General features: G+C 72.3%; 43 protein-coding genes and 3 pseudogenes. 27 read left to right on the forward strand and 19 right to left on the reverse strand.

What is annotated here, in order from left to right:
* Positions 1-201 precede the first annotated feature (201 nt).
* The 7 genes and pseudogenes from JS756_RS32050 (at position 202) to JS756_RS32075 (ending at position 5,562) form a co-directional block, all read left to right on the forward strand.
* The gene (locus JS756_RS32050) at positions 202-507 is read left to right on the forward strand and encodes a hypothetical protein (protein WP_205386779.1); all 306 of its coding nucleotides are present in this window, start codon (positions 202-204) and stop codon (positions 505-507) included.
* 106 nt (positions 508-613) lie between these two features.
* The gene (locus JS756_RS32055; RefSeq protein WP_205386780.1) at positions 614-1,957 is read left to right on the forward strand and encodes an endonuclease domain-containing protein; all 1,344 of its coding nucleotides are present in this window, start codon (positions 614-616) and stop codon (positions 1,955-1,957) included.
* Positions 1,958-2,126: 169 nt separating this feature from the next.
* Positions 2,127-2,876 carry an SMI1/KNR4 family protein gene (locus JS756_RS37270; RefSeq protein WP_240204678.1) on the forward strand — a complete coding sequence of 250 codons (750 nt, stop codon included), beginning with the start codon at positions 2,127-2,129 and terminating at the stop codon, positions 2,874-2,876.
* A gap of 353 nt (positions 2,877-3,229) precedes the next feature.
* Positions 3,230-3,628 (forward strand): hypothetical protein, encoded by a 399-nt coding sequence (locus JS756_RS32065; protein ID WP_205386781.1) that lies wholly within the window; start codon positions 3,230-3,232, stop codon positions 3,626-3,628.
* On the forward strand, positions 3,625-4,776 hold the full coding sequence (locus JS756_RS32070; protein ID WP_307791284.1) for an ADP-ribosylglycohydrolase family protein: 1,152 nt from the start codon (positions 3,625-3,627) through the stop codon (positions 4,774-4,776). Before JS756_RS32065 ends, JS756_RS32070 begins: the two co-directional genes overlap by 4 nt.
* 186 nt (positions 4,777-4,962) lie before the next feature.
* Positions 4,963-5,375: pseudogene (locus JS756_RS37275) on the forward strand (DUF5753 domain-containing protein); the annotation flags it as partial.
* A 7-nt stretch (positions 5,376-5,382) separates the two neighbouring features.
* Positions 5,383-5,562, forward strand: a complete 180-nt coding sequence (locus JS756_RS32075; protein WP_438817361.1) for a DUF397 domain-containing protein — start codon at positions 5,383-5,385, stop codon at positions 5,560-5,562.
* 99 nt (positions 5,563-5,661) lie between these two features.
* On the opposite strand, the gene JS756_RS32080 is transcribed toward JS756_RS32075, so the two are convergent.
* Complete coding sequence (locus tag JS756_RS32080; RefSeq protein ID WP_205386783.1) at positions 5,662-6,444, reverse strand: CDP-alcohol phosphatidyltransferase family protein; 783 nt, start codon at positions 6,442-6,444, stop codon at positions 5,662-5,664.
* Positions 6,445-6,550: 106 nt separating this feature from the next.
* On the opposite strand from JS756_RS32080, the gene JS756_RS32085 reads away from it, so the two are divergent.
* The 5 genes and pseudogenes from JS756_RS32085 to JS756_RS37280 all read left to right on the forward strand — a co-directional run.
* On the forward strand, positions 6,551-7,543 hold the full coding sequence (locus JS756_RS32085; RefSeq protein WP_205386784.1) for a zinc-dependent alcohol dehydrogenase: 993 nt from the start codon (positions 6,551-6,553) through the stop codon (positions 7,541-7,543).
* 113 nt (positions 7,544-7,656) lie between these two features.
* Positions 7,657-8,055 (forward strand): 6-pyruvoyl trahydropterin synthase family protein, encoded by a 399-nt coding sequence (locus JS756_RS32090; protein WP_205386785.1) that lies wholly within the window; start codon positions 7,657-7,659, stop codon positions 8,053-8,055.
* A 35-nt stretch (positions 8,056-8,090) separates the two neighbouring features.
* A complete protein-coding gene (locus tag JS756_RS32095; RefSeq protein WP_307791291.1) occupies positions 8,091-9,281 on the forward strand; it encodes a glycosyltransferase family 4 protein in 1,191 nt (396 codons plus the stop codon).
* Entirely contained in the window at positions 9,278-10,285 is a 1,008-nt protein-coding gene (locus JS756_RS32100; RefSeq protein ID WP_205386786.1) for a trans-aconitate methyltransferase, read from the forward strand. Before JS756_RS32095 ends, JS756_RS32100 begins: the two co-directional genes overlap by 4 nt.
* A gap of 44 nt (positions 10,286-10,329) precedes the next feature.
* Positions 10,330-11,190 (forward strand): annotated as a pseudogene (locus tag JS756_RS37280) (lysylphosphatidylglycerol synthase transmembrane domain-containing protein); the annotation flags it as partial.
* Between the two features lie 119 nt (positions 11,191-11,309).
* Here JS756_RS37280 and JS756_RS32105 read toward each other — a convergent pair.
* The gene (locus JS756_RS32105; protein WP_205386787.1) at positions 11,310-12,089 is read right to left on the reverse strand and encodes a creatininase family protein; all 780 of its coding nucleotides are present in this window, start codon (positions 12,087-12,089) and stop codon (positions 11,310-11,312) included.
* Positions 12,090-12,200: 111 nt separating this feature from the next.
* Here JS756_RS32105 and ribA point away from each other — a divergent pair, with 111 nt between their 5' ends.
* Positions 12,201-12,875, forward strand: coding sequence for a GTP cyclohydrolase II (gene ribA / locus JS756_RS32110; protein ID WP_205386788.1), 675 nt, complete (start codon positions 12,201-12,203; stop codon positions 12,873-12,875).
* Here the strand turns inward: ribA and JS756_RS32115 are convergent.
* The 7 genes from JS756_RS32115 to tal all read right to left on the reverse strand — a co-directional run bounded on the left by JS756_RS32115 (position 12,865) and on the right by tal (position 22,141).
* Positions 12,865-14,121: a serine hydrolase domain-containing protein gene (locus tag JS756_RS32115; protein ID WP_205386789.1), complete on the reverse strand. Its 1,257-nt coding sequence runs from the start codon at positions 14,119-14,121 to the stop codon at positions 12,865-12,867. The genes ribA and JS756_RS32115 overlap by 11 nt on opposite strands.
* Positions 14,122-14,335: 214 nt before the next feature.
* The gene (locus JS756_RS32120) at positions 14,336-15,799 is read right to left on the reverse strand and encodes a membrane-associated oxidoreductase (protein ID WP_205386790.1); all 1,464 of its coding nucleotides are present in this window, start codon (positions 15,797-15,799) and stop codon (positions 14,336-14,338) included.
* A gap of 110 nt (positions 15,800-15,909) precedes the next feature.
* Positions 15,910-16,788 (reverse strand): phosphogluconate dehydrogenase (NAD(+)-dependent, decarboxylating), encoded by an 879-nt coding sequence (gnd, locus tag JS756_RS32125; protein ID WP_205386791.1) that lies wholly within the window; start codon positions 16,786-16,788, stop codon positions 15,910-15,912.
* Between the two features lie 2 nt (positions 16,789-16,790).
* Entirely contained in the window at positions 16,791-18,473 is a 1,683-nt protein-coding gene (gene pgi, locus JS756_RS32130) for a glucose-6-phosphate isomerase (RefSeq protein WP_205386792.1), read from the reverse strand.
* 1 nt (position 18,474) lies between these two features.
* Positions 18,475-19,401: a glucose-6-phosphate dehydrogenase assembly protein OpcA gene (gene opcA / locus JS756_RS32135; protein WP_205386793.1), complete on the reverse strand. Its 927-nt coding sequence runs from the start codon at positions 19,399-19,401 to the stop codon at positions 18,475-18,477.
* Positions 19,398-20,960 carry a glucose-6-phosphate dehydrogenase gene (gene zwf, locus JS756_RS32140; RefSeq protein WP_205386794.1) on the reverse strand — a complete coding sequence of 521 codons (1,563 nt, stop codon included), beginning with the start codon at positions 20,958-20,960 and terminating at the stop codon, positions 19,398-19,400. Before zwf ends, opcA begins: the two co-directional genes overlap by 4 nt.
* Entirely contained in the window at positions 20,957-22,141 is a 1,185-nt protein-coding gene (gene tal / locus JS756_RS32145) for a transaldolase (RefSeq protein WP_205386795.1), read from the reverse strand. The genes zwf and tal overlap by 4 nt, the downstream gene beginning before the upstream one ends.
* An 843-nt stretch (positions 22,142-22,984) precedes the next feature.
* On the opposite strand from tal, the gene JS756_RS32150 reads away from it, so the two are divergent.
* Complete coding sequence (locus JS756_RS32150; protein WP_205386796.1) at positions 22,985-23,899, forward strand: helix-turn-helix domain-containing protein; 915 nt, start codon at positions 22,985-22,987, stop codon at positions 23,897-23,899.
* Between the two features lie 88 nt (positions 23,900-23,987).
* On the opposite strand, the gene JS756_RS32155 is transcribed toward JS756_RS32150, so the two are convergent.
* Positions 23,988-25,193 (reverse strand): serine hydrolase domain-containing protein, encoded by a 1,206-nt coding sequence (locus JS756_RS32155; RefSeq protein WP_205386797.1) that lies wholly within the window; start codon positions 25,191-25,193, stop codon positions 23,988-23,990.
* A gap of 144 nt (positions 25,194-25,337) precedes the next feature.
* Positions 25,338-26,726 carry a glycoside hydrolase family 16 protein gene (locus JS756_RS32160; RefSeq protein WP_205386798.1) on the reverse strand — a complete coding sequence of 463 codons (1,389 nt, stop codon included), beginning with the start codon at positions 26,724-26,726 and terminating at the stop codon, positions 25,338-25,340.
* 553 nt (positions 26,727-27,279) lie between these two features.
* On the opposite strand from JS756_RS32160, the gene JS756_RS32165 reads away from it, so the two are divergent.
* The 4 genes from JS756_RS32165 to JS756_RS32180 all read left to right on the forward strand — a co-directional run bounded on the left by JS756_RS32165 (position 27,280) and on the right by JS756_RS32180 (position 33,788).
* On the forward strand, positions 27,280-28,593 hold the full coding sequence (locus JS756_RS32165; protein WP_205386799.1) for a lipase family protein: 1,314 nt from the start codon (positions 27,280-27,282) through the stop codon (positions 28,591-28,593).
* A gap of 319 nt (positions 28,594-28,912) precedes the next feature.
* Positions 28,913-31,072 (forward strand): S53 family peptidase, encoded by a 2,160-nt coding sequence (locus tag JS756_RS37695; RefSeq protein WP_205386800.1) that lies wholly within the window; start codon positions 28,913-28,915, stop codon positions 31,070-31,072.
* Between the two features lie 195 nt (positions 31,073-31,267).
* On the forward strand, positions 31,268-32,212 hold the full coding sequence (locus JS756_RS32175) for a hypothetical protein (RefSeq protein WP_205386801.1): 945 nt from the start codon (positions 31,268-31,270) through the stop codon (positions 32,210-32,212).
* A gap of 238 nt (positions 32,213-32,450) precedes the next feature.
* Positions 32,451-33,788: a 6-phospho-beta-glucosidase gene (locus JS756_RS32180; RefSeq protein WP_205386802.1), complete on the forward strand. Its 1,338-nt coding sequence runs from the start codon at positions 32,451-32,453 to the stop codon at positions 33,786-33,788.
* 281 nt (positions 33,789-34,069) lie between these two features.
* On the opposite strand, the gene JS756_RS32185 is transcribed toward JS756_RS32180, so the two are convergent.
* Together JS756_RS32185 and JS756_RS32190 are read right to left on the reverse strand one after the other, a co-directional pair.
* Positions 34,070-35,758 carry a carbohydrate binding domain-containing protein gene (locus JS756_RS32185; RefSeq protein ID WP_205386803.1) on the reverse strand — a complete coding sequence of 563 codons (1,689 nt, stop codon included), beginning with the start codon at positions 35,756-35,758 and terminating at the stop codon, positions 34,070-34,072.
* Positions 35,759-35,890: 132 nt separating this feature from the next.
* Positions 35,891-37,024: an ATP-grasp domain-containing protein gene (locus JS756_RS32190; protein ID WP_205386804.1), complete on the reverse strand. Its 1,134-nt coding sequence runs from the start codon at positions 37,022-37,024 to the stop codon at positions 35,891-35,893.
* 284 nt (positions 37,025-37,308) lie between these two features.
* Here JS756_RS32190 and JS756_RS32195 point away from each other — a divergent pair, with 284 nt between their 5' ends.
* A complete protein-coding gene (locus JS756_RS32195; RefSeq protein ID WP_205386805.1) occupies positions 37,309-38,169 on the forward strand; it encodes a metallophosphoesterase family protein in 861 nt (286 codons plus the stop codon).
* Complete coding sequence (locus JS756_RS32200; RefSeq protein WP_205386806.1) at positions 38,166-38,867, forward strand: 4'-phosphopantetheinyl transferase family protein; 702 nt, start codon at positions 38,166-38,168, stop codon at positions 38,865-38,867. The genes JS756_RS32195 and JS756_RS32200 overlap by 4 nt, the downstream gene beginning before the upstream one ends.
* A 7-nt stretch (positions 38,868-38,874) precedes the next feature.
* Here the strand turns inward: JS756_RS32200 and JS756_RS32205 are convergent, their stop codons facing one another.
* From JS756_RS32205 to JS756_RS32215, 3 genes are all read right to left on the reverse strand, one after another.
* On the reverse strand, positions 38,875-39,111 hold the full coding sequence (locus JS756_RS32205) for a hypothetical protein (RefSeq protein WP_205386807.1): 237 nt from the start codon (positions 39,109-39,111) through the stop codon (positions 38,875-38,877).
* Between the two features lie 176 nt (positions 39,112-39,287).
* A complete protein-coding gene (locus JS756_RS32210) occupies positions 39,288-39,809 on the reverse strand; it encodes a toxin-antitoxin system, toxin component (RefSeq protein ID WP_205386820.1) in 522 nt (173 codons plus the stop codon).
* Between the two features lie 33 nt (positions 39,810-39,842).
* On the reverse strand, positions 39,843-40,499 hold the full coding sequence (locus JS756_RS32215) for a helix-turn-helix domain-containing protein (RefSeq protein WP_205386808.1): 657 nt from the start codon (positions 40,497-40,499) through the stop codon (positions 39,843-39,845).
* 242 nt (positions 40,500-40,741) lie between these two features.
* On the opposite strand from JS756_RS32215, the gene JS756_RS32220 reads away from it, so the two are divergent.
* The 4 genes from JS756_RS32220 (at position 40,742) to JS756_RS32235 (ending at position 47,022) form a co-directional block, all read left to right on the forward strand.
* The gene (locus tag JS756_RS32220) at positions 40,742-41,410 is read left to right on the forward strand and encodes an MmyB family transcriptional regulator (RefSeq protein ID WP_205386809.1); all 669 of its coding nucleotides are present in this window, start codon (positions 40,742-40,744) and stop codon (positions 41,408-41,410) included.
* 620 nt (positions 41,411-42,030) lie between these two features.
* Positions 42,031-43,623, forward strand: coding sequence for a glycoside hydrolase family 13 protein (locus tag JS756_RS32225; protein ID WP_205386810.1), 1,593 nt, complete (start codon positions 42,031-42,033; stop codon positions 43,621-43,623).
* Between the two features lie 420 nt (positions 43,624-44,043).
* Positions 44,044-46,095, forward strand: coding sequence for a phosphocholine-specific phospholipase C (locus tag JS756_RS32230; protein ID WP_205386811.1), 2,052 nt, complete (start codon positions 44,044-44,046; stop codon positions 46,093-46,095).
* A 75-nt stretch (positions 46,096-46,170) separates the two neighbouring features.
* The gene (locus JS756_RS32235; protein WP_205386812.1) at positions 46,171-47,022 is read left to right on the forward strand and encodes an LURP-one-related family protein; all 852 of its coding nucleotides are present in this window, start codon (positions 46,171-46,173) and stop codon (positions 47,020-47,022) included.
* A 26-nt stretch (positions 47,023-47,048) separates the two neighbouring features.
* Here the strand turns inward: JS756_RS32235 and JS756_RS32240 are convergent, their stop codons facing one another.
* Together JS756_RS32240 and JS756_RS32245 are read right to left on the reverse strand one after the other, a co-directional pair.
* Positions 47,049-48,044, reverse strand: coding sequence for a DMT family protein (locus JS756_RS32240; protein ID WP_205386813.1), 996 nt, complete (start codon positions 48,042-48,044; stop codon positions 47,049-47,051).
* On the reverse strand, positions 48,041-48,871 hold the full coding sequence (locus JS756_RS32245) for a phosphatase PAP2 family protein (protein WP_205386814.1): 831 nt from the start codon (positions 48,869-48,871) through the stop codon (positions 48,041-48,043). Before JS756_RS32245 ends, JS756_RS32240 begins: the two co-directional genes overlap by 4 nt.
* 214 nt (positions 48,872-49,085) lie before the next feature.
* Here JS756_RS32245 and JS756_RS32250 point away from each other — a divergent pair, with 214 nt between their 5' ends.
* Complete coding sequence (locus tag JS756_RS32250) at positions 49,086-49,700, forward strand: TetR/AcrR family transcriptional regulator (protein ID WP_205386815.1); 615 nt, start codon at positions 49,086-49,088, stop codon at positions 49,698-49,700.
* A gap of 323 nt (positions 49,701-50,023) precedes the next feature.
* A pseudogene (locus JS756_RS32255) lies at positions 50,024-51,416 on the forward strand (IS1380 family transposase).
* 288 nt (positions 51,417-51,704) lie between these two features.
* Here JS756_RS32255 and JS756_RS32260 read toward each other — a convergent pair.
* Complete coding sequence (locus tag JS756_RS32260; protein WP_205386816.1) at positions 51,705-52,661, reverse strand: ETX/MTX2 family pore-forming toxin; 957 nt, start codon at positions 52,659-52,661, stop codon at positions 51,705-51,707.
* Between the two features lie 710 nt (positions 52,662-53,371).
* Here JS756_RS32260 and JS756_RS32265 point away from each other — a divergent pair.
* Positions 53,372-53,917, forward strand: coding sequence for an ATP-binding protein (locus JS756_RS32265; protein WP_240204680.1), 546 nt, complete (start codon positions 53,372-53,374; stop codon positions 53,915-53,917).
* The last annotated feature ends 282 nt before the right edge of the window (positions 53,918-54,199 follow it).

Raw genomic sequence — 54,199 nt, forward strand, 5'->3', positions numbered from 1 at the left:
GGGCTTGGCCCTGCTCCGCAAGCGCGTCCTGCTGGCCGGGTGACCGTGCGGCGGGGGCGGGCCCGTGACCGTCCGTCAACGCTGCACGGAAAGTGATCCAGAACCAGATTTCAGCCGCCGCCGACACTCACCGCCCTGGAGAAGACCGCCGCCAAAGAGGAAGACCGGAGCGATCCGGCGTTTGTCCCGCCGCCACGGCCAGTGCTGGACGCGGAGCCGCGCCGGGACGTCGTCCAGGTGATCGGCTCGGTCACCGAGACTTTGAGCCGAGCCGCCGAGACTCTCCATTCCGGGCCTCCGGTGACCGGACTCGTTCCTGCCCTGGAGCGGGTGGTGACCGAATGCTGTGCGGATCTCGGCTTCCGGTTCTTCTTGCGCGCCCTCAAGACGTACCTGGTGCCGGTGCCGGCTGACAGAGAGACGTACGGAACGCTTGTCGCGCTCGGCGAACGGTTCGGCTACCCGCGTCGGGGGGTACGCGAAGGCCTCAACGACAGAGCTGACTGACCCGCCCGGGCCGCGGGGGCGTGCAGAAGCCGCCCCTGACGCGTAGATGGACGGCAGGTCAGCGCTGGGACGCCGGTGCCGCGTCGGAGGCCGATAACCTGTCGGTATGTCGGAGCGTGTCATGCCCGGTCGCACGGACGGCCTGATCACCCTGGATGCCGCAGACGCTCTGTGGGTCGATCTGACGGCCGACAGTGCTGTGCCGACGGCGCCTGGAGCAGTTACCCGCTTTCCGGCCCATGCCCAGGCGGGGTACGTCCTGCTCGGAAGCCATGTGGTGGCGACGGTGAGGGCGAGCGGCGGTCAGTGGACTGTTGCTGAGGCTGAGGTGCGCCGGGCGGCCACGCAACTGAACGCGGTGGGAACGGATCGGCAGGACCTGGTCCGCATCGGTCCGTTTCGAGGGGTGCCGAGGCAGGAGTGCACCAAGGAAACGCCACTGCGTTGGCGCCGGCGCATCACCCGGGCACTGCACGAGCCGGCCGGTCCCGAGTCGGCAGCACGACGTGAGGACGGCCGGCCGTACCACCTGGCGGGGATCGACTGGCGACGGATACTCGTGGAGCAGACCCGCGACGGGGCGCAGCGGACATGGTGGCTGCCGCGCGCCGTGGTCAGGATGCTCGACGCGGCCGAGCACGCCGAGAAGCAGTGGGTGCACGCCGCGCGGACCCGCCGGGCAGGCGCAGCCGTCACCGAGCCGCCCTCCCACGCCCGGCAGGTTCGAGAAGCCGACCCTCGACAGCCGACGAGCCGCGAGGACCCCACCGCCTCACTGCGCCCGTACGGCAGAGAGCTGGAAGGCCAGTTGTACTCGGTGCTCAGCCGGAAGCCCGGCACCTCCCGCAGAGTTGCCGGCTGGGCGTGCGCCGTCTGCCGCACCGCGCCCGCCACCGTCCTCGACCACTGCCACGAACACGGCTACGTCCGCGCCCCACTCTGCCAGTCCTGCAACACACAGGAACGCCCCGACCACCTGTACGGCAACGACATCCGCGTGGCGAACCGCTACACGCACCTCTTCGACACCGACGCCGGCGACTGGCTCCGCCACTGGCACCGCTGCCCCGGCTGCCGCGCACGCACCACCCTGCCCCTACCACACCTCGCCGCATGGACCGCCCACACGGCCTGCCGATCGTTGCGCCCGACCCACCGCGCCCCCCGCGGGCGCAAGCCCTGCGGTGTCCTGCGCGTGTCCTGGACGGGCAGTCAGAACGCGCCCCGTTCCTGCCTGCTCACCGTCGCTGTCGACTTCTGCCCCTCCGGCGAGCACCGAGTCCTGGCGCAGGTCGCCTATCGCGAAGCCACCGAGCGGTTTCGCATCTGGCTGGCCGAGACGGCCCCTGCCGTGGCCGCCGCGGCGGGTCCTGACCGCCTGGACGGCCTCCCCGCCCAGCCCCGGCCAGTCATCGCGGACACCAGCGGCGAGGACCTGGCACTGTTCTGAGCGGACACCGGGAGAACCGACACCTCGGCCCCACCCCGCAGCCACTGATCCCGACACGGTCACTCCGCACGGCCCAGGTCGCACCCTGCTGCGTTCCTGCCTGCCGAGATGGTGCAGGGTGGGCGTCATGCCTGCCGATCACCAAGAGTTCGATGTAGTCGTCACAGCCGTGGCTTCGGTAGGAGTCACCGTCCGCGCGGACGGGCATGGCGGATTCATCGACCGGCTCAAGCACCCCTCGTGGTGGTCGGACACCCCCCGCGCCGAGGTCGGCGACCGGCTGCGTGCGGTCGTGGTCGACGCGGCCAGGACCCCGCCACGGTTCAGCGCCCTGCCCTGTGACATACGGATCGCCCGGAGTCTTCGGCACACCGAACCGCTCGTGCGCCTCTGCCCGCCGCCCGGCGGCGGGCGAGTCGTGAACTGGTCCGCTGTGGAAGGCACCTTGGGCATCGTCCTTCCCGCCGACTACAAGCGACTCGTAGAGGTCTACGGCGGTGGGGTCTTCGCGGGAATTCTCCGGCTCCTGGAACCGGATTGCCCGGATGCGATGTACGACCTGGTCGCCCAGACCGCCGAACGCGAGGAGATCCTCGCAGAACTTTGGGAAGCGGGCGAGGACAAGCCGTCGGAACTCCAGGACGGCAGAGCCAGGCTGGTGCCCTGGGGCTATGACGAAGGCACGGGACTCTTCCTGTACTGGCTGGTCCGGCCCGAAGCGGAACCGGAGGAGTGGACCGTCGTGCTCAACGAGGGGCGCGGTCCGCTCTGGGAGGCCCATCCGATGTCGTGCAGCCAGTTCCTGCTCGAAGTGGTGGCCGGTACGACGTCATCGTTCTACTTCACCGACCTCGACGACGTCGTGGACCCTGAGGACAGGAATCGCTTCGAACCCAACTCGCAGATTTTCAACCGGTAGACGCGCGAGGTGAGGCCGGGCCGACCACCACCCAACCGTCTCGGGGGTGACGGGACATGTTCCCGCGGCCTGCCGCAGCCGAACGTGGACCTGATCGCCGCCGGGCGGCCGCAGACGGAGAGGAACGAGTGCCGGTCGGGGAGAGACGGTGAGCGTCCGGAGCCGTCTCCGGCCTCACACCCACCCCTCCGTGCATGCGATCATCGTGCAGGAGGCGGACGCGCGTGGCGACGTGAACGGCCGGCGACGGGGCGCCGGGGGACCGAGCTCCCCAGGGCAGGAGACTGCCGCCCGTGCCGTGCGTGTCCGGCTCACTCGTGGGCCGAGTGCTGTGACCGAGGGGCGAAAACGCAGTGGCGGACTGGATCTACATCCTCAACCCGAACAAGGACACCCTGGACGGGGAACCGTCCGGCAAGGAGACGATACGCCGGCTGGCCGAGGAGGAACCGGAGCTCGAGTTCTGGCTCAGCCGCCGCTACCGCATGAGCCCGGGCGACCGCCTGTGGTTCTTCTTCAGCCACCCGGAGGCGGCGGTCGCCGCGGTGGCCCGGATCGACGAGGAGCCCTGGGAGGAGACCGAGGACCCCGACGTCTCGCACGTCGTCGCCGCGACCCTGCTGACCGAGGCCACGAAGAGGCTGTACCGCACGCCCGTGGGCCGGGAGGAACTGATGCTGGGTCAAGTGCGTTCGGTGCAGAAGGTGAAGCCGGAGGCCCTGCCCGTGCTGCTGGCGCGCGCAGGCCTGTGAGTCCGGCGCACGAACAGGGGCTCGCCTCCCCGTCGCACGGGAAGGACCACCACAGGCGGCTCCTGCGCAGGCAGTCCCGGGTCCGCGGGATGATGCTCGGGCTGGCGCTCGGCGACACCCTGGGCGGAGCCCGCGGCAGGCTGCCCGACGCCGGCCCGCTGCGGGCCGGCGTCAGCACCCAGCTGGCCTGCTTCACCGCGGAAGGCGTCATCCGCGCGCAGGTGCGTGGCAACCACAAGGGGATCTGCTACGCACCCGGCGTGGTCCTGCACGCCTACTGCCGGTGGGCGTACCTCCAGGGCATCGAGACGGACAGGATGCGCCGCCGCTGGAACAAGGGTGGCGCCCCGTCGTGGCCGGACGGCTGGCTCGCCCGCGTGCCCGCGCTGGCCGAGCGGCGCGGCAGTGCACCGGCGACCGTGACGGCCCTGTCCCGGGTCGAGGAGGGCGAGGAGCGGATGGCAGGTGCGAGCCGCGGCTGCCACGCCCTGACCCGCGGTCTTCCGATCGCGGTCACCGGGCCGCAGGGCATCGCCCTGTCGGGCGCCGTCGCCGCCCTCACCCACGGGGACGGTGCCGCGCAGTCCGCCGCCGCCCACGCGGCCCTCCTGGCACACCACTGCCTGACGGCGACCGGGGACGCGGGGCCGCCGGGCCCGTCCCTACACTCCGGCACCTCCGTCCGGGAGGCACTCCACGCCGGTGTCACCGCCCTGCCCTCCGCGGGCCTGCCCCTGACCGGCGACGAGCACGGTCGTATCGCGGCGGCGCTCCGGAACGCTCTCGACGACCCCGCCGACGTGCGGCGGCTGGCACGGCTCGCCCCCGACGCCACCGCACCCGCGGCACTGCTCGGTGGCGTCTACGCAGCGGCCTCGTGCCCGGACCGCGCCGGCATCCGTGCCGCGCTGGAGTTCGCGGCCCAGGCCCCCGACGGCGCCTCCGTCGCCTGCGTCGCCGGTGCCCTGCTCGGCGCCGTCCACGGCGTCGAGGCCCTGCCCGTCGACCTCGCCGGCCGACACGAACTCGCCTGGGTCGTGGACACCTTGGCCCGCGACCTGGTCCTGGAACTCGACGACTCACCCAGCGGGAGCGAGTACGTCCGTGCATGGGATCCGCACTGGTGGGACCGCTATCCGGGCTGGTGACATCCCCGGCCGCACGCAGGCGGCCGCCCCCTGACGGCTGTCGCGAACGGCAGGCGCCCTCCCGGGCGCCGACGGCCGCGACGCAGCGGTACTCAAGTCCCTGGAACGACTGCTCCGGTCGGGGCTCCGGGCGGCGCGTCGGCCCGGCGGGCCCCGCGCGGGCCGTGCGGCGTCTACAAGCCCGGTGCGCGCTTGGCCCGCCAGGAGATCTTCGCGCGCAGACCCCTGCCGACGCTCAGCCTCGTGAGCGAGGAGTCCGTCCTGCGGCGGCCCGTCGGAGACGGGCACGTGCTTCAGGGACAGTTGGAGCAGATCCTGCTGCTCGGACAGCGGAGGAACGTGGCGTTTCAGGTGTTGCCGACGGAGGGAACCGAACACTGCGGCCTCGGTGGCCCGTTCACCTTGATCGAAACCGTGAAGGGCGCAGGACGGCCTACGTTGAAGTCCAGCAGAGCAGTCGCCTCTGCACCGACCGTGCCGAGGTGCGGGACGCCGAGGAGCAGTACGGCATTCTCAGGGCGCAAGCCTTGACCCCCCTGAAGTCGCTGGCCTTCGTCGAGGATCTCCTGATGGAGAGAGATGACTCACCAGCCGGATGAGCCGACGGTGCCTGAGCCGGTCTGGTGCAAGAGCAGCTACAGCAGTGGCGAGGGCGGCGAGTGTGTCGAGGTGGCCGCGGCTCACGAGACGGTCCTGGTCCGGGACTCGAAGTGGGGGGCAGGCGACCGGCTGGTCCTCGGGGTCTCGGCATGGGCCGGGTTCGTCCGGATGGTCGCCGGGCGCTGAAGGGGCACGTGGTCCACCACGTACGCGTTGGACCTCTTGCCGTGGGCGTCCCTGGAGGACTCCCCGCAGGTGGTGCGATGGCTGCGGTCCGTCATCTCGTCACCGCGCCACCAGCTCCCGCGCGTCCTCGGCCCGCAGCGGTGTCTCCTCCGCGTCGGCGGTCGGGAGTCCCCGCTGGCGGTCCCACAGCCACAGCACGTCCCGGCCGAAGGACCACACCAGCGAGCCCAGCGCCAGCAGGACCACGCCGCTGTTGACCGCCGCCGGCAGCAGTTCCGACCCCGCGACCAGCAGGCAGATGCCCTGCAGCGCGGCGACGGTCTTGCGGGCCGTGCTGGGCGGGAGCGGGGCGTTGAGCCACGGCCACACCCGGGCCGCGGCGACGAAGACGTAGCGCATCGCGCCGATCAGCAGGACCCAGGGGCCCAGTTGCATGGCGAGGTACACGCTGAGCACCAGGATCAGGAACGCGTCGACCTCCATGTCGAAGCGGGCACCCAGCGCGCTGGAGGTGCCGGTGCGGCGGGCCACCTTGCCGTCGACGCCGTCCAGCAGCAGCGCCACCGCCGTCAGGGCGACCAGCAGCGCCACCGGCGGGGTGCTCTCGAAGGAGTCGGCCACCAGTGCCGTCACCCCGCCGACCAGCGTGGCGCGGCCCAGGGTGACACGGTTGGCGGGGCCGAAGGAGGCCAGGCCGGAGCGGTGCAGGGCGCGGGAGAGGACCGCCCAGCTGGCGAGGGCGAAGGCCAGGCCGGCCAGCCAGCCCGCCGGGCCCATGCCGATCGCCGTGCCGAGCAGGGCCAGGAGCAGGAGCTGCACCCCCGCTCCCACGGCGGTCTCCTGCTGGACCGGCCTCGCGTCGTAAAGGTTGTTCAGGGCCACCGCACACCCTCCGGCCGAGTGACAGAGTCGATCAACGCCGCGTACTGTGCGCGGCCTGGTACTTCTGCTTACGCGAACTGATTCCCGATCGTTCAGGAGGAATCCGATGAACCGGTCCGCCCGCGCCTTCTGGCTCCGTTCACCGGGGCACGGCGAGATCCGCGACGTCGTGCTTGCGGAGCCGGCCGAGGGGGAGGCGGTGGTCCGATCCCTGTGGTCCGGGGTGAGCCGCGGCACGGAGACGCTGGTCTTCCGCGGTGGCGTCCCGGCGAGCCAGCACGCGGTGATGCGGGCACCCTTCCAGGAGGGCGACTTCCCCGCACCGGTGAAGTACGGCTACCTCAACGTCGGTGTGGTGGAGGAGGGCCCCGACGACCTGGCCGGGCGCACCGTCTTCTGCCTGTACCCGCACCAGACGCGGTACGTGGTGCCCGTGAGCGCCCTGACCGTCGTGCCGGAGGCGGTGCCCGCCGAGCGGGCGGTCCTCGCGGGGACCGTGGAGACCGCAGTGAACGCGCTGTGGGACGCCCCGCCGCTGGTGGGGGACCGGATCGCGGTCGTCGGCGGCGGCATGATCGGCTGCTCCGTCGCCGCGCTCGCCGCCCGCTTCCCGGGCGTCGACGTCCAGCTCGTGGACGCCGACCCCGCCCGTGCCGCGACCGCCGACGCCCTCGGTGTCGGCTTCGCCGCACCCGAGGAGGCGCGCGGCGACTGCGACCTCGTCGTGCACGCCAGCGCCACCGAGGCCGGTCTCGCCCGCTCCTTGGAGCTGCTTCGCGCCGAGGGCACCGTCCTGGAACTGAGCTGGTACGGCGACCGGCGGGTGAGCCTGCCGCTCGGCGAGGCCTTCCACTCCCGGCGGCTGACCCTCCGCAGCAGCCAGGTCGGCACCGTCTCCCCGGCCCGCGCCGGCACCCGCACCTATGCCGACCGGCTCGCCCTCGCCCTCGGTCTGCTCGCCGACCCTGTCTTCGACGCCCTCGTCACCGGGGAGTCCGGGTTCGGGGAACTGCCCGCCGTCCTGCCGAAACTGGCCTCGGGTGCGATCCCGGCACTGTGCCACCGCATCCGCTACGAAGAGGCAGGCCGAAGCGCCTGACCTGAGAAAAGAGTGGGACGGCGCTGAACGCGGGGAAGGCAGGAGCCGTACTACACGACGTCCCCGGCCACCGCCGGCCGGGGCCCGACGCACCGCACCTGGAGGGTCGTCCGTTGTTCAGTGTCACCGTCCGCGATCACATCATGGTCGCCCACAGCTTCCGCGGCGAGGTCTTCGGCCCCGCGCAGCGACTGCACGGAGCGACGTTCCTGGTGGACGCCACCTTCCGGCGCGAGCAGCTGGACGACGACAACATCGTCGTCGACATCGGACTGGCCACCCGTGAACTCGGAGCTGTCGTCAGCGAGTTGAACTACCGGAACCTCGACAACGAGCCCGACTTCGCCGGGGTCAACACCTCCACCGAGTTCCTGGCCCGCGTCATCGCGGACCGGCTCGCCGAACGCATCCACAAGGGGGCGCTGGGCGAGGGCGCCCGGGGCATCGCCGGGATCGCCGTCACGCTCCACGAATCGCACATCGCGTGGGCGAGTTACGAGCGTGCCCTGTGACCCACACGACCGTCACGCCCACGACCCACGCCACCGTGACCGACGCGGCCGGGGACCAGCGGGTCCGGACCCGGCTCGGCCACATCCCCGCCCAGCATCCGGCGCTCGCCCAGACCGACATCGTTCCCATGTCCCTGCGCCTGGTGCACTTCGTGATGCCGGGCGGCGTAGCCGACCCGGCCGCGCCGAGCGGCGGCAACGCCTACGACCGCCGGATCTGCCTCGACCTGCCCGGCTTCGGCTGGCGGGTCGCGCAGCACCTGGTGCACGGCGACTGGCCGGACCCCGGCCCGGCCGCCCGTGCCGAACTCGGCCGGGTCCTCGGCGCATTGCCGGACGGCGCGGTCGTCCTGCTGGACGGACTGGTCGCCTGCGGGGTGCCCGAGGTCGTCGTGCCCGAGGCGGAGCGGCTGCGGATCGCCGTCCTCGTGCACCTCCCGCTCGGCGACGAGACCGGCCTCGCCCCGCAGACCGCGGCCGCACTGGACGCGCGGGAGCGCGAGGTGCTGCGGGCGGTGCCCGCGGTGGTCGCCACCAGCGACTGGGCCGTCCGCCGCCTCGTCTCCCACCACGGCCTGGCTCCCGAGCGGGTGCACGTCGCCGCCCCCGGCGCCGACATCGCCCCCCTGGCCGCCGGTACCGACGGCGTCTCCCGCCTGCTGTGCGTCGCCGCGGTCACACCGCGCAAGGGCCAGCACCGCCTGGTGAACGCCCTGGCGGCGGTGACCGACCTGCCGTGGAGCTGCGTGTGCGTCGGCGGCCTCGACCACGACCCGGAGTACGTCGCCGAGGTGCGCGGTCTCATCGCGTCGCACGGGCTGGAGCACCGCGTCCATCTCGCGGGCCCGCAGACCGGTGCCGCCCTCGACGCCAACTACGCCACCGCCGACCTGATGGTCCTCGCCTCCTACGCCGAGACCTACGGCATGGCGGTCACCGAGGCCCTCGCCCGCGGCATCCCGGTGCTGGCCACCGACGTCGGCGGGGTACCGGAGGCGGTCGGCCGCGCGCCCGACGGCGGCGTGCCCGGCATCCTCGTCCCACCGGAGGACCCCGCCGCCCTCGCCGCCGAACTGCGCGGCTGGTTCGGCGAGGCGGACGTACGCCGTCGCCTGAAGTCCGCCGCCCGTGCCCGGCGCGCCGCGCTCGGCGGCTGGGCCGCGACCGCACAGAGCCTGGCCGGCGTTCTCGGCCGGCTCCCGGAGGAACCGAGGAGGGCGGCATGAGCAGGCCGACGACCGTGCCGGGCGGCGCGCTTCCCGTCCAGCCCGGGCCCGCGCAGGCGGACCCGCAGCCGCGCGGCCACGACGACGTCATCGCCGGGGCCGGGCCCATGGTCCGCCCCGGGGAGCGGCCCACCGTGCGGCTGCGCGAGGGCGGGAGCACGACCGCCGAGGAAGCACCCCGGTACGCGCCCGAGTGGCTGGAGTTGAGGGAGAGCGCCGACGCCGCCGCGCGCGCGGTCGAGCTGCTCGATCCGCTGCGGAACCGGCCCGCCGGCGCGCCGGACGGGAGCGGCGGGCTGGTCGTGCACGACCTGGGCTGCGGCACCGGCTCCATGGGCCGCTGGCTCGCCCCGCGCCTGGACGGCGCCCAGCACTGGGTCCTCCACGACCGCGACCCCTACCTGCTGCACTTCGCCGCCGTGGCCTCCCCGCAGGCCGCCGCGGACGGCAGCCGCGTCACCGTCGAGACCCGCCGCGGCGACGTCGCCCGGCTCACCCAGGACGCCCTGGACGGCGCCGGTCTCGTGACCGCCTCCGCCCTGCTGGACGTCCTCACCCGCGAGGAGGTCGAGACGCTCGCCGCGGCCTGCGCCGGTGCCGGCTGCCCCGCGCTGCTCACGCTGTCGGTGGCAGGGCGGGTCGGCCTCGCCCCGGCCGATCCGCTGGACGCGGAGATCACCGCCGCCTTCAACGACCACCAGCGCCGAAGCGGTCTGCTCGGCCCCGACGCCGTCACCGCCGCCTGCGAGGCCTTCGCCGAGCACGGCGCGCCCGTCCACGTCCGCCCCAGCGCCTGGCGGCTCGGCCCCGGCGACGCCGCACTGACCGCGCAGTGGCTGCGCGGCTGGGTCGGCGCCGCGGTCGAGCAGCGCCCGCAGCTGCGCGAGCGCGCCGGGACCTACCTGGTGAACCGTCTGGAACAGCTGCAAGCAGGCGAGTTGCACGTCACCGTCCACCACAGCGACCTGCTCGCACTGCCGCGCACGGGCGGAGTCGCCCCGTGAGTGCGGCACAGGCGCCGGCACCGGCGCTGCCCGCCACGGAGACCGTGTTCCGCACGCCGCCCCGCGCGGCCGGCACCACCCCGGCACGCCCCGCCCTGCGCCGGCACCTCGGCACCGTCGCCGGCGCGGCGCTGCTCGGCATCCTGCTGTGGCGGCTGGGCACCGGCGCGTTCCTGGACGGGCTGCGGCGGATCGACGCACCCGCGTTGCTCGCGGCGCTCGGCATCGGCGCGGTCACCACCGTGGGAAGCGCCTGGCGCTGGGCCGTGGTCGCCCGCGCGCTGCGCATCCGGCTGCCGCTGGGCATCGCCGTCGCCGACTACTACCGGGCCCTGTTCCTGAACGCGGCCCTGCCCGGCGGCGTCCTCGGCGACGTGCACCGGGCGGTGCGGCACGGACAGAGCGCCGGTGACCTCGGCCGGGGCGTCCGGGCGGTGGTGCTGGAGCGCACGGCCGGCCAAGTGGCCCTCGCCGCGGCCGGATCGGCCGTCCTGCTCGTCGTCGACTCCCCGGTCCGCGCCGAGGTGCGCCATGTGCTCCCGCTCGCCGCCCTGGGGGCGGTCGGCGCGCTGGCCGTGGTGCTCGCCGTGCGGATGAGCCGCATCCCGCACCGCGCGTCCGCCGCCTCCCGGCGGGCCCGGACCCTGCGGGCGGCGCTGGCCGAGGCACGCCAGGGGCTGCTGTCGCGGCCGAGCGGGCCCCGGGTCGCCGTGTCCTCCCTCGTCGTCCTCGCCGGGCACGTGGCGACGTTCCTGGTCGCGGCCCGGGTCGCCGGGACCGAGGCCGGGCTGCTGGCGCTGCTGCCGCTCGCGGTCCTCGCCCTGCTGGCCATGGGCCTGCCGCTCAACATCGGCGGCTTCGGGCCGCGCGAGGGCGTCACCGCCTGGGCGTTCGGCGCGGCGGGGCTCGGCGCGGGCACCGGACTGGCGACCGCGGTCGTCTACGGGGCGCTCAGTTTCGCGGCCGCGCTGCCGGGCGCGTTCGTCCTCCTCGTCCGCCGGCGGTCGGCCCCGCCCGGCGGCCGTCAGGAGTGGTCCGGTGCTCCGGGGGCGACGTCGGAGGTGAGCAGGGACAGGTACGTGCCGAAGGAGTCCGCGAGGCTCGCCAGCAGCGCCTTCCCCTTGTCCGCGGAGCCCAGGGAGGGACGGCCGATGACCCCCGAGTCGGTGTAGGCGGCCATGCCGAGGGTGAGCAGATGACGGCGGTCGTCCGCGGTGTGATCGGCGGACTCGTACCCAGGACGGACCCATTCCGGATGAGCGTGCAGCAGGATCGACGTCTCGATCTCCCCCGCGTGCATGTCGGTGAGCAGCGACGTGGCCACCCCGGCCCGCTCGCGCGCCGTCTCCCAGTCCTCGGCGGCCGGGAACAGCGCCAGGCTCTCCCCACGGGCGGCGGACTCCTGTACGACATGGCCCAGCACGTAGTTGCCGCCGTGCCCGTTGACCAGCACCAGCGAACGGACGCCGGAGCGGCGCAGGGAGTCCGCGATGTCGCGGACCACGGCGTGCAGCGTGACGGAGGAGATGCTGACGGTCCCCGGCCAGGCCGCGTGCTCGTGGGAGCAGGAGACCGTCACCGGAGGAAGGAGGTGCACCGGGTGCGCAGCCGCGATCTCCCGCGCGACGGCGCAGGCGACGAGCGTGTCGGTCGCCAGCGGAAGGTACGGGCCGTGCTGCTCGTAGCTGCCGACGGGAAGGACGGCGACCTGTGCTGAGACGCTCGCCGCCCGTGCCCGTACGTCCTCCGCGGTGTCCGCCGGTACCAGACCGTGCGCCGCCGTGTGCCTGCCCGAACCTTCCATCGCTTCATGGCCTTTCGTCTCTGCCCGCTTCGCTCGGCTCGCTCAGTCGGCTCAGTCCGTTCAGCCCGGCCCTTCCGGTCGGACTGCCTGGGAATGCTTAGGAACCAGATCATGACAGAAAACAGCCCCGCGCCCCTCGGCCTGCTCGGTACCAAGCCGCCGGCCCGCACCGGAGTGGAACACGTCGTGACCGCCCCGCTGCCCACGGTGTACGGCGAGTTCCGGGCGGTCGGCTACCTGGACCACGACACCGGCGACGAGCAGGTGGCCCTCGTGTACGGCGAGCCGGGTGCGGAGGACGTCCTGACCCGGCTGCACTCGGAGTGCCTGACCGGCGACGCCTTCGGCTCCCAGCACTGCGAGTGCGGGGACCAGCTGGCCGCCGCGCTGCGCGCCGTGGTCGCCGCGGGCAGCGGTGTCGTCGTCTACCTCAGAGGGCACGAGGGGCGGGGCATCGGCCTGCTCGCCAAGCTGCGCGCGATGGCCCTGCAGGCGGACGGCCTGGACACCGTCGAGGCCAACCTCGCCCTGGGACTGCCGGTGGACGCCCGCGACTACGGCGCCGCCGCGGGCATCCTGCGCGACATGGGTGTGCGTTCGGTGCGGCTGATGTCCAACAACCCCCGCAAGCGGGAGGCGTTGATACGGCACGGCGTCCGGGTCACCGAGCAGGTGCCGCTGCTGATCCCGCCGTGCGAGAGCAACATCACCTACCTGCGGACCAAGCGGGAGCGGCTCGACCACCACCTGCCCCACCTGGACGCCGTGGGCCAGCTCAGCCGGTGACCGCTTCGTTCACGAGCCGCTTCAGCTCGGGGAAGAGGCGAAGCGAACGGCGGGGCTGTACCTGCGTCATGAACTGCACGGTCAGGTCGCGGGTCGGGTCGACCCAGAACGTGGTGGTGGCGACACCGCTCCAGCCGTAGGTGCCGAGCCCCGCCGGGGCGAGGGCGCGCCGCGGGTCGACCACGACCGACACACCGAGGCCGAAGCCGACGCCGTCGTTGCCGGGTTCGTCATGAGCGGGGCGGCTGCCGAAGGCGCGCAGGTCGACCCCGCCCGGCAGGTGGTTGCGGGCCATCAGGTCGACGGTCCGCGGCTTCAGCAGCCGGGTGCCGTCGAGTTCGCCGCGGCGGCGCAGCAGCTCCATGAAGCGGTGCACGTCGTGCGCGCTCGCCACCAGGCCGCCGCTGCCCGACAGGAACCGGGGCCGGCCGTGCAGCGGCAGCCCGGGGATCGGCGTGAGGCAGCCGTCGTCGGTGTCGCCGTACAGCTCCGCGAGTCGGCCGGCCTGCTCGGGGCCGACCTGGAAGCCGGCGTCCGTCATGCCGAGCGGGCGGAGGATCCGCTCGGCGAAGAACACGTCGAGGGGCTGCCCGGACACCACCTCCACGATCCGGCCCAGGACGTTGGAGGCGACCGAGTAGTTCCACTGCGTACCCGGGTCGAACTGGAGCGGGAGCCGCGCGTACACCTCGATCGTCTCCGCCAGGTCCGCGCCGGGCGGCACCGAGGACTGGAGGCCCGCCGCGCGGTAGAGGGCGTCCACCGGGTGGGTGTGGTAGAAGGCGAACGTCAGGCCCGCGGTGTGGGTCATGAGATGCCGCACCAGGATCGGTCCGGCTGCCGGGCGTGTGACGACGCCCCCGCCGTCCCCCTCCCCGGCCCCGGGGGCGTCATGGCCGCTCACGTACACCCGCGGCTGAGCGAAGGCCGGCAGATGGCGTTCGACCGGGTCGTCCAGCGACAGCCGGCCCTCCTCCACCAGCAGCAGTGCCGCGACGGCGGTGACCGGCTTCGTCATGGAGTAGATCCGCCACAGCGTGTCCGGCGTGACGGGAAGCCCGGCCGCGACGTCGCGGCGGCCGTACGCGGTGAGGTGGGCGACGCGTCCGCCGCGGGCCACCGACACCAGGAAGCCCGGCAGCCGGCCCTCGTCGACGCGGTGCGCGAAGTACCGGTCGAGGCGGCCGAGCGCCTTCGCGTCCAGTCCGACCTCGGCCGGATCCGCCTCTTGCCGCAGCAGTGCCATCGTTCTCCTTCGTCGCGCCGTTCCCGGTGCGGTCCGGCTCACCCCGCCCGACCGCCCCGCGATCTCGATGTCGCGCAGGAACACCCGCCCGAAACCTCCGCCGGCCGGATTCCGCACCGCCGCCCGGCACCCGGCCGGGCAGCCGGCCGGCCACCACCGCGCCCGCGGCGGAGAGGCCCGCGAGGACCGGCGGCACGCCCGCCGGTGCCCGGGGTCACTGTCGGCTGACCGAGCGGGTCACCCCCGCGAGGACCGTCGTGGCCAGGATCCATCCCGTGACGACCAGCACGTACGACAGCGTCTGGTACCAGCCGGCCGGTGCGAAGGCCGCCTCCTGCCCGAAGGAGATCACCGGCAGCAGCAGGTCCAGGGTGTAGAAGACCGGGTCGAAGGGCGGCGCCTCGTCCGCCTTCAGGGGCAGCGGATGGTGCAGGGCGAAGGTGACGGAACCGATCGCCAGCAGGGACAGCAGCCAGCCGGCCGCGCGCAGCGGGCGGAATCCGTAGCCGACGGTGACGTCCTGGACGAGGCCCCACAGCCGGCCGTACCAGGGCAGCGTCCTGCGGTGACGGCGCTGCTTGTCCAGCTGCACCAGCCGCGCCGCGTGGTCGTCGCCGACGCGGCGGTAGGCGGCCGTCAGCTGCTGATAGGCGTGCGGGACGTAGCCGTTGCGGTCCCGCTCCAGCATGGGCAGGCGCCGCTCGGCCGGCTCGTGCGGGGCGAGGGAGGTGTAGGTGAGGTCGCCGAGCATCACCTCGCCCGGCACCGACTCCGGCTCGATCATCAGCCGCTCGATCCGGGCGCGGCGCAGGTTGAGGCTGCCCTCCATCGGCGGGCCCTTGCGCAGCCACAGCTCACCGATCACCGAGCTGCTCGCCCGCAGCATGGGACCGCCCGGGTTCGACAGGCGGGCGTACGACAGGTCGAGCCGCCCCGCGATGCGCGCGCCGCGCAGCCCCGCCCAGCCGAGCACCTCGGCGTGGCGCAGCAGCACATGGCCGCCGGTGGAGAGGGTCTCGGCGTCGAACGCGGCACGGCCGGGGTGGTGGAGCCGGGCCTCGTTGAGGTTGACCGTCCCGGCGATGCCCGCACCGTTGAGTCGCGCCTGCCCCTGGACTCGCAGCCCGGGCGCCCAGAGGTCGGCGCCGATCGCGGCCTGGTTGAGCTGGAGTACGGGATCGTCCCCCTCGGGCGCGGACATCTCGGCGCCCTCCAGGTACAGGCTGCCGCTGATCCGGGCCCCGCCGAGCCGTACCGTTCCGGTGCACCGGGTGCGGGTCAGCCGCAGGACTCCGTCGACGTGCACGGCGTGCGCGACGAGCCCCGGCAGGACGGATTCGCTCAGGTTCAGCTCCCGCATCCGGGCCGCGTAGCAGCGCGGCGCCTCGGCGAAATGGCAGTGGCGCAGCCGCACCGGATGGCCGACCGTGGCGTACTGCAGGTCGAGCTGCCCGGTGATCCGGGCGCCCGCCAGGTTCAGTGCCGGTATCTCGCCGTCCTGCCGCGGGCCGTCGAGCAGCAGCGCGCGCAGCACGTGGGCGCGCACGGTCCGCTCCGGTCCCCAGGTCGCTCCGTCGGCGGGGCGGTCGTCGGGGGACGGGCGGAAGTCGAGGTGGACGCCTGCCGCGAAGGCCTCGCGCACCCGCAGCTCGGCCGGGGTCAGATCACCGATCTCCATCGTCGGGACTCTGACCCGGCCGGGCCGTGGGTGTCAACGGGCTTTCGAAGGAGGGATGTTGAAGGGAATCCGGAGGTGGCGGATCGAAGGGACCCGCCACGGGTCCGGGCCTACTTCGAGGACTCGACCGCGTGACCGCCGAACTGGTTGCGCAGAGCGGCGATCATCTTCATCTGCGGCGAGTCGTCCTGGCGGGAGGAGAACCGGGCGAAGAGGGAGGCGGTGATCGCCGGGAGCGGGACGGCGTTGTGGATGGCCGCCTCGACCGTCCAGCGGCCCTCGCCGGAGTCCTCCGCGTAGCCGCGCAGTTTCTCCAGGTGCGCGTCGTCGTCGAGGGCCCCGACCGCGAGGTCGAGCAGCCAGGAGCGGATCACGGTGCCCTCCTGCCAGGAGCGGAACACCTCGCGGACGTTCTCCACGGAGGGGACCTTCTCCAGCAGTTCCCAGCCCTCGGCGTAGGCCTGCATCATGGCGTACTCGATGCCGTTGTGGACCATCTTGGAGAAGTGGCCCGCACCGACCTTGCCGGCGTGGACGTAGCCGTAGGGGCCTTCCGGCTTGAGCGCCTGGAAGACCGGCTGCAGCCTCTCCACGTTCTCCCGGTCGCCGCCCACCATCAGGGCGTAGCCGTTCTCCAGGCCCCACACGCCGCCGGAGACACCGGCGTCGACGAAGCCGATGCCCTTGATGCCGAGCTCCACGGCGTGCTTCTCGTCGTCCGTCCAGCGGGAGTTGCCGCCGTCCACCACGAGGTCGCCGGGGGAGAGCAGCTCCTTCAGCTCGTCGATCACGGACTGCGTGGCGGCGCCGGCCGGGACCATCACCCAGATCACGCGCGGCGCCTGGAGCTGCTGGACCAGTTCGGCGAGGCTCCCGACGTCGGAGACCCCGGGGTCGCGGTCGTAGCCGATGACGGTGTGGCCGGCGCGGCGGATCCGCTCGCGCATGTTGCCGCCCATCCTGCCGAGACCGATGAGACCGAGCTGCATGGCTACTTCACTTCCTTGAGGTCGCGGTAGGCCGCGACGAGGGCGGCGGTGGAGGGGTCGAGGCCGGGGACGTCGGCGCCTTCGGTGAGGGCGGGCTCGACCCGCTTGGCGAGGACCTTGCCGAGTTCCACGCCCCACTGGTCGAAGGAGTCGATGTTCCAGATCGCGCCCTGCACGAACACCTTGTGCTCGTAGAGGGCGACCAGCTGACCCAGCACCGACGGGGTCAGCTCGCGGGCGAGGACGGTGGTGGTGGGGTGGTTGCCCCCGAAGGTGCGGTGCGGGACCTGCTCCTCGGGCACGCCCTCGGCGCGCACCTCCTCCGCGGTCTTGCCGAAGGCGAGTGCCTGGCCCTGTGCGAAGAGGTTGGCCATCAGCAGGTCGTGCTGGGCCTCGAGGCGGCCGCTCAGCTCGGTCACCGGGCGGGCGAAGCCGATCAGGTCGGCGGGGATGAGCTTGGTGCCCTGGTGGATGAGCTGGTAGTAGGCGTGCTGCCCGTTGGTGCCGGGCGTGCCCCACACCACCGGGCCGGTCTGCCACTCCACCGGCTCGCCGTCGCGCTGCACCGACTTGCCGTTGGACTCCATGTCCAGCTGCTGGAGGTAGGCGGTGAACTTCGACAGGTAGTGGCTGTAGGGGAGGACGGCGTGCGACTGGGCGTCGAAGAAGTTGCCGTACCAGACGCCCAGAAGGCCCATCAGAAGAGGGGCGTTGGCCTCGGGGGGAGCGGTCCTGAAGTGCTCGTCGACGGTGTGGAAGCCGTAGAGCATCTCCCGGAACGCCTCGGGGCCGATGGCGATCATCAGCGACAGGCCGATCGCGGAGTCGTAGGAGTACCGGCCGCCGACCCAGTCCCAGAACTCGAACATGTTGTCGACGTCGATGCCGAACGCGGTGACCTTCTCGGTGTTCGTCGACAGCGCCACGAAGTGCTTCGCCACCGCCTTCTCCACCGCGCTGCCGGCGTCGCCGGCCCCCGAAGCGTCCCCGTCGCCGAGCCCCTCCAGCAGCCAGGCCCGCGCCGAGGTGGCGTTGGTGATCGTCTCGATCGTCGTGAAGGTCTTGGACGCGACGATGAACAGCGTCTCGGCCGGGTCGAGGTCGTGCACGGCCTCGTGCAGGTCGGCACCGTCGACGTTGGAGACGAAACGCACCGTCAGGTCCCGGTCGGTGAAGGCGCGCAGCGCCTCGTACGCCATCGCCGGGCCGAGGTCGGAGCCGCCGATACCGATGTTGACGACGTTCCGGATGCGCCGGCCTGTGTGGCCGGTCCACTCCCCGGAGCGGACCCGCCGGGCGAAGTCGCTCATGCGGTCCAGCACGGCGTGCACGTGCGGCACCACGTTCTCGCCGTCGACCTCGACCACCGCGCCGCGCGGGGCGCGCAGCGCGGTGTGCAGCACGGCGCGCCGCTCGGTGACGTTGATCCTCTCGCCCCGGAACATGGCGTCGCGCAGCCCGAACACGTCGGTGGCGGCGGCAAGTTCCAGCAGCAGGGCGAGCGTCTCGTCGGTGACGAGGTGCTTGGAGTAGTCGATGCGCAGGTCGCCGACGGTGACGACGTACCGCTCGGCGCGGCCGGGGTCGGCGGCGAACAGTCCGCGCAGGTGGGCGTGCCACTCGGCGCGGTGGTCCTCCAGGGCCGTCCACTCGGGGCGCCGCGTCAGCTGGGGGGTCTCGCTCATGTCAGACGTTCTCCTTGCTGCCCTTGCCGCGCAGGGCGACGGCGTACATCTCGTCGGCGTCGAGCCGGCGCAGTTCCTCGGCGATGAGTTCGGAGGTGGCGCGGACCTTCAGCGCCAGTGAACGCGGGGGCTGCCCGGGCAGGCTCAGCGTGGCCAGCGGGCCCTCGGGGCGGTCGATGACGATCTCGCCGTCCCCGGTGCCCAACCGTACGGCGGTGACGACCGGACCGGCGGTGACCACCCGGTCCACCGTCACCTCCAGCCGGGCTTCCAGCCAGCGGGCCAGCAGTTCGGCTGCCGGGTTGTCGGCCTCCGCCTCGACCGCGGCCCAGGTCACCCGCGTGCGGGCCTGATCCAGGGCCGCGGCGAGCATCGAACGCCACGGGGTCAGCCGCGTCCAGGCCAGGTCGGTGTCGCCCGGCGCGTAGGAGCGGACCCGCATGTCCAGGGCCTCCAGCGGGTTCTCCACGGCGTACAGGTCGGTGATGCGCCGCTGGGCCAGCGCCCCGAGCGGGTCCTCCGCCGGGTTCTGCGGGGCCTCCGCCGGCCACCACACGACCACCGGGGCGTCCGGCAGCAGCAGCGGCAGGACGACGGAGTCGGCGTGTTCGGACACCTCGCCGTACAGCCGCAGCACGACCGTCTCGCCGGTGCCGGCGTCGGCGCCCACCCGCACCTCGGCGTCCAGCTTGGACCGGGTGCGGTCGCGGGGGGTGCGGGCCTGCCGCCTGATGACGACGAGCGTGCGCGAGGGGTGCTCGTGCGACGCCTCCTCGGAGGCCCTGATCGCGTCGTAGGCGTTCTCCTCGTCCGTGACGATCACCATCGTCAGGACCATGCCCACGGCCGGGGTGCCGAGCGCGCGCCGCCCCTGCACCAGCGCCTTGTTGATCCTGCTTGCCGTGGTGTCGGTCAGGTCGATCCTCATGGCCTGCGCCAGCTCCGTCCGTCTCGTGCGAGCATCTCGTCCGCTTCCTTCGGTCCCCAGCTTCCCGACGCGTACGTCGCGGGCCTGCCGTGCGCCGCCCAGTACCCCTCGATCGGGTCGAGGATCTTCCAGGACTCTTCCACTTCCTGGTGACGGGGGAACAGGTTGGCGTCGCCGAGGAGCACGTCCAGGATGAGCCGCTCGTACGCCTCCGGGCTGGACTCGGTGAACGACTCGCCGTAGGCGAAGTCCATCGTCACGTCCCGGATCTCCATGGAGGTGCCCGGCACCTTGGAGCCGAACCGGACGGTCATGCCCTCGTCGGGCTGGACGCGGACGACGATCGCGTTCTGGCCCAGCTCCTCCGTCGCCGTGGTGTCGAAGGGGGAGTGCGGCGCGCGCTGGAAGACCACCGCGATCTCGGTGACCCGGCGGCCCAGCCGCTTGCCGGTGCGCAGGTAGAACGGGACGCCCGCCCAGCGGCGGTTGTCGATGCCGAGCTTGATCGCGGCGTAGGTGTCGGTGGTGGAGCCCGCGTCGATGCCGTCCTCCTCCAGATAGCCGCGCACCTCGGCGCCGCCCTGCCAGGCCGGCCCGTACTGCCCGCGCACGGTGTGCCGGCCGAGGTCCTCCGGCAGCTCCACCGACTTCAGCACCTTCAGCTTCTCGGTGAGCAGCGACTCCGCGTCGAAGGCGATCGGCTCCTCCATCGCGGTCAGCGCCAACAGTTGCAGCAGGTGGTTCTGGATGACGTCGCGGGCGGCGCCGATGCCGTCGTAGTAGCCGGCCCGGCCGCCGATGCCGATGTCCTCGGCCATGGTGATCTGCACGTGGTCCACGTACGACCGGTTCCAGATCGGCTCGAACATCTGGTTGGCGAACCGCAGCGCCAGGATGTTCTGGACGGTCTCCTTGCCGAGGTAGTGGTCGATGCGGAACACCTGGTCCGGCACGAAGACCTCGTGCACGATCGCGTTCAGCTCGCGGGCGCTGGCCAGGTCGCGGCCGAACGGCTTCTCGATCACCGCGCGCCGCCAGGAGCCGGCCGGCGCGTCCGCCAGCCCGTGCTTCTTCAGCTGCTGGACCACCTTCGGGAAGAACCTCGGCGGCACCGACAGGTAGAACGCGTAGTTGCCGCTGGTGCCGCGGGCCCGGTCCAGGTCCTCGACGGTGTCGCGCAGCCGCGTGAACGCGGTGTCGTCGTCGAAGTCGCCGGGGATGAACCGCATCCCCTCCGAGAGCTGCTGCCACACCTCCTCGCGGAACGGGGTGCGCGAGTGCTCCTCGACGGCGTCGTGCACGACCTGCGCGAAGTCCTGGTCGGCCCAGTCGCGGCGGGCGAAGCCGACGAGCGAGAAACCCGGCGGCAGCAGGCCGCGATGGGCCAGGTCGTACACGGCCGGCATCAGCTTCTTGCGGGACAGGTCGCCGGTCACGCCGAAGACGACCAGCCCCGAGGGGCCGGCGATGTGCGGCAGCCGTCGGTCGCGCGGATCGCGCAGCGGATTCCTCCAGCCGGCGGCCGGAGCCGTCAGCTCCCTCAGCGGGGTCGCGGTCATTCCGCGTCCACCCCCTTGCTGTCCAGTGCCTTCGCCACGGCGTCCAGCAGGTCCTGCCAGGCCGCCTCGAACTTCTGCACGCCTTCCTCCTCCAGCTGCCGCACGACCTCGTCGTAGGAGATCCCGAGCCGCTCCACGGCCGCCAGGTCGGCGTGCGCCTGCGCGTAGCCGCCGGTGACGGTGTCGCCGGTGATCACGCCGTGGTCGGCGACCGCGTGCAGCGTGGCCTCCGGCATCGTGTTGACGGTGCCGGGGGCGACCAGCTCGTCCACGTACAGGGTGTCCTTGTACGCCGGGTCCTTCACCCCGGTGGAGGCCCACAGCGGGCGCTGCTTGTGGGCGCCCGCCCCGGACACCGCCGTCCAGCGCTCGCCGGTGAAGACCTCCTCGTAGGCCTCGTAGGCCAGTCGCGCGTTCGCCAGTGCCGCCCGGCCCCTGAGGGCGCCGGCCTCCTCGGATCCCAGCACGGTCAGCCGCTGGTCGATCTCGGCGTCGACGCGGGAGACGAAGAAGGACGCGACGGAGTGGATCGCCGACAGGTCCCGGCCCGCCGCGGCGGCCTTCTCCAGACCCTCCAGGTAGGCGTCCATCACCTCGCGGTACCGCGAGAGGGAGAAGATCAGCGTGACGTTCACGCTGATGCCCTCGGCGAGCACCGCGGTGACGGCGGGCAGTCCGGCCCTGGTCGCCGGGATCTTGATCATGACGTTCGGCCGGTCCACCAGCCAGGCCAGCTGCTTCGCCTCGGCGATCGTGGCGGTCGTGTCATGGGCCAGGCGGGGGTCCACCTCGATGGAGACCCGGCCGTCCCGGCCGCCGCTCGCCTCGAACACCGGCCGCAGCACGTCGGCCGCGGACCGGACGTCGGCGGTGGTCATCATACGGACGGCCTCGTCGACGGGGACGCCCCGCGCGGCCAGGTCGGCGAGCTGCTCCTCGTAGCCTCCCCCGCTCCCGGCCCCGTGCGCGCGGGGAGACCCCCACACCGCGGCACCGATGGCGGCCCGGAAGATGGACGGGTTGGTGGTGACGCCGACGATGCGTCCGGTCGCGACGAGTTCGGCGAGGTCGCCGGAGGAGATCCGCTCACGCGACAGGTCGTCCAGCCAGATCGACACGCCCTCGTCCCGGAGGCGTTCGAGCGCTCCCGCGGGGGCGGTTGCTTCGGTCACAATGATCATCTTCTTTCCGGCGATCGGATCAACCACGCGCGGCAGCCGGTGATTCCCGGGCTGCGCGCGACGTTCTCAGGGTCTCGGCCCCGGGCACCGCGGTCTCGTCGGCACGCGCCGGGCGGACGACGGCCGGGCCGGGGCGGTGCGCACCGGGGCCGGGTGCTCGCTCGGCCGGCGCGCCCTTCTTCCTCGCCCGGACCCGCCGCGCCGTGCGTCCCCTGGAGCGTGCGGGGCGCGGCACCGGGAGCCGGATGCCGCCGGGGAGGTCCCGCCGTGGGCGGGGACGGCGCTGTTCGGGGCGAGGGTGTACGTCCCCGCGGCCCGGCCGAGGGCGCGGACCCCGAAGGAGGCGGTACGGCCGTACGGGTGAGCCTGGGACGGCGGGCCACCCGCCGGGCGGAAGGAGATCGTGCCGTCGAGGGGCATGCGGTCCCGGCCGGCCGGGTGGAGCCGGGACCGAGGCCGAGCGGGGTGCGGTGGCCCGGCGGCCGGGCGAATCCTTCGAGGCCGGTCCGGACCGGACCGGCCGGGCCGCGTCCCGTCACCTTCTGAAGGGGAGCGTCCGGTGCCGGGGTCATGGCCGCCCCCCCGGGCTGCCCCGTCCCGGCCCGCTGTGCGGCGCTCGCCGCCAGGGAACTCGCGGTACGAGCGGCACGCCGGTCGCATGCGGTGCACACCGCACCGTGGCGGATCTGCGTGCTGATCTTCAAGAAGTCCTCGGTCGGGGCGATCTCGCGGTCTGACGTGTTCAAACTTAAAAGTCTGACTTTTTCGCGGGAAGGTCGGGGTGTGCCAGCCTGTGGTGAAAGTGGGACATCGAGAGCAGGAGTCGGGCGGTACGAGAAGGACATGGCGGACAGATCCATCGCACAGGGAGTCGGCGGCGAGAGCGCGGACGGAATCAGGACCCTCCCCTTCCCGGTCGACCCGAACGTCGGCGGCGTGGGCCTGCACATCGGCCCGATGGGAACCGGCGGAGCCTGGCCCGCGGACGCGGCCCTCCGCCGCGTGCACCGCATCGACTTCCACGTCGTGCTCTTCTTCGACGCCGGCCCCGTACGCCACATGGTCGACTTCGCCGAGTACGAGGCGGCGGCGGGCGACGTGCTGTGGATCCGCCCGGGCCAGGTCCACCGCTTCTCCGGGCGGAGCGAGTACCGCGGAACCGTCCTGACCATGCAGCCCGGTTTCCTGCCCCGCGCCACCGTGGAGGCCACCGGCCTGTACCGCTACGACCTGCCGCCGCTGCTGCGCCCCGATCCGGTCCGGCTCGCCGCGCTCCGGGGGGCCCTGACCCGGTTGCAGGGCGAGTACGCCGACGCCGCCACCACCGCCACCCTCCCGCCCGGCCTGCACACGGCCGTCCTGCGGCACGCGCTGACGGCGTTCCTGCTGCGCCTGGCGCACCTCGCCGCGACCTCGGCGGAGGCGGACCGGCACCAGGCCGACACCGCCTTCACCCTCTTCCGGGACGCGGTGGAGCGGGAGTTCGCCACCAACCACACCGTCAGCGCCTACGCCGACGCCCTCGGCTACTCCCGCCGCACCCTGGTCCGCGCGGTCCGCGCCGCCACCGGGCAGACCCCCAAGAGCTTCATCGACCGGCGCGTCGTCCTGGAGGCCAAGCGCCTCCTCGCCCACACCGACCTGCCGATCGGCCGTGTCGGAGCCGCGGTCGGCTTCCCCGACGCCGCGAACTTCTCCAAGTTCTTCCACCAGCGCACCGACCTGACGCCGGCGCAGTTCCGGGCGGAACTGCGGTAGCGGGTGGCGTACGCCCCACCTGTCCCGGAGGCCGGCCGGTGTCGCTCTCGCCCCCCGACCCGGGCCCGCGACGGCCGGTGCCCGGGGGTCAGCCGAACAGGGGGTGTTCCGGCGCCAGGAGCGCGGCGATGCGGGACGCGACCGGTTCCGCGGTGTTGCCCGCGGCGGCGGAGGGGCCGTCGGTCGCCGCGACCGCGATCGCCAGGTCCTCCTCGGGCAGGTACGCCATGACGGCGCCGTAGCCGGAGAACTGCGGGTTCTGGAAGACCCACCCGTTGCGGACGACCACGCCCAGGCCGAAGTGGGCCTCCTCCGTCTGAGCCCGGCACACCGTCTCCGGGCAGGTGGCGGTCGGGCCGCCGATGCCCACGGTGCCGGGATCGCGGAGGGTCCGCAGGGCCCGACGCGAGATCAGCTCACCCGAGCCGACGGCCCGCGCCGAGCGGACCACGTCGCAGATCGTCGACGTCATCACCGCGCCCGGGGCGATCGTCCAGGAGGGGTTCCAGAAGGTGGACTCCTCGTAGCGGCCGCGCTCGTCGGTGAAGGCGTGCAGCACCGGCCCCGGGATGTCGGGCGTGGTGCTGCTGCGGGTTCCGTCCAGGCCCAGCGGGTCGAGGACGCGCTCCCGCAGCAGCCGGTCCAGCGGCGTGCTGGTGATCTTCTCCAGGGCGGCGCCGAGGAGCACGAAGTTCGCGTGGGAGTAGCTCCAGTTGGTGCCCGGCTCGTACCACAGCGGCTTGCTCGTGGAGATGCGGACGAGCTCGCGCGGGGTCCACTGCCGGAAGGGGTCGTCCCGCAGGGCCTTGAGGAAGCCTGGGTCGGGCACGTAGTCGTAGAGGCCGGACGTGGAGTCGGCGAGCATCCGCAGGGTGATGCGGTCGCCGTGCGGCAGCCGGGGCAGCCAGCGGGACACCGGTGCGTCGAGGTCCACCCGGTGCTCGTCCGCGAGCTGCAGCAGCACCGTGCTCAGATAGCCGATCGCCACCCCGCCGACGCGGAAGTGCATGGCGGTGGTCGCGGGCACGCCGGTCATCGACTCGCCGGTGGCGGTGGTGACGACCTCCCGTCCGTGCACGGTCACACTGGCGAGGACGGCCTTCAGACCGAGTTCCTCGCGGCTCTGCCGGATGATGCGGGCGATCTTCTCGGCCCGGCCGTGCGACGCGGCGGGGGTGGGGCCGCAGGCGTGGGAGGGATGGTGCGGTGCGGGCGCGGAGACGGCGGGTGCGGCGGGCAGGGTCAGCGCCAGCACGGAGGCGGCACACAGCCAGATTCTGCGGGTACGCGTCATGCGGGCACTGTCGGCCCTTCCCACGCCGGCCGGTCCGCGCAACACCCTCGGTGGCTCCGTCCGGCCGAAACGTTCGGCCTGAACGGGCGCCGTCAGGCCGGACCGGACCCGCGGTCCGGCCCGGCCGCGGCCGGGAGGGCGCGGTCAGTGCCCGAAGTCGAACCAGTTGACATTCACGAAGTCCGACGGCTGCCCGCTGGTGAAGGTCAGGTAGACGTCGTGGGTGCCGGTCACCTCGCTGATGTTCGTCGGGATCGTCTGCCAGGACTGCCAGCCACCGGTGTTGCCCACCGCGAAGCTGCCGACGGGGGCGTTGCCGCGGCTGTCCAGACGCACCTCGACCAGACCGCTCACCCCGGACGCCGCGCCGCTTGCGACCCGCCCGTAGAACTGCCTGGCCGGTGTGGAGCCGAAGTCGACGCCCTTGTACAGCGCCCAGTCGCCGTTGGCGATCCAGCCGATGTTCTGCCCGCCCCCGGAGTCGCTGGTGGTCTCGGTGCCCACCCCGGACTGGCTGTCGTACGACTCGGCCTGGATGGCGCTGTAGGCGTTCCGGCCGCCGCTCGGCGGCGTGGTACCGCCGCCGGCGGACAGCACCTGGACGTAGTCGACGACCATGGGGTGGCCCGGCTCGGTGCCGCCGTCGGGGCCGCCGCCGAAGGCGTTCGGGAAACCGCCGCCCATCGCCACGTTGAGGATGACGAAGAAGCCGTGGTCGGTGGCGTCGGCCCAGGTGGTCGCGTCCACCTGGTTCGCCGTCACGGTGTGGTAGACGGTGCCGTCGACAGAGAACCGGATCGCCTCCGGGCTGACCGAGCGGTCCCACTCCATCGCGTAGGTGTGGAAGCCGGCCTGACAGGTGGCGCCGGGGCAGGAGGTCGAGTTGCCGATGCCGGACGTCTCGTTGCAGGGTCCGCCCGGGCTGGTGCCGCAGTGCATCGTGGCCCACACGGTGTTCAGGCCCTGGACGTTCTCCATGATGTCGAGCTCGCCGACCGAAGGCCAGTTCCGGTAGTCGCCCCGGTACGGCGCGCCCAGCATCCAGAACGCCGGCCAGTAGCCCTTGGCGGCGGCGCCGGTGACGTTCGGCATCTGGATGCGGGCCTCCACCCGCAGCTTCCCGCCGGACGGCGGCTGGAAGTCGGTGCGGTTGGTCTCGATGCGGCCCGAGGTCCAGGCGCCGCCCGCGTTGCGTCGCGGGGTGATGAGCAGGTTGCCGTGGCCGTCGAGTGCGACGTTGTCGGAGCCCGACGTCATCCTCTCGACCTCGCCGGTGCCCCAGTTGGCGGGACCGCCGGGGTAGGAGGTGCCGGTGTCGTAGCGCCAGTCGGCGGTGTCGACGCCGGAGCCGGCGGCGCCGTTGAAGTCGTCGGCGAAGACCTGCGTCCAGCCGGACGGGGGCGTGGGCGCCGAGGCGCTCGCGGACGGGGCGCCGGCCGCGGCGGCTGCCGCCACGAGGCCGAGGGTGCCGAGCGCGGCGACGAGCGCCCGGCGGAACGGGCGCCGTCTGCGGGCGCCGGAGCTTTCACTCATGGGGGATGCCTCCCGGGTACGGGGTGTCGGTGCGGGTGACCGCCGAGAGAGTCGCCCTTCGGGGCTGGTCCTGAGAGCGCTCTCACGGTGCGCGCCCAATGTGCTCCCCGCGGATCCGGTCGTCAAGGCTTGAAGCAGTGAAAGTCGTTCGGGGGGTGCTGGGTTCACGCGGTGAATGGTGCGAATCGACTCAAGCGGCGTTGGTCCTCCGGATGCGCACGCGGCGCCGAGGGCGGCTGGCGGCGCCCCTGAGGCTTCGCGCGCGGGGAGGGGAGCCTCCGCGGGAGTGGGTGCCTGGAGGAGGTGTGTCGGCGGGGTCGGGCGGCTGGGGGAGTGGCGGGCGCAGGTGGGGATGCGCGACGGGGGGAGGGGTGGCGCCGGTGGCGGGGCGGGCGTGTCGCGTCGGATTGTCATGGACGCGCAGTCGGCGTGCCCTCGGTTCGTCGTCCTTTAACTATCAGTGCTCACCGAAGGATCCGTAACCTCACGCCTTGCTCGGCTCCATCTGCAATTCCTCCGGCACTTCACCCCACAGAAGGGACGCTCTGAGGTGATGTCACACAGGACCAGGAAGTCCTCGCCGCGCAGAGCCGCACTCCTCGGCGTCGCCGCCGTCGTCGGCGGGGCCTTCGCCCTGCCGGCGACGGCCGCCGCCGACCCGGTCACGCAGTGCGCCGCCGCCGACTCCGCGATCTACCGACCGCCCGGCTCGGTGACGACCGCGCCGGGCACCGTGCTGGCCTGCCGCGCGGTCGACTCGCTGCCCATGGTGGTGGGCGCCCCCGCCTACCACGCCTGGAAGGCGCTGTACGCCTCGACCGACGGTCACGACAACCCGTCCGCGGTGGCCGGCACGGTGATCGTGCCGGACGCGCCCTGGAAGGGGGCGGGGGAGCGGCCGTTGGTCGCCTTCGCCCCCGGCACGCTCGGCATCGGGCCGCAGTGCGCGTTCTCCAAGCAGCTCTCCGGCGCCTACCAGGACGCCTACGAGGGCCCCAACATCACCGCCCTGCTCCGGGCGGGATTCGCCGTCGCCGCCACGGACGGCGCCGGCTACCTCGACGGACAGGTCCACCCGTACGTGTCCGGCCCCGATGCCGGACACGCCGTCCTCGACATGGTGCGCGCGGCGGCCCGCGTGCCCGGCAGCGGAGTGAGCCCGCGGGCGCAGGTCGGCATCTGGGGCTACTCCGAAGGCGGTGCGGGCAGCCTGTGGGCCGCGCAGCTCGCCCGCTCCTACGCCCCCGAACTGAACGTCGTCGGTGTCGCGTCCGGGGGTGCGCCCACCGACCTGAAGGCCGCCGCCGCGAACCTCGACGGCTCCCTCTTCGCCGGATTCCTGGTCGACGCGCTCATCGGCCTGTCGGCCACGCATCCGGACATGCCCTTCGACGGCATCCTCGGTGACGCCGGCCGCAGGGCGGTGCGCGACGCGAAGACGCTGTGCGCGGTCGGCACCGTGGCGCGCTTCGCCGGTACCCGGGTCGAGCAACTCACCGCGGACCATCTGAGCCTCGCGCAGATGTACGCGCTGAGCGGCCCGGACGGTACCACGTGGAGCGAGGTCGCCGAGGAGAGTCGGCTGGGCGTCGGCGTGGGCCGTCCCGGCTCCGGTGCCCGCTACGAGGTGGGCTTCCCCGTCCTGGAATACCACGGCCTGCTCGACGAGGTGATCCCCGTCGGCAGTGTGACGGTCACCCGCAACGCGTACTGCGCCATGGGCATCCCCGTCGAGTGGAAGGCGTACGGCGCCGACCACCTGCTCGGTGACGCCAGGGCGGTGAACGACGCCGTGGCATGGCTCGGCGACCGCTTCGCCCACCGCACCGTGTCCGCGCCGTCCTGTCGAGCGGGGAACGACGGCTGATCGGGGGCGCGTCCGGCGCCGTGCGGCCTCCCGCGGCGCCGGACGCCGGGTCGGACGCCGGGCTGGGTCTTCGAGGTGCCGCTCCGCTCACCCACCGGAAGGCGTGTCACGGGCGGCGCCGGGTGCCGCCCAAGGGCGCTCCAGCGGGGGGTGGGCGGGGCGCCGTGCGGTCCCCCGATGGAACCTCACTGTATATGAACGTTTGACTGTTCTTTGACAATCCATTGTCGGTGCATTGTCAAGTTTCACGGGAATCCCTGCGAGGTTCATGTGTGCGTCTCCACCCCCACGGGACGCACACATCCAGGAGGACCCCCACGTGATACCCCGTCACCTCGCTGCCACGGCAGCGGCGTTCGTGCTGCTGCCGTTGAGCATCACGGCGCTCAGTGCCACCACTGCCGACGCAGCGTCGAACCCACGCGCCTCGCTCCCCCAGACCGTGAACCCCTCGGTCGGCCGCTCCCATCGGATCGGCGACCTTCCGGCCGGCCAGAAGCTGTCGGTCTCCGTGAGTCTCAGGTTCCACGACTCGGCCGGGCTCGACCGCTTCCTGAAGGCGGTCAGCACCCCCGGATCGCCCGAGTACGGTCACTACCTGACTCCGGCCCAGTTCGCTGCCCGCTTCGGACCCGCCAAGACCGATCTGGACAGGGTCCGCGGCTACCTGTGCAGCCAAGGCCTGACCGTCACCGGCGTCAGCGGCAACCGGCAGGTCGTGTCCGCCACGGGCTCGGTGAGCAAGATCAACAAGGCCTTCGGCACCCACGAGACCACCTACCTCGACACGGCGCGGAACCGCCACTTCTACGCCAACGACAAGGCGGCCACGCTGCCGTCCGACATCGCGGCCGTGGTCCAGGGCGTCTCCGGTCTCGACAACCACACGGTGCGCCACCACAACCTGGTCCGGCCGGCCGCCGCCCCCCTCGCGGCGTCCAGCGGTCTCGGCCCCAGCCAGTACAACGGCGCGTACCGCTTCGACAAGCTCGGCGCGGACGGGACCGGCCAGACCGTCGCGCTCTGGGAGTTCGACGGCTACAAGAAGAGCAATCTGACCACGTACGACAGTCAGTACGGCCTCACCGGGCCGTCCGTCAGCACCGTCTCGGTCGACGGCGCCGACTACGACAGCTCGCCCGGCGACGGCCAGGGCGAGGTCGAACTGGACAGCGAGATCGTCCGCGGTGTCGCCCCCAAGGCCACCCAGCTGATCTACGAGGCGCCCAACTCGGACGCCGGCGAGGTCGACATGGCCGCCAAGGTCGTCTCGGACAACCGCGCCTCGGTCATCTCCATCTCCTGGGGCTCCTGCGAGCCGGACACCACGTCCTCCTCGATGACCTCGGTCAACAACTCCTTCAAGCAGGCCGCGGCGCAGGGCATCAGCATCTTCAGCGCTTCCGGCGACGACGGTTCCCGCGACTGCAGCCGCAGCACCAGCGGGTCGTCCGTCAAGGCCGTGGACTTCCCCGCCTCCAGCCCGTACAACACCGCCGTCGGCGGTACCAACCTGTCCGTCTCGGGCACCACGTACAGCTCCGAGCGGGCGTGGAGCACCAGTGGCGGCGGCATCTCCACCGTCTTCTCCAAGCCGTCCTGGCAGACCGGCACCGCGACCAAGCGCACCGTGCCCGACGTCGCCTCCAACGCCGACCCGGCTTCCGGCTTCGCGATCTACACGGTCGGCGGCTGGCAGGTCTACGGCGGCACCAGCGCCGCCGCCCCTCTGTGGGCCGGTTACACGGCGCTGTACAACCAGAAGGCCGCGGCCGCGGGCCAGGCCGACCTGGGCGAGGTCAACCCGAAGATCTACTCACTGGCGAGCGGCAGCGGCTACTCCTCGGCGCTGCACGACATCACCTCGGGCGGCAACCAGGACTACAGCACCGCCACCGGCTACGACCGGGTCACCGGCTGGGGCTCCCCGATCGCCGACGGGCTCACCAGCGCCCTGATGGGCGACACCGGCGGTGACGGCGGCGGCACGGGCGGAGGTGGCACCTGCACCGCGGCACAGCTGCTCGGCAACAACGGCTTCGAGACCGGTAGCGCCTCGCCGTGGTCCGCCTCGTCCGGCGTGGTGGACGACTCCACCTCCCAGCCCGCCCACGGCGGCTCCTGGAAGGCCTGGCTGGACGGCTACGGCAGCACCCACACGGACACCCTCTCCCAGAGCGTGACCATCCCCGCCGGGTGCAAGGCCACGTTCTCCTTCTGGATGCACGTCGACACCGACGAGACCACCACCAGCACCGCCTACGACAAGCTCCAGGTGCAGGCGCTCAGCTCGGGCGGCTCGGTGCTCGGCACCCTGGCCACGTACTCCAACCTGAACGCGGCCTCCGGCTACGTCCAGAAGTCGTTCGACCTGTCCGCCTACGCGGGCAAGACGATCACGCTGAAGTTCACCGGCGCCGAGGACTCCTCGCTGGGGACGAGCTTCGTCGTCGACGACACCGCCCTGAACGTCTCCTGACGCTCCTTCCGACACCCCGCCGGGGAAGGCCACGGTCGCCTGCCCCGGCGGGGTGCGTCGTCCCGCGTGGGCATTCTCATAGTGGATATGCCGTGACGCGCACACCTCAAGTTGCGTACTGTCCATCCAATTCTGTGGCGTGGGCCGGAACGGGACCGACACCTCTCGGTCCGCCGCGTGAGGGAGAGGACGGACATGGCGCCGACGCGGCAGCTCAAGGAGCCCGCAAGACCGACCGCGCCGCACGGCGCCACCTTCGCCGACGCCCTGCACGCGGCCATCGAGGCCAGTGGCCTCAGCCTGGACCGCATCCGGCACGCACTCGACGCGCGCGGCGTCCGCATCAGCGTCACCACCCTCAGCTACTGGCGACGCGGCCGCAGCCAGCCCGAACGGGCCCCGTCCATGCTCGCGGTCAAACTGCTCGAGGAAGTGCTGGAGCTGCCCACCGGCGCTCTCAGCGCCCTGCTGGGACCACCTCGCCCGCGTGGCCGCTACGCGACGGCGCCACCGGCCGCCGAACGCCTCCACCCCACTGAGCTGTGGCCCGGGGAGCAGTGGATCGCGGAAGTCTGCGAGGAACTCGAAGTCACCCTCGACGACGACCTGGAACGGCTCAGCATCCATGACGTCCTGCAGGTGCCCTCCGGTCCCGGGGAGTGCGTGCTGCGCATGAACCAGGTGGTGCGCGCCGGCGCCAACGGGGTCTCACGCTGCCTGGTCGTCCACGCCGCGGACGAGGACACCGACGAACTTCCCCGGATCGGTGCGGTGCGCCACGCCCGCCTCGGCCGGGTCCGCCACCAGCCGACGACGCGCATCGTCGCCGCGGAGCTGCTGCTCGACGCGCCCCTGAGCATCGGTGACACCGCCGTCTTCGCATACGAGGTGCGGTTCACCGCGGACAGCCCGGCCACCTGCTACGGACGGCGCTTCGCGGTACCGGTGCGGCAGTATGTGCTGCAGGTCCAGTTCACCCCCGGCGCCGCCCCCGCCCACTGCTACCGCTACGAACGCGACCCGGGCTCCGACGCCGACCGGGCCCGCCACCAGCTCTGGCTCGGCGCCTCGGCCAGCGCCCACCTGGTCTCCCTCGACCAGCAGCCGGGCCACGCCGGAATCCGCTGGGAATGGCAGTGACCCCCTGCCGCGCACGGGCCTGGCCGCCGCCGGACGCCGACGGGCGGGGCTCCAGGACCGGGGCACGGCCGCCGGACGGACGGCGGTGGCGCGGACGCCGCGGTGCCGGTGCCGCGCGCCATGATGGAGCCCGGTGACCGGGCCGTCCCCCAGACGACGGAGGCGCCGGCCGTCGCGGTGGCGCGGATCCCGCCGCGGGAGGCGGGCGTCGAGGCGGTCGCGTACGAGAGGTGCGGATGTGAGGCTGACGATTCTGGGCGGTGGCGGATTCCGGGTGCCGCTGGTGTACGGGGCGCTGCTCGGCGATCGCGGCGCCGGCCGTGTGACCCGGGTCGTGCTGCACGACCTCGACCGCAGCCGCCTGCAGGCCGTCACCCGGGTGCTGCACGAGCAGGCGGCGGGTGTACCGGACGCGCCGGAGGTGACCGCCACCACCGACCTCGACGAGGCGCTGCGCGGCACCGACTTCGTGTTCTGCGCGATCCGCGTCGGCGGCCTGCAGGGCCGCGCCGACGACGAGCGGGTGGCGCTCGCCGAGGGCGTGCTCGGGCAGGAGACGGTCGGCGCGGGCGGCATCGCCTACGGACTGCGGACGGTTCCCGTCGCCGCGGGCATCGCCCGGCGAGTGGCGCGCCTCGCCCCCGACGCCTGGGTCATCAACTTCACCAACCCCGCGGGACTGGTCACCGAGGCCATGGCCCGGCACCTCGGCGACCGCGTCATCGGTATCTGCGACTCCCCGGTCGGCCTGGGCCGCCGTGTCGCCCGGGTGCTCGGCGCCGACCCCCGTGAGGCGTTCGTCGACTACGCCGGCCTCAACCACCTCGGCTGGGTGCGTGCCCTGCGGGTGGCCGGGCGGGACCGGCTGCCCGACCTGCTCGCCGACCCGGACCTGCTGGGCTCCTTCGAGGAGGGCCGGCTCTTCGGCGCCGCCTGGCTGCAGTCCCTGGGAGCGATCCCCAACGAGTACCTGCACTACTACTACTTCAACCGCGAGACCGTGCGGGCCTACCAGGACGCCGAGCGCACGCGCGGCGCCTTCCTCCGCGACCAGCAGGCCGGCTTCTACGAGGAGATGCGGGACCCGGACGCCCGCGCGCTCGCCGCCTGGGACCGCACCCGCGCCGAACGGGAGGCCACCTACATGGCCGAGAACCGGCGGACCGCCGGGGCCGGGGAGCGCGAGGCCGACGACCTGTCGGGCGGCTACGAGAAGGTGGCTCTGGCGTTGATGCGGGCCGTCGCACGCGACGAGCGGACCACTCTCGTCCTCAACGTCCGCAACCGCGGAACGCTGTCGGCCCTGGACGGCGACGCCGTCGTCGAGGTGCCCTGCCTGGTCGACGCGAACGGAGCGCACCCGATCACCGCCGACCCGCTCCCGGACCACGCCACCGGGCTGGTCCGCGCGGTGAAGTCGGTCGAGCGGGACGTCCTCGACGCCGCCGGGTCCGGCTCCCGCGCGACGGCCGTCAGGGCCTTCGCGCTCCATCCGCTCGTCGACTCGGTGTCCGTCGCCCGTCGGCTCGTCGAGGGCTACACCGCCGTCCACCCCGGCCTCGCCTACCTGCGGTGAGCCGCCGGCCGGGAACCGGATCGTCGCACGTGAGCACCTCGGGCCGGTCGGCCGACCCCCGTACCGCGGCCGACCGACCCGAGCCCCCGTGTGCTTCCCCCGTTCCCCCCGGTGCGTCCCCCGTTCCCCCGTTCCCCCCGTTCCCCCGTGCGGTTCCCCCGTTGTCCTTCTCTCGTATGAGCGACTGTCGCGCCTCCTGATACACCCCTGCGGAAAAGAAGTCCCCCCGATCCGTGACCGGGGGGACGTCGGGGGCTCGCGCAGGGTGCGTGCGGGTGCGGTCAGCCGGTGAATCCGGCGGTGATGGAGGTGAACTGCCAGTTGCTCTGGCTGATCCCGGAGCAGTTGCTGGTCACCCCGCCGCCCGGGCAGGGGCGGTCCCGGTTGACCGACCAGAAGGCGAGCCGGGCGATGTGGTGCCCGTTGGCCCAGTCGCGGATCTGGGTCCAGATCGTGGGCGTGGTGTTCTCCCGCTGGTCGGACAGGCCGTTCATGCCGGAGATGCCGATGTGCGCGTAGGCGGTGGCGTCGTCCCAGCCGAAGGTGGACTTCAGCTTGCTCTTCAGCCCCTCGGCGGCGTTCACGGTGTTGCCGTACATGTCGGACCCGCCGCCGAAGTCGAACGGCATGATCGTGAAGACGTCGATTCCGGCGCCGATCGACTTGGCCTGCTCGATCAGCCGGTTGCCGTAGTACGTGGGCCCCGTCGTCGACGTCCCGAAGGTCACGATGGTCCGCAGACCGGGGTTGTTCGCCTTGAGGGTCTTCAGCGCGGTGAGGATCTTCGCCTGCACGGCCTCGTTCTCGAACTCGTCCGAGTTCTCGATGTCGAAGTCGACCGCCTTGAGCCCGAAGGCGTCGATCACCTTCTGCGTCGCCGCGGCGAGCGCGCTCGCGGAGGAGCAGTTGGCGCCGAGCTTGCTGCCCTGCCAGCCGCCGAACGACGGCACCACGTCACCGCCCGCGGCGCGGATCTGGTTGATGGCGGTCTGGTCGACGCCGCCGGTCAGTGACCGCTGGCCGTCCCAGGCGGGGGTGCAGCCCCCGGAGTCCAGGACGAACGCCATCGTGAACGCCTTGACGCCGGTCGCGTTCATCACCGTCTGCGGGTTGGGCGGGTCGCCCCAGCCCTCGTAGAGATAGGGCGCGGCCTGCTTGAAGCCGGAGCCTCCCCCGCCGCCGCCCGCATCGGTGGTCACGGTCACGGCGTTCGAGGCGGCCGAGGTGTTCCCGGCGGCGTCCCGTGCCCGGACGGTGAAGGTGTAGGAGGTGCTCGACGCCAGTCCGCCGACCGTGCCGGCGGTGCCGGAGACGCTGAGCACCTTGCTCGACCCGCGGTAGACGTCGTACCCGGTCACGCCCACGTTGTCCGTGGCGGCGTGCCACGCCAGCGACACGCTCGACGAGGTCTTGCCGGTGGAGGTCAGGCCCGTGGGCGCGGTGGGGGCCTGGGTGTCGGAGCCGCCTCCTCCGCCGGGGCCGTCGAGGCTGACGTCGTCGGCGTAGTACGAGCCCTGCGCGTACCAGCCGTGGAGGTAGACCGTGGCGCTGGTCTGCGAGGCGCCGGTCGTGAAGGACACCGACAGCTTGCTGTACGACGACGGGGAGGTCGTCCAGGTCGAGGGACCGCCGTTCACGCCGAGGTACACGTAGGAGCCGCGCACCCAGCCGCTGAGGCTGTACGTGGTGTTCGGTTGCACGGCGACGGTCTGGCTGCACTGGGCGGTGTCGCTGGAACTCGCGGCGCCCTGAAGAGCCTTGGAGCCGCCGTGCACGGGGGAGGAGACGACGGAGCCGAGGTTGCCGGTGCAGGTCCAGGGGGAGAGGCCGGCCTCGAAACCGGGGTTGGTCAGGATGTCGGCCGCCTCGGCGGTGCCGGGCAGGGCGACGGCGCCGGTGAAGGCGAGGGCGGCGGTGCCGAGCAGGGCGAGAAGACGGCGTCTCGGACGTCGGGGAAGTGAGGTGCGCACACGATCTCCCTGGAGGAGTGGGGGTGTTCGGGAGGCACGAACGTGCTCGATGGTGCGCAACCAAGTTGGTATGGACCAATCGCGCTGTCAAGGGGAAGCGGTGAATTGGTCCATACCTGTTGGGTGTTCGGGTCAGAGGGGCAGCGCCTGTGCGGCCTGTGCCGCTTGCGCCGGCTGGTTCGGCTCGACGGGCTGGGCGGGGGCCGGCACCGCCGGCAGCGGCTCTCGCTGCGGCGGCAGCGTCACCGGCCGCAGCGGCCGGGGCCCGGAGACCACCGTGTAGTCCTGCCCGAGGAACGGCGGTGCCATCTCACCGGGGTCCTCCCCGAGCGCCAACTGCACCGCCGCCCACGGGACGTTGATCCCGCACAGGGACAGCTGGTGCAGCCCGCCCGCCGGGCGGGTGTTGACGTCCAGCAGTACCGGCCGGTCGCCGTACATCCGGAACTGGATGTTGGAGAGATGGTGCAGACCGAAGCCCTCGGCGATCCTCCGGGCCGGCTCCAGCCACTGCTCGTGCAGGGTGAAGCCCCGGCGCCTGCCGTTCTTGGTGCGGCCCACCGCGAGTCGGATCCGGTTGTCCGGTCCGGTCAGGCAGTCCACCGACACCTCGGGCTCCTCCAGGCGCGGCATCACCAGCCAGTCCACCGGCTCCTCGGCCCGCCGCATCGCGTCCACCACCAGCTCCAGCGGCACGTACGGGCCGGGGAAGCCGCCGAGGTGCACGAGCGAGAAGGGCGCACGGGTGATCACACGGAAACCCACCCCTCCCGCACCGGACGCCGGCTTGAAGCACGCCTTGTGCCCCGCGTCCTCCAACTCGTCCACGGCGCCGATGAGTTCGTCCGCCGTGCGGACCCGCCACCACGGCGGCACCGGTACCCCGATCGCCTGTACGGCCTGGTAGGCGACCACCTTGTCCTGGAAGACGGTGACCGCCTCGGGCGGCGGCGCCAGCAGCGCCGTGCCGAGTGCCGCGAACTCGGCGCGGTGCGCCACGATCGCCGCCTGGTGCAGCCTCGGCACGAACACGTCGATGCCGCGCCGCTGGCACTGGTCGAGGGCGTACTCCACGTACCCCGCCGCGGACAGGCCCTCCGGCTCCAGCTCGGCGGTGTCGGCTGCCGCCAGCACAGGGGAGTCCGCGTCACCGTGCGTGGCATGGATCTCCACGGCCCGGTCGCCGGGATTTCGGCGCAGCTGATCCATGAAGAACACGTTCTCCGCGTACGTGCGGTTGAGCCAGACGCGTACGCGAGAGACCATTCAGGCCGCCTTTCAGGGTTCGCGGGCAGGGCGAAGCGGCCCGTGCCCGGGCAGGATGGAGGGAGGGACACCGGACCGCACTGCGCGAAGAGAGGTTCCGGCGGCGGTGTTGGGGGCGATCATACGGCTTTCCCGTGCCCCCGCGTGCAACGCCCGTGTTACGGAATTCCGGCCCGGAAGGCCCCTGTTTCCCCGATCTCCGCGACCGGCCGGGAATGTGCTTGTCCGCCGCCGGTGAATGTGTTGTCGTGATGCCAGTCATGTGACTGGACGGGGGAGAGAACGTGGCGTCGACGGCCGGTGGTGCCGGGCAACTGCTGGCCATCAGTGATCTGCACATCGGGTACCCGGAGAACCGTGCTCTGGTGGAACAGATGCGCCCGGAGACGGACGACGACTGGCTGCTGGTCGCCGGCGACGTCTCGGAGAAGGCCGCGGACATCCGCTGGGCCCTGAAGACCCTTGCGAGCCGCTTCCGCCAGGTGGTGTGGGCGCCGGGCAACCACGAGCTGTGGACCCACCCCCGCGACCCGGTCACCCTGCGCGGTGTCGAGCGCTACCAGCACCTGGTCGCGATCTGCCGCGACCTGGGCGTCCTCACGCCCGAGGACCCCTACCCCGTGTGGGAGGGCCCCGGCGGCCCGGTCGCGATCGCCCCGCTGTTCCTGCTGTACGACTACTCCTTCCTGCCCGAGGGCTGCAGCACCAAGGAGGAGGGGCTGGCCTACGCCCACGGCACCGGCATCGTCTGCAACGACGAGTTCCTGCTCCACCCGGACCCGTATCCGAGCCGCGAGGACTGGTGCCGGGCCCGGGTCGCCGAGACCGAGCGCCGGCTGTCGGAACTGCCCGACGGCCTGCCCACGGTGCTGGTGAACCACTACCCGCTGCACCGGCACCCGACCGAGGTCCTGTGGCACCCCGAGTTCGCCATGTGGTGCGGCACCGGGCAGACCGCCGACTGGCACCGCCGCTTCCGCGTCGCCGCCATGGTCTACGGGCATCTGCACATCCCCCGCACCACCCACCACGAGGGCGTCCGCTTCGAGGAGGTGTCCGTGGGCTACCCGCGCGAATGGCGCAAGCGCGCGGACGAGCCCGGCCGGCTGCGCCGCATCCTGCCGCTGGAGGTCGCAGCCCGGTGATCGAGGAACTGCTGCCCGCGTCGGTGGCCGCCGTGGAGGCCCGCATCGACGACGACGCAGCCGTGGCTGCGGCGGACGAGGCCCTGCTCCACCCCGAGGAGGCCGCGCTCGTCGCCCAGGCGGTGGCCAAGCGGCGCCGCGAGTTCGCCGCCGTACGGGCCTGCGCCCGCCAGGCCATGGAGAAGCTCGGGGTACCGCCGCAGCCCGTGCTGTCGGGCCGGCGCGGCGCCCCTCGCTGGCCGGACGGTCTGACCGGCAGCATGACCCACTGCGACGGCTACTGTGCCGCCGCCCTCGTGCGCACCGCCGACCTGGCGTCCCTCGGCATCGACGCCGAGCCCCACGGGCCGCTGCCCGAGGGCGTGCTGCCCGTCGTGACGCTGCCCGCGGAGCGGGACCGGCTGCGGCGGCTGTCCGTCGCTCGCCCGGACATCCACTGGGACCGGCTGCTGTTCAGCGCCAAGGAGTCGGTCTACAAGGCGTGGTTCCCCCTCACCGGGCTCTGGCTGGACTTCTCCGAGGCCGACATCGACCTGTGGGCCGACCCCGGCTTCGACGTGCCCGGCCATGGCGGTCTGCGCGCCGAACTCCTGGTGCCCGGGCCGACGGTGGACGGCCGCCGCGTCCAGACCTTCGAGGGCCGCTGGACGGTCCGGCAGGGTCTGGTGGCGACGGCCGTGCCGGTGCCGCACGGCTGAGGGTCCGTCACGGCCGCGGGTGCCACCGCTCCAGCAGGCGGAAGAACTCCGCCTCGTTGCCCGCGAGGCCCGCGCGGGTCAGCGCCTGTTCGGCCTCGGCGAGCACGGCCGGCGGCACCACGGCCGCCCGCGGCCCGTCCGGAGCGGTGTCCGCCTGGGCGAAGGCGGCCCGGACCGTGTGCAGCAGGCGCAGATAGGCCTGTACGGCGCTGCGTTCGCGGTCGGTCGGAACGGCGGTCGGCATGGTACGGCTCTCCCCGCGTCGATCTGGTCGCGGCGGGGACTCTCCCCGCTCCACCAGCTTGCCGCCCCCCACTGACAATCGGGTCGCGCCGAGGCCCGGTTCGCCCGCTCGGCGGAGCCTGGCGGCGCCTGCACGTCCCACGGGCCGCCGGCCCGGCCCGGCAACGCCCGGGGCCCTCAGCCCCGGTACCCCAGCGACGCCTCGATCCGCCCCGCCAGATGCTCGGCGCGGGAAGCGCTCCGCAGCGCCGACCCGGTCAGCCAGGTACGGCACTTGGTCGCCAGCAGGAGCCCGAACCGCTCGGCCTCCCGCTCGTCGTCCAGGTCGAAGCGGGTGCGCGCGGCGACGGTGCGGACGGTGGCCGCGAGGTCGCTGTCGTCGTGGAGGAGCCGTGCCGCCACCGTCGCGCCGTCGACGTGGTGCCCGCTGTGCCCGGCCTGCATGTGCCACAGCTCGTGGCCCAGGATCACCAACTGGTGCTCGGGAGCCGTGCGCTCCTCGATGACGACCAGGTCCTGGTCGGCCATGTCGAGCCACAGCCCGCTGGCGGTTCCGGGCGGGAAGGAGGAGGTGCGGAAGTGGACGGGCCGCCCACGGCGCCGGCTCATCGCCGAGCACAGCGCGGTGTACAGCGCGGAGGGCGGGGCCGGGGCCGGGAGATCCAGCTCGTCGACCAGCTCGCCGCACAGGCGGCGCATGTCCTTACCGATGCCCACAGTTCTCTCCCGCGATCACGACTCGGGCCGCTTGACGCTCTCCAGGAGCATGTCCAGCCATTCGGCGACCTTGTCGCGATGCTGGTCGGTGGGCAGCTGCGCGGCCCGCCAGGCGATGCCGCGCACGCCGTGGTCCTGCAGCAGTCGCTCCAGCGGGTCGTCCACGGCCTCGGCCGCCTCCCGCTCGCGGTCGGCGAGTTTCTGCAGCAGTTCCTGCTCGGTGCGTTGCAGGGCACCGGCGAGCGCCTCGGGATCCTCGGCGGTGAGGAAGCCGGCATGGACGCGGAAGAAGCGCTGGAGCGCGTCGCAGTGCTCCATGGTGGGGCGCCGGTCGCCGTTGATGAGGGCGCCGGCCTGCTGCCGCGACATGCCGGCACCGTCGGCGATCTCCTGCTGCGTGTATCTGCGGCCGTTGGGCTTGAGTCGGGTCCGGCGCAGCAGGTCCAGACGCTGCAGGAAACGGGCCTGCACATCCGGTTCCCCGGCGGGCCGGCCGCGCAGCAGGGCCTTCACGACGGGTTCGGGAACACCGCAGGCCACCGACAGCCGCGCGGTGTCGAACACCTCCGCGTGCGGGACGCCCAGCCGGTCCGCGAGCACAGTGACGCGGGTGGCGACGGCGGTCAGACCGGACGTCGCCGTGGCGCCGGGAACCTCGAAGCCATCCGTCACCGACAGATCTCCTACGTCTCTCACCGCCCGCTCACCGGCGGCCGGGCCGCGCTGGCGCGGTCACTGCGAACTGCCCGGAGATTACTCGGTGGTTCGAACTCACATCCAGGTCTCGCCACAACTGTGGCCAATTTCAGCCGTCAACGAGCGCGAAATGCCACGATAGTTGACACGACTTGCGTCGGGGCACCAGGATCGGGACGCCGCGTGAAGGCCGCAGAGGCAAGAGGGGTGACCTCCCGATGGCATACCAGGCAGGAGGGCAGTGGCCGGCGCCGCGGCCGGTCCACGAGAGCTCCGAGGTGCAGGCGTACCTCCAGGACTACGCCGTGCTCGTGGACGCGGTCTCCGTTCCGTCGTTCGTCGTCGACCACCGCTGGGACGTGCTCACGGCCAACAGCGCTTTCGCGTCACTTTTCCGCGGCGTGGGCCCGCATCCGACCGCCATGCCGGACGACAACTTCCTCCGCTTCGTCCTGTTCCACCCGGACGCCGCCGCGGTGCTGGGCGACCACGAGTCGAGCTGGTGCCTGCCCATGCTGGCGCAGCTGCGCACCGGGCTGGAGAACCACCCCCAGGACCACGGACTCCAGGCGATCCGCCGGGACCTCGCCCAGGACCCGATCGCGGAGGCCGCCTACCGTCAGGGACTGCCGCACTGGATCAGCGCGGTCGGCCAGGAGGCGGTGCGTCACGACGGCGCGGTACGCCCGCTGATCCATCCGGATCCGCGCCGGGGCGCCACCGACTGCCGCATCGTCGACGAGACGCCCCGCACGCTCCAGGAACTGGGCTGCACCCGTCTGACACTGGTCCTGCGGGAGGTCCGTCGCATCGCTCCGGCACCGCGGCCCCGCCGCCCGCGCCGTCAGGCGGCCCACCTCACGGTGGTGTCCACCCCCGAACCCTGATCGGGCACCGCCGGCGTTCAGGTCGCCGACGGCGCCCCGGTCGGCGGGGGCGTGCCGACGGCCCCCTCCGCCCCCGGCACTCTCCCGCCGCCCGGTGTCGCCGCGTGCCCTCACGGGCCCGAGGCGCCCGCCCCGACCCGCTCCGGTGCGCGCCCCGAGCCCGGGCGCCGCGCCGTCACCAGGCCCTCGGGGGCGCCGACCGCGCCGGCTCCCGGCCCGCGCGCCGTCCGTGCCGTCCGGGCCGGGCCGTGGACGCCGTCCGGGCCGTCTGCGCCGGCCCGCCCCCGCCGCAGACCCTTCGTGCCGCGCCCTTCGCGCCTGGCCGATGCCCCCCGGGGTTCGAGTTTCGCGGAGCCCCTGCGCCGTGCCCTCGTCGCACTGACCGCCTGCTCTCTCGCACTCACCGCCTGCGCGTCGTCCGGCGATGGCGCCGCCGGAGGAGCGACGCGCACTACCGTCGACTGCATGCCGCCCCAGAGCGCCGAGGCCGACCGGCAGTACCGCGAGGAGGACGTCGCCGCCTGTTCCTCGTCCTCCGGCGGCACCTCGCCGCCGGGTCCGGCGCAGGCAGCACCAAGGGCTGACAGCGCCCTCGTACCGCATCACGAAAGGCAGGCACCGTGGGACAGCCGACCCATGCCCCGGACCGCCCCGGCTGGTGGCGCTCCGCCGTCGTCTACCAGGTGTACGTCCGCAGCTTCGCCGACGGCGACGGAGACGGCACCGGCGACCTCGCCGGCGTCCGCTCCCGGCTGCCGTACCTGGCCCGACTCGGCGTGGACGCGCTGTGGTTCAACCCCTGGTACCTCTCGCCACTGAAGGACGGCGGCTACGACGTCGCCGACTACCGTGCGATCGACCCGGCGTTCGGCACGCTCGCCGAGGCGGAGCAGCTCATCGCCGAGGCCCGGGAACGAGGCATCCGCACCCTCGTCGACATCGTCCCCAACCACGTCTCCGACCAGCACCCGTGGTTCCGTGCCGCCCGAGCCGGGGGGCCCGAGCGCGCCCTGTTCCACGTCCGGCCTGGCCGCGGCGCGCACGGCGAACTCCCGCCCAACGACTGGCAGTCCCAGTTCGGCGGCCCCGCTTGGACCCGGCTGCCCGACGGCGACTGGTACCTGCACCTCTTCGCGCCCGAACAACCCGACCTCGACTGGTCCCACCCCACGGTCCGCCGGGAGCACGAGGACATCCTGCGCTTCTGGTTCGAACGGGGCGTCGCCGGTGTCCGCATCGACTCCGCCGCCCTGCTCGTCAAGGACCCCCTGCTGCCGGACTTCACCGAGGGCCGCGACCCGCACCCCTACCTCGACCGCGACGAACTCCACGACGTCTACCGCTCCTGGCGGCGCATCGCCGACGAGTACGGCGGCATCTTCGTCGGAGAGGTCTGGCTGCCCGACGCCGAGCGCTTCGCCCGCTACCTGCGCCCCGACGAACTGCACACGGCGTTCAACTTCGCCTTCCTCTCCTGCCCCTGGGACGCCGCACGGCTGCGCGCGGCGATCGACGAGACCCTCGCCGAACACGCGCCGGTCGGCGCCCCGGCCACCTGGGTGCTGAGCAACCACGACGTGACCCGCACCGTCACCCGCTACGGGCGTGCCGACACCGGCTTCGACTTCGCCGTCAAGTCCTTCGGCACACCGTCCGACCAGGCCCTCGGGACGCGGCGGGCGCGGGCCGCCGCCCTGCTGTCGCTCGCCCTGCCCGGCGCGGTCTACATCTACCAGGGTGAGGAACTGGGTCTGCCCGAGGCGGAGATCCCCGTCGAGCGGATCCAGGACCCCGTGCACGTCCGTTCCGGCGGAACCGACCCCGGCCGCGACGGCTGCCGGGTGCCGCTGCCGTGGGCGGCCGACGCGCCCTGGGCGGGATTCGGGTCGCACAGGGAGCCCTGGCTGCCGCAGCCGCACGACTGGGCCTCGTACGCGGTCGACCGCCAGGAGGCCGACGCCGGGTCCATGCTCACCCTCTACCGCGAGGCGATCGCCGCGCGTGAGGTCTTCGGCGGCGGTCCCCTGACGTGGCTGCCGGCACCCGGCGGAGTGCTCGCCCTCGCCCGCGCCGACGGCCACGCCCTGTGCGTGGTGAACTTCGCCGCCGCGCCCGCCGAACTGCCCGCGCACTCCGAGATCCTCCTGGGCAGCGGCCCCCTGGACGAACGGGGGCGGCTGCCTCAGGACACCGCGGTCTGGCTGCGTGCCTGAGGCCGAGGCCGGGCACCGCGCAGCGGAGCAGAACCCCTCTCGGCACCGCACCCTCCGACGGCGCGGTCGGCCGCGTGACCGCGGGCGCCACGCGGATCCCCGGCGTGCCCGCGGATCCGCAGCCGGACGCGGCGCGGGGCACCCCGCGCTCCCGGGTGCGCCGGGGTGGGGACAGCCGGCCGTACCCCGCCCCGTTCCCGGAAGCATCCGGCGACAGGGAACCCCCAACACCCCGCCGCAGCCCCCGGAAACCGGGCGAACAGGGGCGAGTCCGGCTCGCCCACCGCACGTACCGACGACCTTCACTGCCGCGCCATCGCGCCCTTCCCTGACGTTCGGTGCTCCTGGAACACTCCTTCCGCGCGCATTCGCTCAACGCCGGCCGGCCGACTCGTCCTCAGGCAGAGAGGTTCCTCCGTCATGCCCGATGTCAACCGGCGCCGATTCCTCCAACTGGCCGGAGCCACCACGGCGTTCTCCGCGCTGTCCGGTAGCATCCAGCGCGCGGCGGCCCTGCCCGCCAACCGCCGCACGGGATCGATCGAGGACGTCGAGCACATCGTCGTCCTGATGCAGGAGAACCGTTCCTTCGACCATTACTTCGGCTCCCTGCGCGGGGTGCGCGGCTTCGGGGACCCTCGTCCGGTGCTCCAGCCGGGCGGGAAGCCCGTCTGGTACCAGTCCGACGGGACCAGGGACGTCCTGCCCTTCCGTCCGGACGCCGACGAGCTCGGCATGCAGTTCCTCGAAGGGCTGCCGCACGGCTGGCCGGACGGCCAAGCCGCCTACAACGGCGGCAGGTACGACCGGTGGGTCCCCACGAAGGGCACCACGACGATGGCGTACCTCACCCGCGAGGACATCCCCTTCCACTACGCCCTCGCCGACGCCTTCACCGTCTGCGACGCCTACCACTGCTCGTTCATCGGCTCCACCGACCCGAACCGCTACTACATGTGGACGGGGTACACCGGCAACGACGGCTCGGGCGGCGGCCCGGTCCTCGGCAACGACGAGCGCGGCTACGGCTGGACGACCTACCCCGAACGCCTGGAGCGGTCCGGAGTCTCCTGGAAGATCTACCAGGACACCGGCGACGGCCTGGACGCGGCCGGATCCTGGGGCTGGATCGGCGACGCCTACCGCGGCAACTACGGCGACAACTCGCTGCTCTACTTCGACTCCTACCGCGACGCCCGGCCCGGCGACGCCCTGTACGAGAAGGCCCGCAGCGGCACCGACGTGAAGAACGGCGACGGCTGGTTCGACGAGCTGCGCGCCGACGTCAGGGCCGGGGCGCTCCCGCAGATCTCCTGGATCGCCGCCCCCGAGGCCTTCACCGAGCACTCCAACTGGCCGTCGAACTACGGTGCCTGGTACATCGCCCAGGTCCTGGACGCGCTCACCGCCGACCCGCGCGTCTGGGCGAGGACGGCGCTGTTCATCACCTACGACGAGAACGACGGCTTCTTCGACCATGTGGTGCCGCCCCTGCCGCCGAAGTCCGCCGCGCAGGGCAGGTCCACGGTCGACGTCTCCCCGGACCTCTTCCCCGGCGACGCCAAGCACCCCGCCGGCCCCTACGGCCTCGGCCCGCGGGTGCCGATGCTCGTCGTCTCCCCGTGGAGCAGGGGCGGCTACGTCTGCTCGGAGACCTTCGACCACACCTCGATCCTGCGGTTCATGGAGCGCCGGTTCGGCGTCGAGGAGACGAACATCTCGCCCTGGCGCCGGGCCGTGTGCGGCGACCTGACCTCAGCGTTCGACTTCTCCCGCCGGGACAGCAGCCCGGCCGCGCTGCCGGACACCGCCGCGTGGGAGCCTCCGGACCGCAACCGCCGTCCGGACTACCGCCCGGCACCGCCGGCCGACCCGGCCATGCCCCGGCAGGAGTGCGGTCAGCGCCCCGCCCGTCCGCTGGCGTACGACCCGTCCGTCGACGGCTCGGCGGACACCGCGGCGGGGACGTTCACGCTGAGCTTCGCCTCCGGTGCCGACGCCGGTGCCGCTTTCCACGTGACCTCCGGCAACCGCACCGACGGTCCCTGGATGTACACCACCGCGGCGGGCGCTAGGCTCTCCGACACCTGGAACTCGGTGTACTCGGGCGGCGCGTACGACCTGACGGTGCACGGCCCGAACGGATTCCTGCGCACCTTCAGAGGCCGCAACAAGGTGGCCGGCCCCGAGGTGACCGCGCGCCGCAGCGGCGACGACATCGAGCTCGTCCTCACCCAGCACGGCTCCGGCACGGTCCGGTTGACGGTCACCGACGGCTACGGCGGTCCCGTCCGCACCGTCACGGTGCGTCCGGGCTCCACGGTCCGCCAGGTCGTCGACCTGACCGCGAGCCGGCGCTGGTACGACCTGTCCGTCACAGCCGACGGCGACGCGGCCTTCCTGCGGCGCTTCGCCGGACACGTCGAGAACGGCCGCGCCGGTGTGAGCGATCCCGCGATCGCCGCCGTCTGACCTGCGCGGAGGGGTGCCGGCCGGCAGACCGCAGGCGCTGATCGCGGGCGGACGGGGTCGGGGTAGTGTGCCCCGGTGACCACGCAATCGAACACACCTGCAGGCTGGTACCCCGATCCGCACGGGGCGCCTCGGACGCTGCGCTACTGGGACGGCGTGCAGTGGACCCAGCACACCAACCCCGACCAGCAGGCCGCGGCCCCGGCCCAGCAGGCCCCGCACATACCCCCGCAGCAGGGCGTCCCCCCGCAGATGGGCGGCCCCGACCCGCACGTGCAGCGCCAGGTGCAGCAGGAGGCCGGGGTCGCCGCCGGGGGTGCCGGCGGCGGCACCCTCTTCTCCGAGCCGGTCCTGGTGGTGAACCAGAAGGCCAAGCTGATCGAGCTGACCAACGAGTACAAGGTCATGGATCAGAACGGCGCCCAGCTCGGCTCCGTCGTGCAGGTCGGGCAGAGCGCGTTGCGCAAGATCCTGCGCTTCCTCTCCAGTATCGACCAGTTCCTCCCGGTCAAGCTGGAGATCCGCGACAACCACGGCCGGCCGGTCCTGTTGCTGACCCGCCCCGCCAAGATCTTCAAGTCGCGCGTCATCGTGCAGCGCCCGGACGGGCAGCCGGTCGGCGAGATCGTCCAGCAGAACGTCTTCGGCAAGATCAACTTCGCGATGAACGTCAACGGCCAGCAGGTCGGCGCCATCAAGGCGGAGAACTGGCGGGCCTGGAACTTCGCGATCGTCGACCACGCCGGCAACGAGGTCGCCCGGATCACCAAGACCTGGGAGGGCCTGGCGAAGACCATGTTCACCACCGCGGACAACTACGTCCTGCAACTGCACTACCAGCTGCCCGAGCCGCTGCTGAGCCTGGTGGTGGCGACGGCGCTGACCGTCGACACCGCGCTCAAGCAGGATGCGCGCGGCCTCGGCTGACGCGTCGCCGCCTCATCGGCGGCCGTTCACCACGGCGTGAGGTGCCCCGGGTCCGACGGGCGGGGCACCAGCGCCGGTTCGGCCGACGCCGCCCGGGCGTCCAGGGCGAGGACCGCGGCCACCGGATGTGCCTCGCCGGCCGGTGGGGCCCCGCCCGTCGCGGGCCCCGCGGACTCGGGCGGCGCACCGGCCGCCTGCTCCGGGCCGGGCGCGGCCCGCGTCAGCAGGAACACCCCCCAGGCGGCGAGCCCCGCGCCCCCGATCGCGAGCAGCGCTCCCACCGCACCGCCCTGCAGCCTCTCCCCGAGCAGTGCCACACCGATGACGGCGGCGGCCACCGGGTTGGCCAGCGTCACCACCGCCAACGGCGCGCCCAGCCCGCCCCGGTAGGCGGTCTGCGACAGCAGCAGCCCGCCCGTCGCGAAGGCCGCGACCAGCAATGCCACCCCGATCACCTGCACGCTCAACAGCGGTCCCGACCGGTCCGTCGCGGCGACCGTCACGGTCTGGGTGAGCGCGGAGGCCACCCCGGAGGCCATCCCGGAGGCCGTGGCGTGCCGCAGGCCAGGGCGGGCGCCCGGACGGGACAGCATGCCGATCAGTGCGGCCGTCGCGCCCGCCACCACCAGCGCCTCGGGCAGGCTGAGCACGTCGTCGGGAGCCGGGCCCGAGGCCGTGACGAGGATCGCGCCCAGGCCGAGCAGGGTGAAACCGGTGCCGCGCCACTCGACCGCGCTGACCCTGCGCCCCGCGAGCCGCGCGCCCATCGGCACCGCCGCGACCAGCGTGAGCGCCCCCAGCGGCTGCACCACGGTGAGCGGACCGTACTTCAGCGCCACCACGTGCAGCAGGGCGGCCGAGGCGTTGAGCGTCACCGACCACCACCACGCGCCACTGCCCAGCAGCCGCAGCACACCCGGACCGCCGGACCGGGCGGCGAGGCGTTCCTGGGCCACCGCGGCCGCCGCGTAGGCGACGGCGGAGAACAGGGACAGGACGACGGCCGTCAGGGCGGCGTTCACCGGTGCGCCCCTGCCAGGACCCGCTCCCGCTCCCGCCCCGGCCACCGGGCCGGCACCGCGGTCCCGCGACCGCGGTCCACCGGCAGCCCCGGGTGGTGCGGCCGCGGGACCAGCGCGAGGGCGGCGCCGAGCAGCGCGGCGGCGAGGAGCGAGTCGAGCCAGTAGTGGTTGGCCGTGCCGACGATCACCACCAGCGTCAGCAGTGGGTGCAGCAGCCAGAGCATGCGCCACCGCGACCGGGTCGCCGCGATCAGCCCGACCGCCAGCATCAGCGCCCAGCCGAAGTGCAGGGACGGCATCGCCGCGAACTGGTTGGAGAGGTGGTCGGCACGCGGCGGCCCGTACACCGACGGTCCGTACACCTGCGCGGTGTCGATGAGACCGGTGGCCGCGAGCATCCGCGGCGGTGCCAGCGGGAAGGCCAGGTGCAGCACCAGGGCGGCGGCGGTGACCGCGGCCAGCACCCGGCGGGCCCACAGGTAGTGGGCGGGGCGCCGCAGGTACAGCCAGACCAGGAACGCGGCGGTGGCGGGGAAGTGCACGGCGGCGTAGTAGGTGTTCGCGAGATGTGCGGGGACGTCGCCGTGCAGCAGCAGCGACTGCACCGCCCCCTCGCCGGGCAGGTGGACGGCTCGTTCGGCGTCCCAGACGCGATGCGCGTTGCGGAAGGCCTCGCCGGTGTGGTCGGCGGCCAGCTGCCGGCCGAGTTTGTAGACCAGGAAGAGACCCGCGACGAGCAGGAGCTCACGGACGAGCGCAGGCCGCGCTGCCGCGTCGGTCTGCGGTGCTTGCCCGGGTTCTTCTCCAGGCTCGGTGCAGGCGTTCATCCCCCGGCCCCCTCGCTGACGGTGGTGCGTGTGTGGTGCACGCCGCGCGGCGGAGCGGCGCACGGCATCGATACGGCATCGTACCGATACGGCAGTGTACCGATACGCTTCGGTACCGGTACACTGGTGTATCGATTGACCTTCGACACACGGGGGAAGCGACCCACGGACAGCAGGGCCGCACGGCCCGGAAGAACGGCGAGGAGAGACACCGATGACGTCGCAGGCCGCGGAGGAGCCGGAGCAGGCTGCCGCGTCGCGCCGCTCCAAGCTCACGCCCGAGCGCGAGCAGGAGTTCTTCGACGCCGTCCTCGACCAGATCCGCGAGTGCGGGTACGACGCCGTGACCATGGACGGCGTCGCCGCGAGCACGCGGTGCAGCAAATCCACCCTCTACCGGCAGTGGAAGACCAAGCCGCAGTTCGTGGTGGCCGCGCTGCGCTCGCGCCGCCGCTCACGGCTGGGCGGCATCGACACCGGCTCGCTCGCCGACGACCTGCGCGAGGCCGCGCGGGCCGCGGGGGAGTGGGCGGTGAAGGACACCAAGCTGCTCCAGGCGCTCGGCCACGCGGTCACCCAGGACGCGGAGCTGGCGGGGGCCCTGCGCGAGGCGCTCGTCGAACCGGAGATCGCCGCGTTGAAGGAGATCCTGCGCCGCGGCGTCGAGCGCGGCGAGATCGCCGCGGACCATCCGGCGCTGGAGTACGTGCCCGCGCAGCTGTTCGGCATGCTGAGGGTCCGGCCGATCCTGGAGGGCAAGTACGCCGACGAGGAGTACCTGGCCCACTTCACCGAGGCCGCCGTGCTGCCGGCCCTCGGGCTGACATGAGACCCAGGCCGCCGTCCACGGGATGACTGGACGGTGACCTGATCGCGCCGCACCGTGGGGACGGGGGCGGCGCGCACCCCCGGCCGGGCGGGGTCCCCCTTGAGCGGAGAGGGGCCCTGCCCGGCCGGCCGTTCTCCCCGGCCGGGCACCCCGGGGGCGTCCGGCGGACAGGTCCCCGGTGCCGGGTGCGGCGCCGGCTCAGCCCGGATCCATCGGTCGATGTCCAGCGGTGATACTGCCGGGAACGAGGAAGTGCCTTGCGACCTGCGATGACGGGAGTTCTCTAGGCTTCCAGCACGCACGATCAGCAAGGCACTTCTGAGATGCAATCTTCCCATGCCGCGGCGAAGGTCTCCGCGTGGTTCGATGATCCGAATCTGGTCGCGTACGGCGGGCTCGCGCCGCTGGTGCGCCTGGCCGAGCGGTGCGGGTTGCCGGGTCTGATCGGCGAGCTGGTGCGGCTGCCGGCCTCGAAGGACGGCACCGGTGCTTTCCCGGCCGCCAAGGCGATGGGCGCTGATCGCGGGCATGGCCGCGGGCGCGGACAGCATCGACGACATGGACCGGCTGCGGCACGGCGCGATGCGGCGCCTGTTCACCGGGGTGCGTGCCCCGTCCACCCTCGGCAGCTTCCTGCGGTCTTTCACCCACGGACACGTGAAGCAACTGCACGCCGTAGCCTGACGGTTCCTGCCCCGGCTGGCCTCGCACACGCCGCTGCTGCCCGGCACGGACCAGGTCGCCTACCTCGATCTGGACGACACCATCAAACCGGTCCACGGCTACGCCAAACAGGGCGTGGGCTACGGCTACAACAAGCTCAAGGGCCTGAACGCGCTGATCGCGACACTGTCCATGCCGCTGGCCGCCCCGGTGATCGCCGCAACGAGACTGCGCAAGGGCAGCGTGAACTCGGTGCGCGGAGCCGGATCGTTCGCCGCCGAGGCGATCCGCACCGCCCGCGCGTCCGGTGCGAGGGGCATGCTGATCGTGCGGGCGGACTCGGCCTACTACGCCGCCGAGGTGATGGCCGCCTGTCGGTCCGCCGGCGCACGCTTCTCGGTCACGGTGCGGATGGACGCCTCCGTCAAGCAGGCCATCGCCGCCATCGACGAGACGGCCTGGAAGACGATCAAGTACCCCCAGGCGGTCCGGGACAGCGAGGAGGAACGCTGGATATCGGACGCCGAAATCGCCGAGATCCCCTACACCGCTTTCACCTCGAAACCGAAGAAGCAGCAGGTCACCGCCCGCCTCATCGTGCGCCGCGTGAAGCGCCTCAACCCGGCGGCGGTGCCTGAGGGTCAGGGCGAGCTGTTCACCACCTGGCGCTACCACGCCGCATTCACCGACAGCACGCTGCCGCTCATCGACGCTGAGCGTGACCACCGCCGGCACGCGACCGTGGAACAGGTGATCTGTGAGCTGAAGAACGGACCGTTCGCGCACGCCCCCTCGGGCAACTTCCAGGCGAACGCCGCCTGGCTCGCGCTGGCCGCCCTCGCCTTCAACCTGACCCGCGCCTGCGGGACGCTCGCCGACACCGTCCACGCCCGCGCGACGGGCGCGACCATCCGCGACCACCTCATCAACGTGCCCGCCCGGCTGGCCCGTTCGGCCCGGCGGCTCACCCTGCACCTGCCCGAACGCTGGCCCTGGCACGACGCCTTCGAAGCCCTCTTCCACGCCGTGCACACCCCGCCCCAACCGGCCTGACCAGGCCGTATCAGACCCGCCCGCCAGGGCCCGAGAGCTGTGGACATGTGGAAGAGCTGGGCAGACCAGCGATCACTCCATGCCCGCCGCCAGACCCAGCACCCCGATCAACGAAAACGATCACTCACGAAGTAAGCCGGTGGATCCGGGCTGAGGCGGTCGGTGGGCGCCCGATGTCCTCCTGAACTGCGGACTTCGTACGCGGCGAGGTGAATCCGGCAGACGGCGGACGGCCCACGCAATGCGGCCCCGCCGCTCACGCGGCGGGGCCGAAACCCGGTCCTCTGGCTAGGGGCATCCGTCAGCGAACGAGGTATCCCAGGAGCCGACGTAGACAGCCCCACCGTCGTAAGGCTCGAAATCACATACAAGGATGCCGCCGCTGGCAGAGTCAGCACCACTGACGCTGACTGTCCCCTCGTAGTCAACGGCCTGGTTCGCCGTGTCGAGCGTGAATCCGTCCGGCAGTTGGTATCCCCAATCCACTGCCGTGCGGACTGTGTTGTAGATGTCTTGGTGAGTCTTCTTGTGGCGCTGGTTGTCGTTGTCCTTCCATGTGACCGTGAAATCTCCGGTAATTGCGGTCGTGACGCCCACCGTTTCGTTGACCTGCCCCGTAATCATCCATCCGTAGGTGTGTGTCATCGAATGAGCGGGAACGACGATGTTTTGGGACGGTATGCTGTACGAGGTCTCGTCCCAACTGCTGCATGATCTGGTTTCGGTCAGCGAGGTTGTCACTGTTTGTGCATAGGACATCGAAATGGGGCTGAGGTTGACGTTGAATGTTCCCGTGGCGGAATTAGTGAGACCCTTTGCGGTGGTGTACGTATAGACGTTCTTGTAGGTCTTTCCGGCACTGGTCGACGTCAGTGTCTGCTCTTCATCGGTACCGTTGTACAGTGCGCTTGAGACCAGCACCGCACCGTTCAGGTTCTGGTTCGTGGACTCCACGGACTGGCCGACCATGTTGTAGTTGATGCCGTCGTGGCCGTGGATTTCGACATCATGGGTGCTGTTGGGGCCCCAACGCTCCGAGTGGAACCACGCCCTCTTGAGAAAATCGTCCAGATCCTGCCAGTTGGCTTGGCTGACACTGCCATCACAGGAGGACCCTGCGCTGTCATCGGCAAACGCCGAGGTTGCCGGGGTGATGGACAATGTCATTGCCAGAACCGACGAAACCGCCAGTCCCAGTCCAGCTCTCCTGCGTCTACTCAGGATATTCATGATGCTGTGCTCCATGTCTTGGCCGACTGTTGCGGAAATGAATAGTAGCCATGCCGCAGGCGGCAGGCCGGATCGCTGAAACGGTGCGGAGAATGCGAAGGGATAATTCGAACTGGCGCTTCACGGGGCAGGTGAGTGGAAAATTCACCTCGATTCCCCACAGGGGATTGCAGCCGGACGTCTGGTGTTGCCGTGCTGCAACCGGACTTCCGTCCGGGATCTGGCACGGAAGTCGACTCCGATACGGTGGTCGAGTCGCCCCTGGCCTGGCCGGCGGACCTGAGAGACATATGATCTCCCATTGTCCGCCAGTGAAGTGCCGTATTCGGCGAGGAGTTGCCGTACCCGGTCAGGTACTGCACTCGGATCGTCCGGGGGTTTTTCGGTGGCGTGAACCATTCCGTCGGGCCGGGCCGCCTGTCAAGTGCCGCTACGGCAATGATTCATGGAACATTCCCCGGGGGTGCTTCCATACGTAGTGGTTTACGTATTTTCCGGGTCGTCGAATTCAACCCGACCCTTGGCCGTGAAGTCTCTTGACGGTCCGCCGACGGATTCGGGGGCGTTCTCGTGCCTGGGCTCAGCAGTCGGTGCACTGCCATGTGCGCAGAGGCACCGGGGCCGGTGCGTACGTAGCGGTCTACGTATTTTCCCGGTGCTCCTCCTGCGCATGGCGACGCAGCGTGGGGACTGTTCCGTTCTCACCTGCACATGTGGTGATCAATATGTACTGCTCACAGTCGCTGTCCCCCCGGGGCCAGACCTCCGCGGCATGCGCCACTGTCGCAGGCGGCGTCGGCGCGGGAACGGACGCGCTCCCCGGCAGCGTCGGGGATGACCGGCCCGCCGACTACATGTCGCCGTGCCTCGCCCACCGCCCGGAGTCGGTCGGCCTCGCCCGCCGGCTGGCCCGATCGGTGCTCCGTGACTGGCGGATCGACGAAAGCGCTGCCGCCTCGGTGCTTCTGGTGGTGTCCGAGCTGGTGACCAACGCCGTCCAGTACGCGCGTCCCCCCTTGTACCTGCGCCTGTGCCGGGAGACCGCCGGCCTCCAGGTGCTGGTCGGGATCACCGACGGCGGCAGGGCGGTCCGGACGGGGGACTGGGCGGCCTCCTGCGCTGCCGAGGAACACGGGCGCGGCATGAGCATCATCGATGCGCTGGCAACCTGCTACGGAAGCCGATCCCACGGCCTGGGACTCACCACGCACTGGGCCCGCCTTGCGGTGCCGAACGCGGTTCCCGCGCCGGGCCCGAGCGACGGGGTGTGAGGCTTGCGGTGCCCTTCCGCCTCCGGCACCCCGGGCGCTGCGGCGTCCGCCCCGTCCCCGGTTCCGCCCTCGGACGGGCGCCGGCGCCGCGGCCCGCACGCCGTGCGCGCCCGCCCCCGCGACAGCGACCCGGAACACCATCGGGTCGGCCCGCTCCTCGGAAGTTCATGCAGGTCGAACCGGCAACAAGCGGTCCCGGCGACCCTGATACGGAACCTGGACCGCAGTAGAATGGGATCATGGTCGAGCTGACAACCTTTGTCGGTCGCCGCCGCGAGGTGG

Source organism: Streptomyces actuosus (assembly GCF_016921115.1).
Classification (GTDB): domain Bacteria; phylum Actinomycetota; class Actinomycetes; order Streptomycetales; family Streptomycetaceae; genus Streptomyces; species Streptomyces actuosus_A.

What these genes read in the sequence shown, in the direction of transcription:
- JS756_RS32055 (WP_205386780.1), top strand. Translation starts at nt 614, where the DNA reads ATGTCGGAGCGTGTCATGCCCGGTCGCACGGACGGCCTGATCACCCTG.
- JS756_RS32085 (WP_205386784.1), top strand. Translation starts at nt 6,551, where the DNA reads ATGAACCGGTCCGCCCGCGCCTTCTGGCTCCGTTCACCGGGGCACGGC.
- JS756_RS32100 (WP_205386786.1), top strand. Translation starts at nt 9,278, where the DNA reads ATGAGCAGGCCGACGACCGTGCCGGGCGGCGCGCTTCCCGTCCAGCCC.
- JS756_RS32105 (WP_205386787.1), bottom strand. Translation starts at nt 12,089, where the DNA reads ATGGAAGGTTCGGGCAGGCACACGGCGGCGCACGGTCTGGTACCGGCG.
- ribA (WP_205386788.1), top strand. Translation starts at nt 12,201, where the DNA reads ATGACAGAAAACAGCCCCGCGCCCCTCGGCCTGCTCGGTACCAAGCCG.
- JS756_RS32115 (WP_205386789.1), bottom strand. Translation starts at nt 14,121, where the DNA reads ATGGCACTGCTGCGGCAAGAGGCGGATCCGGCCGAGGTCGGACTGGAC.
- JS756_RS32120 (WP_205386790.1), bottom strand. Translation starts at nt 15,799, where the DNA reads ATGGAGATCGGTGATCTGACCCCGGCCGAGCTGCGGGTGCGCGAGGCC.
- gnd (WP_205386791.1), bottom strand. Translation starts at nt 16,788, where the DNA reads ATGCAGCTCGGTCTCATCGGTCTCGGCAGGATGGGCGGCAACATGCGC.
- pgi (WP_205386792.1), bottom strand. Translation starts at nt 18,473, where the DNA reads ATGAGCGAGACCCCCCAGCTGACGCGGCGCCCCGAGTGGACGGCCCTG.
- opcA (WP_205386793.1), bottom strand. Translation starts at nt 19,401, where the DNA reads ATGAGGATCGACCTGACCGACACCACGGCAAGCAGGATCAACAAGGCG.
- zwf (WP_205386794.1), bottom strand. Translation starts at nt 20,960, where the DNA reads ATGACCGCGACCCCGCTGAGGGAGCTGACGGCTCCGGCCGCCGGCTGG.
- tal (WP_205386795.1), bottom strand. Translation starts at nt 22,141, where the DNA reads ATGATCATTGTGACCGAAGCAACCGCCCCCGCGGGAGCGCTCGAACGC.
- JS756_RS32150 (WP_205386796.1), top strand. Translation starts at nt 22,985, where the DNA reads ATGGCGGACAGATCCATCGCACAGGGAGTCGGCGGCGAGAGCGCGGAC.
- JS756_RS32155 (WP_205386797.1), bottom strand. Translation starts at nt 25,193, where the DNA reads ATGACGCGTACCCGCAGAATCTGGCTGTGTGCCGCCTCCGTGCTGGCG.
- JS756_RS32160 (WP_205386798.1), bottom strand. Translation starts at nt 26,726, where the DNA reads ATGAGTGAAAGCTCCGGCGCCCGCAGACGGCGCCCGTTCCGCCGGGCG.
- JS756_RS32165 (WP_205386799.1), top strand. Translation starts at nt 27,280, where the DNA reads ATGTCACACAGGACCAGGAAGTCCTCGCCGCGCAGAGCCGCACTCCTC.
- JS756_RS32175 (WP_205386801.1), top strand. Translation starts at nt 31,268, where the DNA reads ATGGCGCCGACGCGGCAGCTCAAGGAGCCCGCAAGACCGACCGCGCCG.
- JS756_RS32190 (WP_205386804.1), bottom strand. Translation starts at nt 37,024, where the DNA reads ATGGTCTCTCGCGTACGCGTCTGGCTCAACCGCACGTACGCGGAGAAC.
- JS756_RS32205 (WP_205386807.1), bottom strand. Translation starts at nt 39,111, where the DNA reads ATGCCGACCGCCGTTCCGACCGACCGCGAACGCAGCGCCGTACAGGCC.
- JS756_RS32210 (WP_205386820.1), bottom strand. Translation starts at nt 39,809, where the DNA reads ATGCGCCGCCTGTGCGGCGAGCTGGTCGACGAGCTGGATCTCCCGGCC.
- JS756_RS32220 (WP_205386809.1), top strand. Translation starts at nt 40,742, where the DNA reads ATGGCATACCAGGCAGGAGGGCAGTGGCCGGCGCCGCGGCCGGTCCAC.
- JS756_RS32230 (WP_205386811.1), top strand. Translation starts at nt 44,044, where the DNA reads ATGCCCGATGTCAACCGGCGCCGATTCCTCCAACTGGCCGGAGCCACC.
- JS756_RS32245 (WP_205386814.1), bottom strand. Translation starts at nt 48,871, where the DNA reads ATGAACGCCTGCACCGAGCCTGGAGAAGAACCCGGGCAAGCACCGCAG.
- JS756_RS32250 (WP_205386815.1), top strand. Translation starts at nt 49,086, where the DNA reads ATGACGTCGCAGGCCGCGGAGGAGCCGGAGCAGGCTGCCGCGTCGCGC.
- JS756_RS32260 (WP_205386816.1), bottom strand. Translation starts at nt 52,661, where the DNA reads ATGGAGCACAGCATCATGAATATCCTGAGTAGACGCAGGAGAGCTGGA.
- JS756_RS32265 (WP_240204680.1), top strand. Translation starts at nt 53,372, where the DNA reads ATGTACTGCTCACAGTCGCTGTCCCCCCGGGGCCAGACCTCCGCGGCA.